50 protein-coding genes and 1 pseudogene (2 of these 51 only partly in view) are annotated in these 57,671 nt (G+C 58.6%); 30 read left to right on the plus strand and 21 right to left on the minus strand.

Annotated elements, in window-relative coordinates; genetic code table 11:
• From CR155_RS00835 to CR155_RS00850, 4 genes are all read left to right on the plus strand, one after another.
• On the plus strand, positions 1-107 hold the end of the coding sequence (locus CR155_RS00835) for a phospholipase effector Tle1 domain-containing protein (protein ID WP_102068115.1). 3,616 nt of this gene lie to the left of the window's left edge; 107 of the gene's 3,723 nt are visible here — the last part of the coding sequence; its start codon lies off the left edge, out of view; its stop codon occupies positions 105-107.
• Positions 108-275: 168 nt separating this feature from the next.
• On the plus strand, positions 276-1,961 hold the full coding sequence (gene argS, locus CR155_RS00840; RefSeq protein ID WP_102068402.1) for an arginine--tRNA ligase: 1,686 nt from the start codon (positions 276-278) through the stop codon (positions 1,959-1,961).
• Positions 1,962-1,969: 8 nt separating this feature from the next.
• Positions 1,970-2,650, plus strand: a complete 681-nt coding sequence (locus CR155_RS00845) for an SPOR domain-containing protein (RefSeq protein ID WP_102068116.1) — start codon at positions 1,970-1,972, stop codon at positions 2,648-2,650.
• Positions 2,651-2,733: 83 nt separating this feature from the next.
• The gene (locus tag CR155_RS00850; RefSeq protein ID WP_102068117.1) at positions 2,734-3,360 is read left to right on the plus strand and encodes a thiol:disulfide interchange protein DsbA/DsbL; all 627 of its coding nucleotides are present in this window, start codon (positions 2,734-2,736) and stop codon (positions 3,358-3,360) included.
• Between the two features lie 15 nt (positions 3,361-3,375).
• Here CR155_RS00850 and CR155_RS00855 read toward each other — a convergent pair whose 3' ends face one another.
• Positions 3,376-4,578: a trans-sulfuration enzyme family protein gene (locus CR155_RS00855; RefSeq protein ID WP_102068118.1), complete on the minus strand. Its 1,203-nt coding sequence runs from the start codon at positions 4,576-4,578 to the stop codon at positions 3,376-3,378.
• Between the two features lie 63 nt (positions 4,579-4,641).
• Between CR155_RS00855 and CR155_RS00860 the strand changes: the two genes are divergently transcribed.
• Entirely contained in the window at positions 4,642-5,268 is a 627-nt protein-coding gene (locus CR155_RS00860; RefSeq protein ID WP_102068119.1) for a LysE family translocator, read from the plus strand.
• Between the two features lie 48 nt (positions 5,269-5,316).
• On the opposite strand, the pseudogene CR155_RS00865 reads toward CR155_RS00860, so the two are convergent.
• Positions 5,317-6,375 (minus strand): annotated as a pseudogene (locus CR155_RS00865) (MBL fold metallo-hydrolase); the annotation flags it as partial.
• 86 nt (positions 6,376-6,461) lie between these two features.
• On the opposite strand from CR155_RS00865, the gene CR155_RS00870 reads away from it, so the two are divergent.
• From CR155_RS00870 to CR155_RS00895, 6 genes are all read left to right on the plus strand, one after another.
• The gene (locus tag CR155_RS00870; RefSeq protein ID WP_102068121.1) at positions 6,462-6,860 is read left to right on the plus strand and encodes a MerR family transcriptional regulator; all 399 of its coding nucleotides are present in this window, start codon (positions 6,462-6,464) and stop codon (positions 6,858-6,860) included.
• A gap of 125 nt (positions 6,861-6,985) precedes the next feature.
• Entirely contained in the window at positions 6,986-8,164 is a 1,179-nt protein-coding gene (locus CR155_RS00875; protein WP_102068122.1) for an isovaleryl-CoA dehydrogenase, read from the plus strand.
• 48 nt (positions 8,165-8,212) lie between these two features.
• Positions 8,213-10,096, plus strand: coding sequence for a bifunctional isocitrate dehydrogenase kinase/phosphatase (gene aceK, locus CR155_RS00880; RefSeq protein ID WP_102068123.1), 1,884 nt, complete (start codon positions 8,213-8,215; stop codon positions 10,094-10,096).
• Positions 10,089-11,270, plus strand: a complete 1,182-nt coding sequence (locus tag CR155_RS00885) for an acetyl-CoA C-acyltransferase (protein WP_102068124.1) — start codon at positions 10,089-10,091, stop codon at positions 11,268-11,270. The genes aceK and CR155_RS00885 overlap by 8 nt, the downstream gene beginning before the upstream one ends.
• A 76-nt stretch (positions 11,271-11,346) precedes the next feature.
• Entirely contained in the window at positions 11,347-12,954 is a 1,608-nt protein-coding gene (locus CR155_RS00890) for a carboxyl transferase domain-containing protein (protein WP_102068125.1), read from the plus strand.
• A gap of 15 nt (positions 12,955-12,969) precedes the next feature.
• The gene (locus CR155_RS00895) at positions 12,970-14,988 is read left to right on the plus strand and encodes an acetyl/propionyl/methylcrotonyl-CoA carboxylase subunit alpha (RefSeq protein ID WP_102068126.1); all 2,019 of its coding nucleotides are present in this window, start codon (positions 12,970-12,972) and stop codon (positions 14,986-14,988) included.
• Positions 14,989-15,027: 39 nt separating this feature from the next.
• Here CR155_RS00895 and CR155_RS00900 read toward each other — a convergent pair whose 3' ends face one another.
• The gene (locus CR155_RS00900) at positions 15,028-16,197 is read right to left on the minus strand and encodes a DSD1 family PLP-dependent enzyme (RefSeq protein WP_102068127.1); all 1,170 of its coding nucleotides are present in this window, start codon (positions 16,195-16,197) and stop codon (positions 15,028-15,030) included.
• Positions 16,198-16,407: 210 nt separating this feature from the next.
• Between CR155_RS00900 and CR155_RS00905 the strand changes: the two genes are divergently transcribed.
• The 3 genes from CR155_RS00905 to CR155_RS00915 all read left to right on the plus strand — a co-directional run bounded on the left by CR155_RS00905 (position 16,408) and on the right by CR155_RS00915 (position 20,550).
• Positions 16,408-16,869: a Smg family protein gene (locus CR155_RS00905; RefSeq protein ID WP_102068128.1), complete on the plus strand. Its 462-nt coding sequence runs from the start codon at positions 16,408-16,410 to the stop codon at positions 16,867-16,869.
• Positions 16,870-16,883: 14 nt separating this feature from the next.
• Entirely contained in the window at positions 16,884-17,747 is an 864-nt protein-coding gene (gene gluQRS / locus CR155_RS00910) for a tRNA glutamyl-Q(34) synthetase GluQRS (protein WP_102068129.1), read from the plus strand.
• Positions 17,748-17,847: 100 nt separating this feature from the next.
• The gene (locus CR155_RS00915; RefSeq protein WP_102068130.1) at positions 17,848-20,550 is read left to right on the plus strand and encodes a DNA topoisomerase III; all 2,703 of its coding nucleotides are present in this window, start codon (positions 17,848-17,850) and stop codon (positions 20,548-20,550) included.
• A 923-nt stretch (positions 20,551-21,473) separates the two neighbouring features.
• Here the strand turns inward: CR155_RS00915 and CR155_RS00925 are convergent.
• From CR155_RS00925 to ilvB, 5 genes are all read right to left on the minus strand, one after another.
• A complete protein-coding gene (locus CR155_RS00925; RefSeq protein WP_199171639.1) occupies positions 21,474-22,316 on the minus strand; it encodes an arginase family protein in 843 nt (280 codons plus the stop codon).
• Between the two features lie 21 nt (positions 22,317-22,337).
• Positions 22,338-23,615, minus strand: a complete 1,278-nt coding sequence (locus CR155_RS00930) for a TRAP transporter large permease (RefSeq protein WP_102068132.1) — start codon at positions 23,613-23,615, stop codon at positions 22,338-22,340.
• 51 nt (positions 23,616-23,666) lie between these two features.
• Positions 23,667-24,161, minus strand: coding sequence for a TRAP transporter small permease (locus CR155_RS00935; RefSeq protein ID WP_102068133.1), 495 nt, complete (start codon positions 24,159-24,161; stop codon positions 23,667-23,669).
• A gap of 98 nt (positions 24,162-24,259) precedes the next feature.
• Positions 24,260-25,240, minus strand: coding sequence for a TRAP transporter substrate-binding protein (locus CR155_RS00940; protein ID WP_102068134.1), 981 nt, complete (start codon positions 25,238-25,240; stop codon positions 24,260-24,262).
• 87 nt (positions 25,241-25,327) lie between these two features.
• Entirely contained in the window at positions 25,328-27,076 is a 1,749-nt protein-coding gene (gene ilvB / locus CR155_RS00945; RefSeq protein WP_102068135.1) for a biosynthetic-type acetolactate synthase large subunit, read from the minus strand.
• Between the two features lie 73 nt (positions 27,077-27,149).
• Here ilvB and CR155_RS00950 point away from each other — a divergent pair, with 73 nt between their 5' ends.
• From CR155_RS00950 to CR155_RS00965, 4 genes are all read left to right on the plus strand, one after another.
• Entirely contained in the window at positions 27,150-27,653 is a 504-nt protein-coding gene (locus CR155_RS00950; protein ID WP_102068136.1) for an SET domain-containing protein, read from the plus strand.
• Positions 27,654-27,685: 32 nt separating this feature from the next.
• A complete protein-coding gene (locus tag CR155_RS00955; RefSeq protein WP_102068137.1) occupies positions 27,686-28,216 on the plus strand; it encodes a TRAP transporter small permease in 531 nt (176 codons plus the stop codon).
• A complete protein-coding gene (locus CR155_RS00960) occupies positions 28,213-29,511 on the plus strand; it encodes a TRAP transporter large permease (protein ID WP_102068138.1) in 1,299 nt (432 codons plus the stop codon). The genes CR155_RS00955 and CR155_RS00960 overlap by 4 nt, the downstream gene beginning before the upstream one ends.
• A gap of 63 nt (positions 29,512-29,574) precedes the next feature.
• The gene (locus CR155_RS00965) at positions 29,575-30,606 is read left to right on the plus strand and encodes a DctP family TRAP transporter solute-binding subunit (protein ID WP_102068139.1); all 1,032 of its coding nucleotides are present in this window, start codon (positions 29,575-29,577) and stop codon (positions 30,604-30,606) included.
• Between the two features lie 880 nt (positions 30,607-31,486).
• On the opposite strand, the gene CR155_RS00970 is transcribed toward CR155_RS00965, so the two are convergent.
• Together CR155_RS00970 and CR155_RS00975 are read right to left on the minus strand one after the other, a co-directional pair.
• Entirely contained in the window at positions 31,487-31,981 is a 495-nt protein-coding gene (locus CR155_RS00970; RefSeq protein WP_102068140.1) for a nucleoside 2-deoxyribosyltransferase, read from the minus strand.
• Between the two features lie 9 nt (positions 31,982-31,990).
• Positions 31,991-33,490 (minus strand): AMP nucleosidase, encoded by a 1,500-nt coding sequence (locus tag CR155_RS00975; RefSeq protein ID WP_199171640.1) that lies wholly within the window; start codon positions 33,488-33,490, stop codon positions 31,991-31,993.
• Positions 33,491-33,634: 144 nt separating this feature from the next.
• On the opposite strand from CR155_RS00975, the gene CR155_RS00980 reads away from it, so the two are divergent.
• On the plus strand, positions 33,635-34,579 hold the full coding sequence (locus tag CR155_RS00980; protein WP_102068141.1) for an AEC family transporter: 945 nt from the start codon (positions 33,635-33,637) through the stop codon (positions 34,577-34,579).
• Between the two features lie 51 nt (positions 34,580-34,630).
• Here the strand turns inward: CR155_RS00980 and CR155_RS00985 are convergent, their stop codons facing one another.
• Positions 34,631-34,918 carry a 4a-hydroxytetrahydrobiopterin dehydratase gene (locus CR155_RS00985; RefSeq protein WP_102068142.1) on the minus strand — a complete coding sequence of 96 codons (288 nt, stop codon included), beginning with the start codon at positions 34,916-34,918 and terminating at the stop codon, positions 34,631-34,633.
• Between the two features lie 275 nt (positions 34,919-35,193).
• On the opposite strand from CR155_RS00985, the gene CR155_RS00990 reads away from it, so the two are divergent.
• Positions 35,194-37,365, plus strand: a complete 2,172-nt coding sequence (locus CR155_RS00990; RefSeq protein ID WP_102068143.1) for a malate synthase G — start codon at positions 35,194-35,196, stop codon at positions 37,363-37,365.
• A gap of 13 nt (positions 37,366-37,378) precedes the next feature.
• Here the strand turns inward: CR155_RS00990 and CR155_RS00995 are convergent, their stop codons facing one another.
• The 3 genes from CR155_RS00995 to CR155_RS01005 form a co-directional block, all read right to left on the minus strand.
• A complete protein-coding gene (locus CR155_RS00995) occupies positions 37,379-38,077 on the minus strand; it encodes a GntR family transcriptional regulator (protein WP_102068144.1) in 699 nt (232 codons plus the stop codon).
• Positions 38,078-38,209: 132 nt separating this feature from the next.
• A complete protein-coding gene (locus CR155_RS01000) occupies positions 38,210-39,400 on the minus strand; it encodes an acetylornithine transaminase (RefSeq protein ID WP_102068145.1) in 1,191 nt (396 codons plus the stop codon).
• Positions 39,401-39,491: 91 nt separating this feature from the next.
• On the minus strand, positions 39,492-40,388 hold the full coding sequence (locus CR155_RS01005) for an EamA family transporter (RefSeq protein ID WP_102068146.1): 897 nt from the start codon (positions 40,386-40,388) through the stop codon (positions 39,492-39,494).
• Between the two features lie 85 nt (positions 40,389-40,473).
• Between CR155_RS01005 and CR155_RS01010 the strand changes: the two genes are divergently transcribed.
• The gene (locus CR155_RS01010; protein WP_102068147.1) at positions 40,474-41,382 is read left to right on the plus strand and encodes an MOSC domain-containing protein; all 909 of its coding nucleotides are present in this window, start codon (positions 40,474-40,476) and stop codon (positions 41,380-41,382) included.
• Between the two features lie 7 nt (positions 41,383-41,389).
• Here CR155_RS01010 and CR155_RS01015 read toward each other — a convergent pair whose 3' ends face one another.
• The 3 genes from CR155_RS01015 to dinB all read right to left on the minus strand — a co-directional run bounded on the left by CR155_RS01015 (position 41,390) and on the right by dinB (position 44,177).
• Entirely contained in the window at positions 41,390-42,049 is a 660-nt protein-coding gene (locus CR155_RS01015) for an amino acid ABC transporter permease (protein ID WP_102068148.1), read from the minus strand.
• A gap of 3 nt (positions 42,050-42,052) precedes the next feature.
• Positions 42,053-42,862, minus strand: a complete 810-nt coding sequence (locus CR155_RS01020; RefSeq protein ID WP_102068149.1) for a transporter substrate-binding domain-containing protein — start codon at positions 42,860-42,862, stop codon at positions 42,053-42,055.
• A 139-nt stretch (positions 42,863-43,001) separates the two neighbouring features.
• Positions 43,002-44,177: a DNA polymerase IV gene (gene dinB / locus CR155_RS01025; RefSeq protein WP_102068150.1), complete on the minus strand. Its 1,176-nt coding sequence runs from the start codon at positions 44,175-44,177 to the stop codon at positions 43,002-43,004.
• Positions 44,178-44,410: 233 nt separating this feature from the next.
• Here dinB and cobA point away from each other — a divergent pair, with 233 nt between their 5' ends.
• From cobA to CR155_RS01055, 6 genes are all read left to right on the plus strand, one after another.
• Positions 44,411-45,208, plus strand: coding sequence for a uroporphyrinogen-III C-methyltransferase (cobA, locus tag CR155_RS01030; RefSeq protein WP_102068151.1), 798 nt, complete (start codon positions 44,411-44,413; stop codon positions 45,206-45,208).
• A 131-nt stretch (positions 45,209-45,339) separates the two neighbouring features.
• Entirely contained in the window at positions 45,340-45,984 is a 645-nt protein-coding gene (yfcF, locus tag CR155_RS01035) for a glutathione transferase (RefSeq protein ID WP_102068152.1), read from the plus strand.
• A gap of 70 nt (positions 45,985-46,054) precedes the next feature.
• Positions 46,055-46,309 carry a heavy-metal-associated domain-containing protein gene (locus CR155_RS01040; protein WP_102068153.1) on the plus strand — a complete coding sequence of 85 codons (255 nt, stop codon included), beginning with the start codon at positions 46,055-46,057 and terminating at the stop codon, positions 46,307-46,309.
• Positions 46,310-46,918: a DNA-3-methyladenine glycosylase I gene (locus CR155_RS01045; protein WP_102068154.1), complete on the plus strand. Its 609-nt coding sequence runs from the start codon at positions 46,310-46,312 to the stop codon at positions 46,916-46,918.
• A 41-nt stretch (positions 46,919-46,959) separates the two neighbouring features.
• On the plus strand, positions 46,960-48,150 hold the full coding sequence (locus CR155_RS01050; RefSeq protein ID WP_102068155.1) for a PDC sensor domain-containing protein: 1,191 nt from the start codon (positions 46,960-46,962) through the stop codon (positions 48,148-48,150).
• Positions 48,147-48,929, plus strand: a complete 783-nt coding sequence (locus CR155_RS01055) for a GGDEF domain-containing protein (protein WP_233213842.1) — start codon at positions 48,147-48,149, stop codon at positions 48,927-48,929. Before CR155_RS01050 ends, CR155_RS01055 begins: the two co-directional genes overlap by 4 nt.
• Positions 48,930-48,970: 41 nt before the next feature.
• On the opposite strand, the gene kdsA is transcribed toward CR155_RS01055, so the two are convergent.
• From kdsA to CR155_RS01075, 4 genes are all read right to left on the minus strand, one after another.
• Entirely contained in the window at positions 48,971-49,819 is an 849-nt protein-coding gene (gene kdsA / locus CR155_RS01060; RefSeq protein ID WP_102068157.1) for a 3-deoxy-8-phosphooctulonate synthase, read from the minus strand.
• Between the two features lie 117 nt (positions 49,820-49,936).
• Complete coding sequence (locus tag CR155_RS01065) at positions 49,937-50,218, minus strand: peptidylprolyl isomerase (protein WP_102068158.1); 282 nt, start codon at positions 50,216-50,218, stop codon at positions 49,937-49,939.
• Between the two features lie 171 nt (positions 50,219-50,389).
• Positions 50,390-52,660, minus strand: a complete 2,271-nt coding sequence (locus tag CR155_RS01070) for a putative bifunctional diguanylate cyclase/phosphodiesterase (protein ID WP_102068159.1) — start codon at positions 52,658-52,660, stop codon at positions 50,390-50,392.
• A gap of 7 nt (positions 52,661-52,667) precedes the next feature.
• Positions 52,668-53,495, minus strand: a complete 828-nt coding sequence (locus CR155_RS01075) for a substrate-binding domain-containing protein (protein WP_102068160.1) — start codon at positions 53,493-53,495, stop codon at positions 52,668-52,670.
• A gap of 433 nt (positions 53,496-53,928) precedes the next feature.
• Here CR155_RS01075 and nirB point away from each other — a divergent pair, with 433 nt between their 5' ends.
• The 3 genes in view from nirB to CR155_RS01090 are tightly spaced (at most 51 nt apart) and all read left to right on the plus strand, a layout consistent with a single transcriptional unit that may run on beyond the window.
• Positions 53,929-56,484: a nitrite reductase large subunit NirB gene (nirB, locus tag CR155_RS01080; RefSeq protein ID WP_102068161.1), complete on the plus strand. Its 2,556-nt coding sequence runs from the start codon at positions 53,929-53,931 to the stop codon at positions 56,482-56,484.
• Positions 56,484-56,834, plus strand: a complete 351-nt coding sequence (gene nirD, locus CR155_RS01085; RefSeq protein ID WP_102068162.1) for a nitrite reductase small subunit NirD — start codon at positions 56,484-56,486, stop codon at positions 56,832-56,834. The genes nirB and nirD overlap by 1 nt, the downstream gene beginning before the upstream one ends.
• Positions 56,835-56,885: 51 nt before the next feature.
• Positions 56,886-57,671 carry the 5' portion of a formate/nitrite transporter family protein gene (locus CR155_RS01090; RefSeq protein ID WP_102068163.1) on the plus strand. Its footprint extends 27 nt past the window's final position, so only the first 786 of its 813 coding nucleotides appear in the window; it begins with the start codon at positions 56,886-56,888; its stop codon lies off the right edge, out of view.

Here is a 57,671-nt window from a genome sequence, read left to right on the forward strand (position 1 = left end):
CGGAAAACTGGCGGACGCTGGATACCAGCGAAGTCGGTACGGTCGACATGTCGGGCTACGCGCAGTGGCTGCACGATGAACTGGGCTGGCAGGCAGTTCCTTCCTGACCGCAGGCTCCCATGGCGGCGGTTTCCAACATGGACTGCAAGGCAGTACCCGGGAAATCACGCTATCATTTAGCCCTTCCCGGCGTCTTGCGTCCTTTCGGCGTTGCTCCCAACGACCGAACATGCCCTGCGCGGGCTATGCTCCTCTCTTTTCAAGTACTACGTCTTATGCTTCCTGGGCAACAACAACAACTCATCTCCCTGATACAGGCTGCCGTGGGCCATATCCTGCCCGAAGCCGCGCCATCCATTCTGCTTGAGCGTCCCAAGGTGGCAGCCCACGGCGACATCGCCTGCAACGTCGCCATGCAACTGGCCAAGCCATCCAAGCGCAATCCGCGCGAGTTGGCCCAGGAAATCGTTTCGGCGCTGCTGGCCGACCCCGCAACGTCATCCTTGATCAGTTCCGCGGAAATTGCAGGCCCTGGTTTCATCAATTTCAGACTATCCGCTACGGCGCGGCAGGCCGTGCTGCATGTCATTGCGCAGGAAGGAATCCAGTTCGGCCACCGCAAGCCGAATCGCGAGAAATTGATGGTGGAATTCGTGTCGGCCAATCCAACGGGGCCCTTGCATGTGGGCCATTCCCGCCAGGCCGCACTCGGCGACTCCATGTGCCGCCTGTTTACGTCCCAGGGCTATGACGTCACTCGCGAGTTCTACTATAACGACGCCGGCAATCAGATCGATAACCTGGCCATCAGTGTCCAGGCACGCGCCAGGGATATCGCCCCCGATGCATCCGACTTTCCCGCCGATGGCTACAAGGGCGACTACATCATGGACATCGCCCGCGACTTCCAGTCCGGCGCAACGGTGGTGGGCACCGACGGGGTGTCTGTCACCGCCACCAAGAATCTTGACAGCCTGGACGATATCCGCTTGTTCGCCGTCGCCTATCTGCGCCGCGAACAGGACCTGGACTTGCAGGCCTTTGGTCTCAAGTTCGATAACTATTATCTGGAAAGCTCGCTGTATACCAGCGGACGAGTCGAGAAAACCGTACAGGCGCTCATCGCCGCCGGCCATACCTACGAAAGCGAAGGCGCACTGTGGTTGCGCACGACAGAACTGGGCACGGGCGACGACAAGGATCGTGTCATGCGCAAGTCCGAAGGCGGCTATACCTACTTCGTTCCAGACGTCGCCTATCACGTCACCAAATGGGAACGGGGCTTTCACCGCGCGATCAACATCCAGGGCACCGACCATCACGGCACCATTGCACGCGTGCGCGCGGGACTGCAGGCACTCGAAATAGGAATTCCAAAAGACTTCCCGTCCTATGTTCTTCACAAGATGGTCAAGGTCGTGCGCGACGGTGCCGAGGTCAAAATATCGAAACGCGCTGGAAGCTATGTCACCATGCGCGATCTGATCGACTGGGTGGGACAAGATGCAGTACGATTCTTCCTCAGCCAGCGGCGAGCCGACTCCGAATTTGTGTTCGATATCGATCTGGCCTTGTCGAAAAGCGAAGAAAACCCGGTGTACTATATTCAGTATGCGCACGCCCGGATTTGCTCCATGCTTGGCCAATCCGCCCACCTGGCAGACCAGATCGCCTTGGCGTCCATCGATAACCTAGTGGCACCGACCGAATTTGCACTGATGCAGCGCCTTGCCGAATACCCCAACACGCTTGCCCTGGCCGCCCAGGAACTTGCACCTCACCATCTGGCTTTCTGGCTGCGTGATTGCGCCGCCGATTTCCATGCCTGGTACAACGCCGAACGCGTCCTGGTAGACGACGACAAGCTGAAGCTTGCCCGCCTGCGGCTTGCCCACGCCACACGGCAAGTCATCGCCGGCGGCCTTGAATTACTTGGGGTCTCCGCCCCTGAAAGGATGTAACTCCCTTTATGGCCCGCAACAGTCGCAAATCATCAAGCTCGAAATCAGGCGGCAGTACCTTGTTCGGGGTACTGGTAGGCCTCATATTGGGCCTGGCCGCGGCCGTGGCCGTAGCGCTATTCGTCACCAAAGTGCCCATGCCTTTCGTGGACAAGGCCAGTCGCGATCCCGCCAAGACACTACTGCCCGACGTGCGCGATGCGCCCGATCCGAACCTGGGACTGTATGGCAAAAGCGGCGCTGCCGGCGTCTCGCCCACCGGCCCGACCGATACCGCGCCGGCCCCGTTGCCGGGCATCCCCCCGGCCAGCGGTCCGGCAGTCGGCACGGCCCCGAGTGCACCCGATAGTCTGGGCAACCTGATAGCCAGCCTCGGCAAGGCCGAACGGCCGGCCACCAAAGCGCCCGCCCCGGCAAAGCCGGTGCCCGGCACCGAGCCACCGCCTCCCGCTGCCAATAGCCAGACCTATTACCTTCAAGCCGGTGCCTTCCGGTCGGAAAACGATGCCGAAGCGGTCAAGGCCCGTATCCTCCTGATGGGCCTGCCTGTGCAGGTGCAAAAGGCGCAAGTGAATGGATCTACGATCAATCGCGTGCGCGTCGGTCCGTTCAAGGGTATCGATGAAATGAATCGCTCGCGGGCACGGTTGGGCGAAGAGAAAATTGCGTCATCCGTGATCCGCCAGTAAACCTGTCGACAGCGTGACGGGCCTGAACTTTTGCCCGTCGTCCCAGTCTTATGTGTACCTGTAATGTTCTGGAAAACAAATATATGTCGTTAAAAAACCTGTTTCTTCGTACCGTTGCTGTTATTGCCATCGGCTCCAGCGCACTCTTCGTGCCTGCCGCTCAGGCTCAAGACAAGGGCTATGTCACGGTTGAACCCGCTCAGCCTTCCGATACAACAGGCAAGATAGAAGTACTCGAGTTTTTCGCCTATAGCTGCCCGCATTGCAACACGCTCGAACCCATGGTCCAGACATGGGCCAAAACCCTGCCGGACAATGTCGTGCTCAAGCCGGTGCCAGTGGCATTCAACGCCAGCATGGCAGACCTCCAAAAGCTGTACTACTCGCTTGAAAGCCTGAACAGGCTCGACCTGCATCCTGAAGTTTTCAAGGCCATACATGGCGAGCGCAAACGCATTTACGACGCCAAGGGAATCACCGACTGGGTGGTGAGCAAGGGCGTGGACCGCAAGTCGTTCGAAGATGTGTTCAATTCCTTCGGCCTGCAGTCCAAGGTCACGCGCGCCAATGAACTGGCCAAGGCCTACAATATCGAAGGTACCCCCAGTATCGCGGTGGGAGGCAAGTATGTCACCTCGCCAACCCTGGCCAACAGCTATGAAGGCACCATCACCCAGGCACAGAAGCTGGTCGAGATGGTCAATGAATAAACGACGAACGCAGCGTCAGGCGCGGGCGGCGGCGCGCTCCAGCGCCTGACTCAGGTCCGCAATCAAGTCCCGGGTAGACTCCAGGCCGATGTGCAGCCGGACGATCGCATTATCGCTTGGCGTCCAGTATCCGTGCACTTGCAGCGCGCCGTGGTCCACCAACTGGACCAGACTTTCAAAGCCGCCCCACGAGAATCCAATACCGAACAACGTCAAGGCGTCGACAAAGCGGCGTGCCGCGGCGTCGTCGAGCCGGAGCTCGACAGCAAGCATGCCGTTGGATCCGGTGCAGTCCCGCTGCCATATCGCGTGACCGGGGTCGGCCGGCAGGGCCGGGTGATAGATGCGGACAACTTCGTGGCGCGAATTGAAAAAGTCGCATATTTCGAGGGCGTTCCGGGCGGTCTGCCGCATGCGTATCGGAAGCGTACGAACACCCCGTATGGCCAGCCAGGCGTCATCGGCGCTGATGGAATACCCCATGGCATAGTGCGTGTCGTTGATGCGCTGTATCAAGGCCGGGTCCTTGGCCATGACAGCTCCGAGCATCAGGTCCGAGTGGCCACCGACGTATTTGGTCCCCGCCACGATGGAAATGTCTGCGCCCAGTTCCAGCGGACGATAGATGTAGCCCGATCCCCAGGTATTATCGACGGCCAGGATCAGGTCATGTTCCTGGGCGAAGGCCGCCAACGCGGGGATATCCAACATTTCGAATAACAACGATCCTGGGGACTCAACATACAGGACTCGCGTATTGGGACGCAGCTGCGCCTTGAGTGCGTCAGGCGTTGCACGACAATACGTTGCTTCAATGCCCATGCGGCGCAGCACAACCTTGTCGAGATAGCGTACCGGTCCATACGAGCAGTCGGCCACGAGCACATGATCCTGGCTATTTAGCATGCTGAAAAAAGCCAGCGTAATAGCTGCGAGCCCGGACGAGGCGAGAAACGCCCGCTCGGCACCTTCAAGCGTGCAGAAGACATCCTCGAGCGCCGCATGCGTATCCATTCCGACGCGGCCATAGGTTACGCTGCGGTCACCTTTGGCCTTGGCCTGCTGGGCGCGATGGAGCGCGTCGAGATCCTGAAAACGTACGGTGCTGGTGCGCATTGCGGGAAGGGCGACCGGCGCGGCCCCATGGACAGGGTCAAATTCACCGATTCCAGTATGTTGCAGCAGTGTGTCAAGATCAGCGGGAATAGAATTGGCCATGGCGTATAGTTAGAAACTCGGATGGAGCAACGGGCTCAATCCTCAAGGATACCAAGAATCACCATGTTGACCTTCGAAGTGGCGGTTTCGTTTTTCAGCATAGCCGTATTGCTGGCCCTGGCGCCTGGTCCCGACAATCTGTTTGTGCTGATGCAATCGGCCTTATGGGGACGCGCCGCGGGAATGTTGGTGGTGTTAGGGCTTTGCACTGGGCTGATCGGGCATACCATTGCCGTGACGGCAGGATTGGCTGCCGTGTTCGCGGCATCGGAGGCCGCCTTCACGGTATTGAAACTGGCTGGCGCCGTTTACCTGCTCTATCTGGCCTGGGGCGCGTTCCATGCGCAAGCCGACGTGACGGATCAGGCAAGGCCAGCCAGACAAGGCAAGGCTCAGCTGTATCGTCGTGGCATCGTGATGAACCTGACCAATCCCAAGGTATCGCTTTTCTTCCTGGCCTTTTTACCTCAATTCACCCATACCGCGCGCGGGTCAGTCGCGATGCAAACGCTGGCCCTGGGCGGGCTCTTCATGCTTGCAACGCTACTGGTGTTTGGCGCCATAGCACTGTGTTCCGACCTGCTGGGCGAGCGCATCCAGCGTTCGCAACGTGCACAACGGCTGCTTAACCGCATTGCTGGCGTCGTATTCCTGGGGCTGGCGCTACGGCTTGCCTATATGCAGCGCTGACGGGCTGGCCAGTGGGCTGGCCAGTGAATCGGCGCTCGCGCTCCGCGTGAATCGGATGATGCCGTCGTCGCCAATGCTGCGCGTAAGCTTTCCTTCGAAATACAAGGCATGCAAATGGGCCAGCGCTTCGCCCATGGCGAAGGTCAGCTGATGCAAGTCCAGCTTGCGCTTGAACATGACGGGAAGAATATCCGTCGTACTCATCGCTGAGCTACAGGCGTCCAGCACTTCGGCCAGGCGTTCAGCATGATGCAGGTGCTGCTGGCCAACGCGCTCATGCAAGCCCCTGAACGGACGGCCATGGGAAGGCAGCACCAGCGTGTCTTCCGGCAGGTCGTCGTAGGCGCGCAGGGAATTCAGGTACAGCGGCAGAGGGTTGCTGTCGGGTTCGTAATCGAACACGCTGATGTTGGTGGAAATGCGCGGCAAAACCATATCGCCCGATATCAGCACGCGCAAAGTATCGCTGTACAAGGAAGCATGCTCGGGCGCATGCCCATAACCCACTATGATGCGCCAATCGCGACCACCTATCGAGACCCGGTCATCGTCCATGATGCGGTGAAAACGTGCTGGAACCTCGGGGACCAGGCCGGGGTAATAGTTGGAGCGTTCCCGTATCTTGTCTTGCGCCTCGGGATCGTTCAGGCCATGGCGGGTGAAATGGTCCACCGCCGACTGGCCATTGGGGCCGCCTGCCGCCATGCCGCCCACCGATGGACGCGACCACAGGCGGGCCACCGCATAGTCGGTCATGGTCATCCACAGGGGCGCGTTCCACTTGCGGCACAGCCAGTAGGCCAGGCCGATGTGATCGGGATGCATGTGCGTAACGATGACACGCAACACCGGAAGGCCGTCCAGCGCATTCTCGAATACTTGCTCCCATAAGGCCTTGACGTCATCGCGCGACACCCCGCAATCAACGATGGTCCAACCCTCGCGTCCATCGATCTTGTCGCGCAATAGCCAGAGATTGATATGGTCCAGGGCGAATGGCAATGGCATGCGTATCCAGCGGACGCCATCGGCAACAGTCAGGGCCGCCCCCGCGTCGGGCAGCGTATCGCCCCATGGGTAGGCCAGTTTTTGTTCATTCGGGTTCATGCTGTGTCTCCATTCTTATCGCAGTATGCCTGATCGACGTATTATGGCATCATAGTTTACGTTAACGTAAACTGCCAACACCCGCCATGACCAACCCTACCTGGACCATCTCCGAGCTCGCGCAAGAATTTTCCATCACGCCGCGCACTATTCGCTTCTACGAGGACCAGGGCATTGTCAGCCCCACCCGTGACGGACGCAATCGTGTTTATCATCCTCGCGACCGCACGCGGCTGAAGCTTGCACTGCGGGGCAAGCGCCTGGGCTTGCAACTCACCGAAATCCTCAGTCTGATCGACATGTACGACGGACCGGGAGCATCCATTGCACAACTGGAGCACTACCTGCAGGTACTGGGCCAGCACCGCGATGCATTGAAACGCCAGCGCCAGGATATTGACCTTACGCTCAAGGAAATCGCACAGCAGGAAAAAACCTGCCGGGTGTTGCTCGAGCAGAAACACGCCGGCGCATCGAGCGCGTAGCTGGCGGCGATCATCACACCCGCCTAACGACGCATTTACGTTTACGTAAACGTCATATAGAATTGTGCAAGACGAACGCCCGCTATCACAACGTGGCGTACCGTTTTCAAACTTGGAGACAAAACATGAATCTTCCCGGCCTCAATTTCGACCTGGGTTCCGACCTCGACATGCTGCGCGACGCAGTCCATGACTTCGCCCAGGCCGAGATCGCGCCGCGCGCCGCCGAGATCGACCGCAGCGACCAATTCCCCATGGATCTATGGCGCAAGTTCGGTGACCTGGGTCTCCTGGGCATGACCGTGGACGAAAGCTATGGCGGGGCGAATATGGGCTACCTGGCCCACATGATCGCCATGGAAGAAATTTCGCGGGCAAGCGCCTCGGTCGCACTGTCCTACGGCGCCCACTCCAATCTGTGCGTCAATCAACTGCACCGCAACGGCACCGCTGCACAAAAGGAGAAGTACTTGCCCAAGCTCGTTTCGGGCGAACACATTGGCGCACTGGCCATGAGCGAGCCAGGCGCCGGATCCGACGTCGTCAGCATGAAGCTGCGGGCCGATAAAAAGGGCGACCGCTATGTCCTGAATGGCAACAAGATGTGGATCACGAACGGGCCGGATGCGGACACGCTGGTGGTCTACGCCAAGACCGATCCAGCGGCAAAGCAGCGCGGCATCACCGCCTTCATCGTCGAGAAAGGCTACAAGGGATTTTCCATTGCCCAGAAGCTGGACAAGCTGGGCATGCGCGGCAGCCATACCGGTGAGCTGGTATTCCAGGACTGCGAAATACCCGAAGAAAACATACTGGGTGAGCTCAATGGCGGCGTAAAGGTGCTGATGAGCGGCCTGGACTACGAGCGCGCAGTACTGACGGGCGGGCCGCTGGGCATCATGCAGGCCGTCATGGACGTCGTCGTGCCGTATATTCATGATCGCAAGCAGTTCGGCCAATCCATCGGCGAATTCCAGCTTATTCAGGGAAAAGTCGCCGATCTGTACACCACGCTGCAGGCCAGCCGCGCCTTCTGCTACGCCGTGGGCAAGAACCTGGACAGGCTTGGTGCCGGCCACGGACGGGAAGTGCGCAAGGACTGTGCTGCCGTCATTCTGTATTGCGCCGAGAAAGCCACCTGGATGGCTGGCGAAGGAATACAAATACTGGGCGGTAACGGCTACATTAACGATTACCCCACAGGACGCCTGTGGCGCGATGCCAAGCTTTATGAAATCGGTGCCGGCACAAGCGAAATCCGCCGCATGCTGATCGGCCGCGAGCTTTTCAACGAAACGGCTTGACGCTCCCAAGGCCCAGTCGCCAGCGTCCAGCCGAACATAGGATGAGGCATGATTTTCGTCGGTGATCATCAACGTATCGAACAGGTATCGCGCCGCGGGCTATCGCCAGACGCCGTGGCCCGGACCATGCTCGACGGTTTCGATCGCCATTATGCCTTGTTCCGCTATAGTGCCCAGCGCGCCAAGGCCCTGTTTGAATCGGGCGACTGGCGCGGTATCCAGCAGTTGTCGCGTGAACGCATCGAGTACTACGACACGCGCGTGCACGAATGCGCCACGCTGCTGACAGCCGCGCTCAAAGACAGCGATGCCAGTCCAAGCGGTGCGTCTGCACAGCAAAGCCTGACACCGGCACAGATGGAATTCTGGCAATCCGTGAAGACCGGGTTCGTGGCCTTGCTGGCCGCCCACAGGCAACCCGAATGTGCGGAAACCTTCTTCAACTCGGTGTCATGCCGCTTGTTGCACCGGGACTATTTCCATAACGATTTCCTGTTCGTACGGCCCGCCATTGCCACCGAATACCTGGACAGCAGGTTGCCCTCGTACCGGGTCTATTATCCGGTCAGCGCCGGCCTGGAGAAGTCGCTCATCGCCATGGTGGCCGATTTCGGACTTGCCGCGCCTTTTGCCGATCTTCCCGCCGACACGCGCAAGGTCGCGCGCATGGCCTTGCGCCAGTTGCGGCGCGCCATTCCTGGCGACGCGGGCCAGCGCATAGCGCCGGACTGCCAGATCCATGTGCTGAATTCGCTGTTTTTTCGAAATAAGGGCGCATACATCGTCGGGCGCCTGATCAACCAGGGTACGACCTATCCATTCGCGATTGCACTGTTGCGCGCGCCTTCGGGCCACATACGGCTTGACGCCTTGCTGCATGCCCCCGACGATCTGAGCACGCTGTTCAGTTTCACGCGCGCTTATTTCCTGGTCGACATGGAAACCCCGGCGGCCTACGTCCATTTCCTGAGTTCGCTGATACCGCGCAAGCCCAGCGCCGAGCTCTATACCGCCATCGGACTGCAAAAGCAGGGCAAGACGCTTTTCTATCGCGACTTCCTGCATCATTTGTCACACTCCCATGATGCCTTCGATGTCGCACCCGGCATCCACGGCATGGTGATGATCGTTTTCACGTTGCCTTCTTACCCGTATGTGTTCAAGCTGATACGCGACCGCATTGCCAAAGACGGCATGGACCACGCCACCGTGCGACGAAAATACCAACTGGTGAAACGGCACGACCGCGTGGGTCGCATGGCCGATACCTGGGAATACTCGCAAGTGGCCTTACCGCGGGCGCGCTGTTCAGACGCCCTGCTGGCCGAGCTGCGCGAACAGGTGCCCAGTCTTCTGGAAGAGCGCGACGACAGCATCCTGTTGAATCATGTCTATATCGAACGGCGCATGACGCCGCTCAACCTGTATTTGGCACGGGCGTCCGACAATGCCCTGGAAGCGGCCGTGCTCGGCTATGGCAACGCCATACGCGAACTGGCCGCCGCGAACATCTTTCCCGGCGACATGCTGTTCAAGAACTTTGGCGTCACCCGTCTTGGGCGAGTTGTATTCTATGACTATGACGAGATCCAGCACATGACAGAAATGAACTTTCGGCACATTCCCCCGGCGCCCAATGAAGAGGCCGAACTGGCCAGCGAACCCTGGTATCCGGTGGGTCCCAACGATGTCTTTCCGGAAGAATTCCGTTTCTTCCTGCTGGGCGACCCGCGTGTGCGGGCGGCATTCCTGGAACACCATGCCGACCTGCTGAATGCTGACTGGTGGCAAGGCTGCCGCGAACGCGCGGTCCAGGGCCGCATCGAAGATATTTTTCCCTACCACCGGGACCGGCGCCTGGACGTAGCGGGTTCCAGTCTAACTGCCGGCACTCTTTCTTTTCCTTCAATTTCAGGAGCAAACCATGTCTGACCCCATTGTTTTAGTATCGGTTGCGCGCACCCCCATGGGGGCGATGATGGGCAGCCTCTCCGGCCTGGCCGCGCATGAACTGGGCGCCATCGTCATCAAGGCGGCCATCGAACGCGCCGGCATCCAGGGCGACGTCGTCAATGAAGTCATCATGGGCAACGTGCTGCAAGCCGGCCAGGGCCAGGCGCCCGCGCGCCAGGCTGCCCTGGGGGCCGGCCTGCCATTGTCCGTCGGTTGCACCACCATCCATAAAGTCTGCGGCTCGGGCCTCAAGGCGGCCATGTTCGGCCACGACATCATCATGGCCGGCAGCGCCGACGTCGTGGTGGCCGGGGGTCAGGAAAGCATGAGCAACGCCCCCTACCTGCTGCTGCGCGGTCGCCAGGGCTATCGCTATGGCCACTCCACCGTTTACGATCACATGGCGCTCGACGGCCTGGAAGACGCTTACCAGCGCGGGACGGCCATGGGCGTATTCGCTGAAGACTGCGCGGCGAAATACACCTTTACCCGCGAACAGCAGGATGCCTTCTCGCTTGAATCCCTGCGCCGCGCCCGCGCCGCCACCGAAGACGGCAGCTTCAAATGGGAGATCACGCCGGTCACCGTGGCAGGCCGCAAGGGCGATACCGTAATCGACACCGACGAAGGGCCAACCAAGGCCATGCCGGAAAAAGTGCCGACCCTCAAGCCCGCGTTCAAGAAAGACGGTACCGTCACCGCGGCCAACTCCTCGTCCATCTCTGATGGTGCTGCCGCCATGGTCCTTATGCGCGAATCCACCGCCAAGAAGCTGGGCGCCACTCCCCTGGCCCGTATCGTTGCCCACACTCAGCATTCGCAGGAGCCGGCCTGGTTCACGACCGCTCCGGTCAGCGCCATCCAGAAGTTGCTGACCAAGACTGGCTGGAGCGCTGGGGACGTCGACCTGTATGAAATCAACGAAGCGTTCGCTGTCGTGACGATGGCAGCGATGACCGAACTGAAACTGCCCCACGAGAAAGTGAATATCCATGGCGGTGCCACGGCACTGGGCCACCCCATCGGTGCTTCGGGTGCGCGCCTGCTTACCACGCTTGTCGGAGCTTTGCGTAAAACTGGCGGCAAGCGCGGTGTGGCCTCCCTGTGCATAGGCGGTGGCGAAGCCGTCGCCCTGGCTATCGAAATGGTCTAGGAGCATGGTCCTCGGCCTGTACGTGGCGCCGCGGCTGGGCCGCGCGCCATCTCTTGCTTTTTAGGAATAGCAATCAATGCCGGTAATCGAATCCCGGATCAATCCGCGGTCGCAAGCATTCGTGGACAATGCCCGCGTCATGCAGGAACAGGTCGATGACCTGCAACAAAAGCTATTGAAGACCGCAATGGGCGGCAGCGAGTCGGCGCGCGCAAAGCATCTTGCACGCGGCAAACTGCTGCCTCGGGATCGGGTGGAACGGCTTCTGGATCCCGGTACGCCCTTCCTGGAGCTTTCCCCCATGGCAGCACACGATGTCTATGGCAACGAAGCGCCGGGCGCGGGGTTGATCACGGGAATCGGGCGTGTCTCGGGCATCGAATGCATGATCGTGTGCAATGACGCCACGGTCAAAGGCGGCACCTATTATCCGCTCACAGTAAAAAAGCACCTGCGCGCCCAGGAAATCGCACAGCAAAACAAATTGCCTTGTGTCTATCTGGTCGACTCCGGGGGCGCCAACCTGCCCAATCAGGACGAGGTGTTTCCTGATCGCGATCACTTCGGGCGCATTTTCTACAACCAGGCCGTCATGTCGGCCGCTGGCATAGGCCAGGTCGCCGTGGTGATGGGGTCATGCACCGCCGGCGGCGCCTACGTGCCGGCAATGAGCGATGAATCCATCATCGTCAAGAACCAGGGCACGATCTTCCTCGCCGGGCCGCCACTGGTCAAAGCGGCGACCGGTGAAGTGGTCAGCGCCGAAGACCTTGGCGGTGGCGACGTGCATACCCGCCTGTCGGGCGTGGCCGACCACCTGGCCAATAACGACCTGCATGCCCTGTATCTCGCGCGCAATGCGGTGGCCAGGCTGAATCATCAGAAGCCGGTGCAGTTGCGCCGCAAGGCTTTCGCCGAGCCGTTGTACGACCCGCAGGAGCTCAACGGCATCATTCCCGCCGACACCCGCAAGCCCTACGATGTGCGCGAGGTCATCGCGCGCATCGTCGACGGCTCCGAGTTCGACGAATTCAAGGCGCGCTTCGGCACCACGCTGGTCACTGGCTTCGCCCACATCCACGGCATGCCGGTTGGCATCATCGCCAACAACGGCGTGCTCTTTTCCGAGGCCGCGCAGAAAGGCACACACTTCATCGAACTGTGCTGCCAGCGCAAGATTCCATTGGTTTTCCTGCAGAACATCACCGGCTTCATGGTGGGCCGCAAATATGAAAACGAAGGCATTGCGCGCCATGGCGCAAAGATGGTCACCGCCGTATCCACTGCGGCCGTTCCCAAGTTCACCATACTCATAGGCGGATCCTTCGGTGCCGGAAACTACGGCATGTGCGGGCGTGCCTTCGGCCCGCGACTGTTGTTCCTGTGGCCCAACGCCCGTATTTCGGTCATGGGCGGCGAGCAGGCGGCCAGCGTGCTGGCTACAGTGCGCCGCGACGGCATCGAGGCCAGAGGCGGCCAATGGAGCACCGAGGACGAAGCGGAATTCAAGGCGCCCATACGCGCGCAATACGAAAAAGAAGGCCACCCTTACTATGCGACGGCGCGCTTGTGGGATGACGGCATCATCATGCCGGCCAATACCCGCCGGGTGCTCGCGCTAGGGCTGTCCGCCGCACTGAATGCCCCCATCGAGGACACACGTTTTGGCGTGTTCCGCATGTAATCCCAAGGAGTCGATGTGTTCACCACTTTACTGATTGCCAATCGGGGCGAAATTGCATGCCGGGTCGCCGCCAGCGCCCACCGCCTGGGCGTGCGCACCGTTGCCGTTTATTCCGACGCCGATGCCAATTCGCGTCATGTCGCCGCCTGCGATACGGCCGTGCATATTGGCGCGTCGGAACCCCGCGCCAGCTATCTGCGCGCGGACGTCATTCTCGATGCGGCCCACCGGACAGGTGCGCAGGCCATACATCCCGGTTATGGCTTTCTGTCGGAGAACGAAGGCTTTGCACAGGCCTGCGCTGATGCCGGAATTATCTTCGTCGGGCCGCCCGTCAGCGCCATTGCCGCCATGGGCAGCAAATCGGCAGCCAAGACGCTCATGGAGAAAGCGGGTGTGCCGCTCGTGCCCGGCTACCATGGCGACAACCAGGACCCTGGCTTTCTTCAGTCCCAGGCCGACATCATGGGATACCCAGTGCTCATCAAGGCAAGCGCCGGCGGGGGCGGAAAAGGCATGCGCATCGTGGAATCCAGTGCTGCCTTCGGCGATGCACTGGCATCATGCAAGCGCGAAGCAGCCAGCAGCTTCGGCGACGAAAAGGTGCTTATCGAGCGTTATCTGCAAAAGCCGCGTCACATCGAGATCCAGGTCTTTGCCGATACGCAGGGCAACTGCCTGTACCTGTTCGAGCGCGATTGCTCGGTTCAGCGTCGCCACCAGAAAGTCATCGAAGAAGCGCCCGCCCCTGGCATGACCGCCGCACGCCGGCGTGCCATGGGCGAAGCCGCCGTGGCCGCCGCGCGCGCGGTGGGCTATGTAGGCGCCGGCACCGTCGAATTTATTGTCGAACCCGATGGCTGCTTCTACTTCATGGAAATGAACACACGGCTGCAGGTCGAGCACCCGGTCACCGAAATGATCACCGGCCATGACCTGGTCGAATGGCAGCTGCGCGTCGCGGCCGGCGAAGCCTTGCCCGTCACCCAGGAGCAACTTTCCATTACCGGGCATGCCATCGAGGCACGCATCTATGCCGAGAATCCCGAAAAGGGCTTCCTGCCTTCCATCGGGACACTGACCACGCTGAACTTTCCGCCTCATGCCGCCTTCCAGAACGGGGATATCCGGATCGATGGCGGGGTGCGGGCCGGCGACACCATTACACCGTTCTACGATCCCATGATCGCCAAGCTGATTGTGCGCGGGGCCGACCGCGACCAGGCACGGGCGCGCATGGTGCAGGCCCTGGGTGAGATCCAGGGCGTAGGTGTACAGACCAATATTGCCTTCCTGCGGAGGCTGATGGTGGACGAGGCCTTCGCCAGTGCGGACCTCGACACCGGCTTGATCGACCGCCAACAAGATAGCCTTTTCCCTCCTGCGGCGCCTGTTCCCGACAGCACGCTTGCATTGGCAATAGCGGCCCTGTTGGCCAGGCAAGGACTGGCGCAATCAGCCGTTAAACAGAATACGGTGCACGTGGATCCGTGGGCCCAGGCGGATGGCTGGCGCATCAATGGCAGCTACCGACAGGTGTTTTCCCTGCTGGAACACGACGCTCTGCGCGATGTGCACATCACCCGTAGCGGCCAGGCATGGACTTACACCCACAATGACCAAGCCCAATCGTTCGAATGGCACACCGAAGCGCTTGCACCCCGCCAGTATCGGGTGCGCGTGCGGCTGGATAGCTCGGATGCCTCGGCCAACGTTGTGCTCCATGGTGAAAGCGTGCATGTATTTGCCGATGGCGTCGTGCAAGTGCTGCACGTTCACGACGCCGTGGCGCATGCCCAGGAGGACTCCAACGAGCACAAAGGCGGCCTGACCGCCCCGATGCCCGGCAAGATCATATCCATCTCGGTCAGGGCCGGCGACAAGGTCAAGAGTGGCGATGCCCTGCTGGTCATGGAGGCCATGAAAATGGAACACACCATTCATGCGCCATCGGACGGCACTGTCGAGGAATTGTTCTTCGACGTCGGCGATCAGGTCAGCGACGGCGCCGAACTGATCGCCCTGACGGACTAGACACAATGTATTAGCCTGCCGAGCCTCAAGCGACGCGGGTTAACGACTTAAACCCCGGGCGCTGATGGGCCACAACGCTTCGACATGCTGGCCGCGCACCGCCACGATGCAGTCATGCAGGTTAAAGGTGGGATCGCAATGCCCGGGTATCAGCCGCAGCTGCATACCGACTTCGGGGCGGCTGCGTCGGTTGTCGGCCAGCAATATGCAGTGCTCGTCGTGCACGGCCACGCAACGCAAATCGTGGCGGTCCGCGACTTGCGGCGCGCCGCTCTCGGCACTGGTGGATTTCAAGCCGAGATCGACCACCGCCCGGTCCGGCGTGGGCGTGCTCATGACTGTGCCAAGCAGAAACAGGCTATGCCGGAACGACAGGGCATTGCCCCAGTCGATGCCGGCATAGTCGGTGTCCATGAAAGCATAGGAACCGGCCTGTATCTCGGTATACACCTGGCTGGCCACATCGAATGCCGCCGTACCGGTGCCACCGCCACTGACGATCGGGCATTCAATTCCTGCCCTGGCGAAGGCATCAAGATAGCCGCGTATCGCGCGCACCGTCTTTTCGGCCGCCTTCTGCCGCTGATCCAGCGACCTTTTGTGCTGCACCCCGCCATGGTAAGCCTGCAGGCCCACGAAAGTGATGTTGGGCAACTTCTGTACAAGGCGCGCCAGGGATATCGCCTCGTCAGGAGTTTGGACACCGCAGCGCTTTTGCCCGACGTCGATTTCAACCAGAACGCGCACGCTGGCCTCGTATTCCACCATCATCGAGGACAACGCTTCGACCGCGCGAACATTATCGACACAGACTGACATGTGGGCCTGCCGTGCCAGCCGTGCCAGCAAAGCCAGCTTAGGGACGCCGATGACTTCATTGCTGATCAGGATATCGCGCACGCCCGCAGCCACAAAGGGTACGGCTTCAGATACTTTCTGGCAGCATATGCCGCTGGCGCCCAATGCCACCTGCCGGATTGCGATCTCGGGACACTTGTGGGCTTTGGCATGCGGTCGCAGCGCCACACCGTGCCGCTCGGCGAGTACCTGCATGGTCCGCAAATTGTCTTCAAAGGCATCCAGGTCCAGGATCAGGCTGGGCGTATCGACGGCCGCGAGGGGATCGCCCGGACGAGCCGCAGGTGGAATGGCGATCGTGCTGGCCTGCGGCGGATCGGTCTCGCGTACCGCGTGTTGAACCTCTTCCATGGACACCCCCAAAAGTAGTAATTGACTGCACCTTTCTGCCTAGATAGCCGTCGGCCACAGCATTCAGCAGCGTCTGCTGGCAACAACAGCCCGATTTGCCCGGGATGACAAATCAGCGTAAAGTCATCATAACTTTACCGGTTAAGCTTTTATCTACTCACTGACTTTCGCACACGCAAAGACTTTCGCAAACGGCAACCGGAATCGCATATGTTCGATATATTGGTTTACTTGTTCGAAACTTACTATACACCCCAAGCGTGTCCCGAGGCCGATGTGCTGGCGCACAAGCTTGCCGCAGTGGGTTTCGAAGACGAAGACATCAACGACGCCTTGGGCTGGTTGCACGGGCTGGCTCAAACCACGGAAGAATGTGGTCAGCTGGCCAAGAACCCGCAAGGCGACAGCCGCCGCGTATTCACCGACTATGAATACCGCACGCTCGGCACCGAAGCCATCGGTTTCATAGCGTTCCTCGAGAATTCGGGCGTCCTGCCGACCGTCCTGCGCGAAATACTTATCGACCGGGCCCAGGCAACCACCGAATCCCCGATCTCCCTTGAAAAAATCAAGATTATCGCGCTCATGGTTCTGTGGAGCCAAGAGGCCGAAGTCGACCATCTGGTTTTTGAAGAGTTATTGGCCGACGACCCGGCGCGCTTATCGCATTAAACAGGCATTGCTGCATGGCGCTGGAAGTACAAGGCGGTAAACGTCCCTATATCGGGCGATTCGCACCGAGTCCAACCGGCCCATTGCACGACGGCTCCCTGCTTGCCGCGATGGCAAGCTTTCTTGATGCCCGCGCCCATCACGGCAAATGGCTGCTGCGCATCGAGGACATCGATACGCCTCGTGTCGTGCCGGGCGCAGATCAGATCATAATGACCCAGCTGAGGGCCCTGGACATGCACTGGGACGAACCCCCGACCTGGCAATCCCGAAATATGGATCGCTATCAGGCGGCATTCGACACGCTCATGGCGGAACACCTCGTCTACGGCTGTGCCTGCACCCGCCAGGAACTTCCTTGGGGTGCGTATCCCGGCACCTGTCGGGAGGGTCTGCCTGCCGGACGTCAGGCGCGGGCATGGCGCTTCAAGGTTCCGCCCGGCATGGAGCGCTTTCATGATCGCTGGCAAGGCCCCCAGGAGCAGGACGTCGCTGGCGAAATCGGCGACTTCATCGTGCGGCGTGCCGACGGCCTGTGGGCCTACCAGATGGTGGTGGTCGTCGACGATGGCGCACAAGGCATAAGCGACATCGTGCGTGGCGAAGACCTGCTCGATTCGACGGCACGCCAGCGCGTCCTGGCACGGCACCTGCATATCGACTACCCTCGTGTCATGCACATCCCGGTGCTCATGGACGACGACGGACGCAAGCTGTCGAAGCAGAACCATGCCGAACCGCTGGACATCGCGCATCCGATGCACACCTTGAATCAGGCATGGCAGGCCCTGGGCTTTCCGCCCGTGGTCGCCAGCGATCTCGCATCGTTCTGGGCGACCGCCAAATCACAATGGGCCAAGCGTTTTAGTGTATCGTGACGCCGCTAGGGGTCGTTTTGATTACACTCGACTTGCATAGTGCGAATATCACCTCTTATGATCCGCGCTATTGCTGCTGAAATGCAGTCACTGGAAACTCATGAATAAAACGTTGATTATTGCCGAGAAACCCTCGGTAGCTCTGGATATTTCCCGCGCCTTGGGAGGATTCACCCGGGAGGGCGATTACTTTGAAAGCGATCGATTCGTGCTGGCATCGAGCATCGGACACTTGCTCAGCCTTGTCGCGCCCAACGATCCCGTGCGTGGAAAATGGAGCTTCGCGCATCTGCCAGTAATCCCGCCCCAATTCGAGCTCGGACCCACGGACAAGCGCTCGGCCGAGCGCCTGAAGCTGCTGGTCAAGCTGCTCAAGCGCAAAGACGTCGACGCCGTCATCAATGCATGCGACGCGGGCCGTGAAGGCGAGCTGATCTTCCGTTATATCGTGCAATTTTCCGGTATCAAGAAGCCCGTCACCCGTCTCTGGTTGCGTTCCATGACCCAGGCCGCCATCAGGGAAGCCTTTGATAACCTGCGCGACGACGACACCATGAAACCGCTCGAAGCCGCGGCGCGTTCGCGCGCCGAAGCGGACTGGCTGGTCGGCATCAACGGCACCCGCGCCATGACGGCCTTTAACAGCAAAGACGGCGGCTTCTTCAAAACACCGGTCGGACGGGTCCAGACACCCACGCTGGCCATCGTGGCAGAACGTGAAGAACGCATACGCAAATTTGTATCCCGCGACTATTGGGAGGTGCATGGCACTTTTGTCGCGGCTGCCGGGTTGTACACCGGTCGCTGGTTCGATCCCAAGTTCGTGAAAGATGATCGCGATCCGGAACGGCGCGACTCCCGGCTATGGTCGCAAACGGCGGCACAGACCATCGTCACCGCTTGCCGCGATCAACCAGGGCGCGTAAGCGAGGAATCCAAGCCATCAACGCAAATATCACCGGCGCTCTTCGATCTGACCTCGCTGCAACGCGAAGCCAACTCCCGTTTCGGGTTTTCGGCCAAGACCACGCTCAGCCTGGCGCAAACCCTGTACGAGCGCCACAAGGCGTTGACCTATCCGCGTACCGACTCGCGCTACTTGCCAGAAGACTATATCCAGACGGTTCAACAGACCATGCAGGCACTGGCTGAAGGCGGTTCGGCAGCGGCGGCCAGCGTGCGACCGTTCGCAGAGACAGTCTGCAAGCAGAACTGGGTCAAGCCCAACCGGCGCATTTTCGACAATAAAAAAGTCTCGGATCACTTTGCGATCATCCCCACGCTGCAGATCCCACGCGAACTCAGCGATGCCGAAACCAAGATCTACGAACTCATCACCAAACGCTTCCTGGCCGTGTTTTTTCCCGCTGCCGAGTTTCGCCTGACGACGCGCATCACCGAAGTGTCAGGGCATCACTTCAAAACCGAGGGCAAGGTGCTGGTCACCCCCGGCTGGCTTGCCATCTATGGCCGCGAAGTCCAGGGCGACGACACCAATCTGGTGGCTGTCGTGGAAGGTGAAAAGGTCAAGACCGAAGACGTCGAAGCCAAGGGCCTGGCGACCAAGCCCCCGGCGCGGTTCAACGAAGGTACGCTTTTGTCCGCCATGGAAGGCGCCGGCAAACTGGTCGACGACGAGGCTTTGCGTGAAGCCATGTCCGAGCGGGGCCTGGGCACGCCGGCGACACGGGCCGCCATTATCGAAGGCTTGCTCAACGAAGGTTATCTGCGCCGTGAAGGACGCGACCTCATCCCCAGTGCCAAGGCTCGCCAGTTGATGACGCTGCTGTCCGGGCTGGGAGTGAATGAACTCACATCGCCTGAATTGACGGGCGAATGGGAACATCGCCTGAAGCAGATCGAGCAACGCGAATTGGACCGCGACGAGTTCATGCGTGAAATTGCACAGATGACACAGGTTATCGTCAAGCGCGCCAAGGAATACGAGCGCGATACGGTTCCTGGCGATTACGCAACGCTCAGCACGCCTTGCCCCAAATGCGGCAGCGTGGTGAAAGAGAACTACCGACGCTATGCCTGCACCAGCTGCGATTTTTCCATCGGCAAGCACCCGGGCGGACGCACCTTTGAGATACCTGAAGTCGAGGAACTGCTGACCAAGCGCGAGCTGGGTCCACTGCCCGGCTTTATCAGCAAGATGGGCAGGCCATTTGCCGCGCTGTTGCGTATTACGGATGAATATAAACTGGAATTCGACTTTGGCCAGAAGGACGACAATGACACGGAGCCTGTCGATTTTTCCGAGAAAACTGCCTTGGGTCCTTGTCCGAAGTGCAGCGCCAGCGTGTACGAATACGGTATGAACTATGTATGCGAGAAATCGGTGGGGCCTGAAAAGTCCTGCGACTTCCGAAGCGGCAAGATGATACTGCAGCAGGAGATCGCGCCGGAACAGATTCAGAAGCTGTTGTCGACGGGCAAGACGGATCTGCTGGAAGGCTTTGTGTCGAGCCGGACGAATCGAAAGTTCAAGGCGTATCTGGCCAAGCAGGAAAGTGGCAAGATCGGGTTCGAATTCGAGCCCCGGCCTGAAAAGCCGGGGAAAAAGACGGCCACGAAGACTGCTACCAAAACTGCCGCCAAGACCGCTGTAAAGAAAGCGACGAAGACAGCCGCTAAGTCGGCGGTGAAGAAAGCGGCGGCCAAGACCGCGACGAAGACGGCTACGAAAACAGCTACGAAGGCAGTCGCCAAGAAAGCGGCGAGCAAAACGGCTGCGAAGAAGGCGGTGAAGACGGCCGTTGTTGCAGCTGACGTGAACGACGACGATCCGCCGTTTTAAGGGAACAAGGCTATTGAACATGCCCTGACGTCGTCAGGGTGAACAAATAGGCCCACGATTCTTTATATCGATTGTCTAGGTCGGAGGTGCCGGGGTTGAACGCATAACTGCAGCTTTCGGCACTTCGCGGTCGTTGTGCTTTATTGCTGTGCTTCAAACTTGTTGTAGTTCGCAGTCGCCGTACCTCCTCACTTTCGTACTTTGCACTTCGCACTAAAACGGCGACGGTGGCTGGTGCCGGACTGGCTCAACGCGTCTGCGGTCCCGTGCTTCGCCGGGACTTCCCGGATAAATGATCCGTCCCGGGGCGGCCGCGAACTCGGGCGGGATGACAGTCCCCCGGACTGTCATCAATCGCCGCCCTCAAACATGCGCGACCTTGCCTCCCCGGGCCGAACCATTTATCCGGCGCACGCTTACTTCGCCTGCCCGGCACCAGCCACCGCCGCCTTGCCGTTTAGGCTTGCGAAAAAGGTAAAAACGTGGGGCCATTGGATGCAGGCGTGAGCCAAATATCTAGCCGTCCGTACTTCGGTCAGACAACGGCTTGGTGTTCACTTCCTTTTGCTATACCACGCTGGTTCGCAGCTAGGACCTACGCCAGGAACTCAGAACAAAATGAACCTGTGATGAGTACGCTGCACTGGCCAACGGACTCGATTACCTTAGCGCTTGCAGGAACAAAAGCTGATTTGTCCAGTGCGCGACTGCATATTGCAGCGCGCCTATGGCACCTGGGCGCTCTGTTTCTCCAGGAAAGCCTGAAGCGGCTGATTGATCTTGGCATCTTGCAGCGGGTTACTTTGTTGACGACCGCAACGGGTCGGCTCCGATCTTTGTCTTTGGGCACGATCGGCCAGAAGCGGACACAACCATCTATGTGCACACCACCGCTCGCACCGCCGAAGGAAACAACAGCATATCTATGCGGAGGACATGATCGGAAGCAAGGGCTGAAGTGCGTCGAGCAAGCGGCGGGCAGCAGCCTGTGTACCTTCTGGCGTCGTGTCTGCCTCAAACTCTGCGATCTCAAGTCCGACGACTTCGCTGATCGCAACCGCTTCTGCGATTTGGCGCAACTCGGTCAGACTAAGGCCACCCGTAACGCTGTAGTCAGTCGGGACTAAACCGGGCTCCAATACATCGCAGTCCAGATGCAGGTAGACAGGGCGGCCAGCCACGGCCGCAGAGACTCGTCCCGCGATGTCGGGGCCTGGAGGGATGAGAGTTACTGCGCCGCGAGCGATGAGCTGCTGCTCGAACGGGTCAATATCCCTGGCCCCAACAAGGATCGTATTGGACGCAGATAGCCCTTGACCAAAGCCGGAATCCCATTTTCCAAGCGGCCCGGCGAGGGCTAGCCCTCCAAGATAGCCGCTAGTCGTGCTATCCGGAGTGTTTATGTCTGCGTGCGCATCGAGCCACACAACGACTGCATCCGGACGGTGCCGTGCAACGACAGGCAGCGTAGCAAGTGAAACTGCACAGCGGGAAAGTGCGGTGAACGGTACAGCTCCTTGGTTGAACAGTTGCTCGTAACGCGCACCCATTGCACAAAGGGCAGAACGTGCAGCGTCGAGCTCGACCTGCCATCCGGTTGCCAATGCCTGTTCAGGCTGACTTATCACAACCGGATCAACACCAAGGCGGCGGGCCAGTTCCTCTGCAATGGCCGGCGACCCCGCCATTGCACGGTTGTTGTGGTCACCGGCTCGGCCAGCGAAGTGGGTCAAGGCGGGCGTCACTGTAAAAGTTGAGTTGTTCAAGCGGGATCAGTAATTTTTCAGTTACCCGTAAACCAGCTCTTTGAAAAAGAGCGATATCTCCGGAATATACGTAATCAGCATCAGGCATGCCACGATCACCCCCACGAAAGGCAACAACGGCCGCACAAGCCGTTCGATCGGCAACTTGGCCACCGCGCATGCCGCGAACAGGTTCACACCGAACGGCGGCGTGACCATTCCCAGGGCCAGGTTAACCACCATGATGATTCCGAAGTGCGCCGGATCCACGCCGAAATGCATGGCGACCGGGAGCAGCAAGGGGGCCAGCACGACAATTGAAGCCGAAGTCTCGATGAACATGCCTATCATGAATAATGCAGCATTGACACCCAACAGGAAAGTGTATTTGTTGCTGAAGATCTGACCCAGCCATTCACCGAGGGCCGCCGGGATGCCAGCCCTGTTTAGCAAGAATCCGAATACGCCCGCATTGGCGATCACGAACATGATCACTGCGGTCGACACCACGGAGCGATGCAGCGTCCTGGATAGGTTTGCGAACGTCAGGCGCCGGTAGACGAATATACCGATGATGAGGGCGTAGACGACTGCCACCGCAGACGCCTCGGTAGGCGTGAAGATCCCGCCGTAGATACCGCCAAGAATAATTCCGGGCATCAGCAGCGCAAGCCAGGCTTGCTTGAATGCAGGCCACAGTCCAAGGCGACCGTCGCCGTCGTTCTTGCCGTAGCCATTCTTGCGTGCGTAGAGCCACACGTACAACATCAACGCCATGCTGATGAGAATTCCGGGACCAACGCCTGCGATGAAGAGTTCGCCGACGGAAGTGTCGGTTGCCACGGCAAACAGGATCATGGGGATCGACGGTGGGATGATGACGCCCAGTTCCGCCGCGGAGGCCTGCAATGAGGCGGCAAACGGCCTGGGGTAGCCGTGCTGGACCATTGCCGGGATGAGGATGGCGCCTACCGCGAAAGTGGTCGCCACGCTGGAGCCAGCCACTGCGGCAAAGATCATGCAGGTCAATACGCAAGTACAAGCCAGGCCGCCCTGGAATCCGCCCACCAGGCTCTTTGCAAAGGTGACCATGCGCTCGGAAATACCGCCAGCCTCCATGAGATTTCCGGCAAGGATGAAGAATGGCACCGCGACCAGGGGATACTTGTCGAGCGAAGCATAGATTTGCTGCGCCACGACCAGCCATGTCATCTGGCCGTCGAAGGCAATACCCAGCATGCTGCCCAGGCCTATGGAGACGGCCACCGGCACAGACAGCACAAAGAACAACAACATGGAAACAACCATCAACTGCGACATTCATTCACCCGGCGTAATTGGATTGTTTGCTGGCGGTCTGGAGTACATGCATCAGATAAACGTTTCGTCGACCGTGGCAACACGTGGCCCTTCCGCCCAAAATGAGACAACGGCCAGTATTGCCAGAACCATGCCTATGGGTATCGAGATATATACCCACGAAATTGACACGTCCAGGCTGGGCATGGTCTGGAATCGGACGCGCCAGGTCATTTGCCCGCCGGCCCATGCCATGAAGCCGAGAAAACATACGGAGATAGACAGGATCACGTGTTCCAGCCACCGTTTGTTGCGCGGCGCCAGCATACCGTGCAGCATCTCGACGCTTAACATCGCACCCTGCCGGAAGGCCAGTGCGACACCCAGCATGACGGTCCAGATAAGCGATGCTCGTGTCCAGGCCTCGCTCCAGTCGGCCGGCGATTCCAGCACAAAGCGTGCAATGACCTGGTAGAACGCGGCAGCCACCGAGGAGACGATCAAAAGCTGCGTGACGAGGGAAATGAACCGAAATAATGTACGGTCCATGATGCGAAGTATTGGCACGGCCTGTCCTGTGTTTACTGGCTTGACGTTCACGGTGCGAAGAATCGACAAGGGCTGACGATTGCGTCAGCCCCTGACAATGCAAAAAGCTGAAGCCGTTATTTCGTGTTGCGGATGGACTCGACAAAATCTTTGCCGAACTGCTTGTAATATTGCGGGTAGACGGGCTCGACAGCTTTGGCGAAGGCGGCCTGGTCAACCGTATTGACTTTCATGCCCTGCTTCTTGACTTCTTCAAGACCGCTTTTTTCGACCGCATCGACATAGTCGCGCATGGCGATTGCGGCATCGTGACCCGCTGCCTGGAATTTTGCCTTGTCGGCGTCGGACAAGCCGTTGTAGACATTAGGCGACATGAGCACCAGGGCGGGGCCGTACACATGGGCCGTCAACGACAAATACTTCTGCAGTTGCGGCAGCTTTGCCGAGACAATTACCGACAACGGGTTTTCCTGGCCGTCTATCGTGCCCTGCTGCAAGGCTGTGGCGACTTCTGGCCATGCCATAGGAGTGGCGAGCACGCCCAGCTGGCGGAACGCTGCAATGTGGATCGGATTTTCGGTGGTGCGGATTTTCAAACCCTTGGCGTCTTCCGGCTTGGCAACAGGGCGAATGTTGTTGGTAAGCTGGCGAAAGCCTTGTTCGCCCCATGCCAGCGCTACCAGACCACGTTTGGGGAACTCGGCGAGCATATCCTTGCCGATCTGGCCATCCAGCACCTTGCGGGCGTGGGCCAGGTCGCGAAACAGGAAGGGAATGTCGAAAACGCCGGTTTTCGGAACGAAATTCAGGGTGGCGCCGGTGGATACAATGGCGACATCTATGGTGCCAAGCTGCAAGCCCTCGATGACTTCACGCTCGCCGCCCAGGGCGCTATTGGGGAACTGCTGGACTTTGAAATTATTGGCCGTGCTGGCGCCCAACGCTTTGGAAAATGCGTCGGCCCCGGCACCATAATGCGAATTGGTGGATAGCGCATAAGCCATTTTCAATGTGGTCTCTGCCACGGCCGGAACGGCACTGAACATGCCTGCCATTGCAACGGCCAGCACGCATTTGGAAATCCAGGTTTTACGCATTTTGTCCCTAATACTTGTAAATGGTTATTTTTGACTGAAGCGGGAGTTTTACAGCAATACCCTTCGCAAGGATATTGGGGTTTTTCTTTAGTCCTCGACGTACCAGGTATCTTCCGACAACATCACCTGCTGGTGCCCATAACCGGCGGGCATCATGGGAAAACAGTTCTCCTGGGCGAGTACGACGACGTCCAGGAAGAAGGGGCCGTCGTAGGCCATGCAGTGTGCCAGTGCCGCATCCAGTTGGGCTGGATCTTCAACGCGCGCCGCTCCCCAGCCAAAGGCCTTGGCCAGCGCCACGAAGTCGGGGATGGACGCGTTATAGCTGTGGCTGTAGCGACCATCGTGTATCAGTTCCTGCCACTGGCGCACCATGCCCATGTGACCGTTATTGCACAGGACTACCTTGACCGGCGTCTGGTGCTGCGTGGCGGTGGCGAGCTCCTGGATATTCATCAACACCGAGGCGTCGCCGCTGACGCACACCACTGGCTTGTCAGGGTGCGCAATTTGCGCGCCGATGGCCGCCGGCAGGCCGTAGCCCATGGTGCCAGCGCCGCCCGAAGTAAGCCAACGGTTGGGACGGTTGAATTTGATGTACTGCGCCGCCCACATCTGATGCTGGCCTACATCGGTGGAGATGATGGCATCCAGACCCGTGAGCACATGATCGACCCGCTGCATCAGGTGCTGCGGCAAAATGTGGTCGGGCGACGGCGTGACCTTCAGACAGTCGGTTGCGCGCCATACGCCTATGCGTTGCCACCAGGCATCCAGCCGTGCCGGCGCCAATTCCACCTGCGCCAGCTCCCGGCGCAAGGCCCGCAATAACGGGTAGCAATCGCCCACCATGGCTACATCGGCCCGCACCACCTTGTTGATGGAGGCAGGATCGATATCCAGGTGGATCTTGCTGGCATGCGGACAAAAATCGGAAAGCCGCCCGGTGATACGGTCGTCGAAACGGGCTCCGACACAAACGATCAGGTCGGCATGGTGCATGGCCAGATTGGCTTCCAGCGTTCCATGCATACCCAGCATGCCGAGAAACAGAGAATCGTCCGCCGGGAACGCGCCCAGACCCATCAGGGTAAGCGTGCACGGAGCCGCCATATCCTGTACCAGGCTGGTGAAGGCATGGCAGGCGTCCAGGCCCGAATTTATCAAGCCCCCGCCGCCATAAAATACGGGGCGCTTTGCGTTGGCAATAAGCGCGGCTGCGCGCTTGATGGCGGCCTCCGCCGCGGGGGATGTGGTTTCGATGCTGACCAGGTCAGGGGCGTCGGATGTGGCGACCGGCTCGAACGGCACCAGGCCTATTTGCATGTCTTTGGGAAAATCGAGCAGCACCGGGCCCGGACGCCCGGATGTGGTCAGGCTGAATGCCTTGGCGGCCATGGCGGTGACGTCTTCGGTACGGCGTATCTGGGCATTCCACTTGGTAACCGGGCGCGAAATGCCGATGGCATCGCACTCTTGGAATGCGTCTGTGCCGATCGCGCCCGTGGCAACCTGGCCGCTGATGCAAAGTACCGGTATGGAATCGCACATGGCATCCAGCAGGCCCGATGTCGTGTTGGCCATGCCGGGACCCGAAGTCACGATCACCACACCCGGCTTCCCTGTGGAGCGCGCGTAGCCTTCGGCGGCGTGCACGGCACCTTGCTCGTGGCGCACGAGGACGTGGCGGATCCGAGGCTCGGAATACAAGGCATCGTACAGCGGAAGGACGGCGCCCCCGGGATAGCCGAAAATGGTGTCCACGCCATGAGCTATGAGAGTCTGGAGTAATGCTTGCGCGCCATTTCGGCTGCTTGGTTCGGCAGAAGTATTCACGGAGTCCGCTTTTATTGCATAAGATAACGATCTCCAGCAGTTTATCCTCTTTCGTCCCGATCAAAGCGCAACTATGGCACCCGTATCCAAGCCCTGGCATATTGTTAAAGCATCGACCCTGCACGGCACGGGCGTATTCGCCGCCAGGGACATTCCAGCAGGCACCCGCATCATCGAATACGGCGGCAGGCGGATCACATCCGAAAGAGCCGATGAATTGCATCCGGTGAATCCGGCCGATCCCTTCCACACCTTCTTTTTTTCGCTAAGCAGCGGCAAAGTGATCGACGGCGGCGACAGAGGCAACGACGCACGTTGGATCAATCACTCCTGCGGACCCAATTGCGAAGCGCAGGAAAGCAGCAACGGAAAACGGGTATACATCGTGGCCGTGCAAGACATTCCGGCAGGCGCTGAATTGTTCTACGACTATGGACTGGTCATGGAAGGACGCATCACCAAAACCCTGCGCAAGCAGTACCAGTGCCTGTGCGGCACTTCCGCGTGTCGCGGCACGATGCTGGCGCTGCCAAAACGCGGGAAACCCCGAACCCGCAAAACCGGCGAGGCGGGTTAGCATGTCAAAAAAACAAGCGGTACCGGAGACAAATGGCAATACCCGACGCGCATCACGATGAACCGATAGAACCCATACTTCCCGAAATCCCGGATCCGCCCGTCAGGGTGCCGCTGAAGTTCGAGGACTGGGCGTCGGTGCTGATTCTTTCAGCCCTGGCGCTCATCACCTTCGGCAATGTCATCGGGCGTTACCTGACCGACACGTCATTTGCCTGGACCGAAGAAATCTCTGTATTCCTGCTCATCGTGCTCACCATGACCGCGGGCGCGTCGGCGTTTGTGCGCAATCAGCACATACGCATCGAACTCATCGCCGACGGAGGTTCCGCGCAGCGCCGTCGCCGACTGGCGCTGATCTCTGCCGTCGTGGTGCTGCTGTTTTTCATGTTGCTTGCCGTGCTGTCGGCACGCATGGCCTATGACGACTACAGCTACGGTGATACGTCGCCGGCCATTGGCGTACCGGCGTGGTGGTATTCGATATGGATGCCCATACTGGCAAGCGCCATCGCACTGCGCATGGCCGGAATGCTGCGACGCCTGCTGCGAGCGCGGGCATGATCGTCACCCTGCTTTTCGTGTCCTTCCTCCTGCTTATGGTCATCGGCGTACCGGTAGGCGTGTCGCTGGGCGTCGCCGGCACACTGGCCATCGTGATGTCGAACCTCGATACGCAATGGTTCGGCTTGCTGGCCGTGCCGCAGAGTTTTTATGCCGGTCTGGCCAAATACCCCTTGCTGGCCATACCCATGTTTGTGCTGGTGGGTTCCATCTTCGACCGCTCGGGCGTGGCAAGCCGCCTGGTCAATTTCGCGATTGCCATCGTGGGCCGTGGACCGGGCATGCTGCCTCTCGTGGCGATAGCGGTCGCCATGTTCCTGGGAGGCATCTCCGGTTCGGGTCCTGCCTGCGCGGCCGCCGTCGGCGCCGTCATGATCGGCGCCATGACCAAGGCGGGGTATCCCAAACCTTTCTCAGCCAGTATCGTGGCGGCCGGTGCCTCGACCGATATCCTGATTCCTCCTTCTATTGCTTTCATTATCTATTCCATACTGGTTCCCGAAGCATCGGTGCCAGCAATGTTCGCGGCCGGCATGGTGCCGGGGCTGATGGCAGGCGTCGCGCTGATCATACCGGCCGTCTGGCTCGCACGCCGCCACAATATGGGTGTGCTCGAACACGATTTGCCGCGCCCACCGTTCTGGCGCAGCATGTTCGAGGCGGCGTGGGGCCTTGTTGCACCCGTGCTGATCCTGGGCGGTATGCGCATGGGGTTCTTCACCCCGACGGAAGCGGCCGTCGTCGCCGTGTTCTATGGCCTTTTCGTCGGCATGTGCGTGCATCGCACCATCAAATTCCGCGACCTGTTCCTGATCATCCGTGAAGCGGCTGAGTTGTCGGCGGTCATCATGATGGTGGTCACGCTTGCCGGCATTTTTGCCTGGGCCTTGTCGACACTGAGCGTAATCGACCCCATCACCCGTGCCATCGTCAATTCCGGCTTGGGTGAATACGGGGTGTTGTCCCTGCTGGTCCTTCTGCTGATGACCCTGGGCATGTTCCTGGATGGCATTTCGATTTTCCTGATCTTCGTACCTCTGCTCATGCCCATTGCCAACGCCTACCAATGGGATCCGGTATGGTTCGGTGTCCTGCTTACGCTGAAAGTTGCGCTGGGGCAATTCACGCCTCCACTCGCAGTCAACTTGATGGTTTCCTGCCGGATTGCGAAAGTGCCTATAGAGAGCACATTGCGATGGGTGGTGTGGCTGCTGGCGTCCATGTTCCTGGTGCTGGTGCTGGTAATCGTTTTTCCGGAACTTGCTTTGTGGCTACCCCGCTACCTGGGCTACTGAGTCCGGAAATTTATGTTGTGACCTGTCGTTCCATGCTGTCTTAACCTGCAAAAAGGAATACTCATGAAAATCCGTGCTTTACTCGGCGCCCTAACTTGCTCAGTTGCGGCCCTTGCCGCCAGTTCCACAGCTTATGCTGCCGATTACAAATCCGAATACAAGCTGTCCATCGTGGTCGGTACCGCCTTTCCGTGGGGTCAGGGGGCCGAGATCTGGTCCAAGCTGGTGCGCGAACGCACCGACGGACGTATCAATATCAAGATCTACCCTGGCACGTCGCTCGTGCAGGGCGATCAGACACGCGAATTCACGGCCATCCGCCAAGGCCTGATCGACCTGGCCGTAGGATCCACCATCAACTGGTCGCCGCAAGTCAAGCAGTTGAATCTGTTTTCCCTGCCCTTCCTCATGCCCGACTATGCCGCCATCGATGCACTTATACATGGTGAAGTCGGCAAGACACTATTCAAGGACATTGAAAAAGCGGGCGTCGTGCCGCTGGCCTGGGGCGAAAATGGCTATCGGCAGCTGAGCAATTCCAAGCATGCCGTCAAGTCGCCCGAAGACCTCAAGGGCATGAAGCTTCGCGTGGTCGGCTCGCCTCTGTACATCGACACCTTCACCGCCTTGGGCGCGAATCCCACGCAAATGAGCTGGGCGGACGCACAACCCGCACTGGCCAGTGGTGCGGTCGATGGGCAGGAAAATCCATTGTCCATCTACGCCGGCTCCAAGCTCTACACCGTGGGACAAAAATACCTGACGCTCTGGAACTACGTTGCCGACCCGCTGATCTTCGTCGTGAACAAGCAAGTCTGGGAATCGTGGACCGAAGCTGACCGCAAGATCGTGCAAGAGGCGGCCATCGAAGCCGCCAAGCAGGAGATCATCATTGCACGCAAAGGCGTGACGCCCGAAGATCCTTCCATGCTGAAGGATATCGAAGGCCATGGCGTAACGGTCACCAGCCTGACGCCTGAGCAGCACGATGCGTTCGTGAAGGTGACCCAGCCTGTGTTTGAGAAGTGGAAGAAGACGATAGGCGAGGACTTGGTTACTCAGGCGCAGAAGGATATTGCTGCACGTAAGAAGTAGGTGGACCAGGCGTTGCCTGGACTTCTTCATTGCGGGGATTTCGGACAGTGCCTGCTACTACGTGGGTACTGCCGGCGGTGCTTTGGCTGCCGGCGATGCTCCTTAACACGCCGTTGCGGCAGTGTAGGGGATGCGGGCTCCTCGCGGCCCTGTTCGGCGCCCTGCGCGCCGAACCAGCGCGGCCTCGCTCGTCCACCCCCTTCGGGGTTCCCTTCGCCTCCGGCCCGCTGGGGGCCGCGAAAGTCGCCCACATCCCCTACACTGCCGCAACGCCTGCGTTACGTGTATTGAGAACATTGCTGGGACGGCTTTTGTGCTTGACCTTTTTGCGTCGGGTATGCCCGGTTAAGAAGAACTCATGCGCTCGTCCTGCGCGCCCCGCCAGCCGGGGCTGCTCGGACATTGGGGCAGGTATTGTCGGCGGGAGCTGTACGCGTACGCTCGTATTTCCACGCCAGCAACAGTAAACGGCGGTCGGTTTCGGTTTCGGTTTCGGTGTCTATGTCGGTGTCTATATCTATGTCAATAGCAGTCGCAGCATTGACTGCCCATCTATCTCCAACCCCACAGAAAAACGCCCAGCACACGACCCGTCCCAACGGCGTTCCAAGCTTCCATGTTGCAGCGGGGCAGGTACTATGGGGTGGTGTTGCAGCGACTTTCGGTGCCGAGCGAGCCGCACGCGAAGGGAGCCCCGGAGGGGGCGTACGAGCGAGGCCAAGCGATGTTCGGCGCCGCAGGGCGACGAACCGGCAACGAGGAGCGCAACACCACCCCATAGGGCCTGCCACGCGGAGCTATGAACGCCGACGCCAAAGTGAGTCACCCGTACGCCGGACCAGGCACCGGATCCGAAACCGGCGCCCCGGTTTCCCACCCCTTAGGTCGGATCGATTCTTTGCAAACAATCTTCTGCAGTGCCGACCACGACATGTGCGCTGCACGCGATCATCAGGTTCAGGTTCAACCCAAAGTCTTCCACCGTATAACCTAGATCATCCACATAAGCGCGCGTACCGGCCACCTTGTGCGCCGCCATCTGCTGTACCAGCGAGCGTGACTGGTCGGTATAGACCCAGACGGGCTTGTTCAGGGCGGTCGCGTAACCCACTTCGAAAACCGTGCCCGAATCGGGCTCGGCGCCGCGAAACAGATTCACGTTCGCCATCACGATATCGGACTGTTCGATCAAGGCAATATTGGCCCGGTAGATCCAGCGCGCTGTTTCCAGCGTCGTCAGATTCCGGGGCACGGAATTATCCAGCGGATAAAGGCCTTCGAACCCATATTTTTCGCACAAAGTCTTCAACAATGCGCCGTATTGCTGGGCATCCGGGCGGAACACGTCAAAGCCCGCCAGGTAAATTTTTTTCACTCCTTTCTCCTACTTGAATGCGGTTTCGATGAAGCTGCGCAGCTTGCGTGAATGCAGGCGTTCGCGCGGCATCTCGCGCAGGTTTTCCAATGCGCGAATACCGATGTGCAAGTGCTGGTTCACTTGTGTACGGTAGAAATCGCTGGCCATTCCAGGCAGCTTGAGCTCCCCATGCAACGGCTTGTCGGACACGCATAACAAGGTGCCGTAAGGCACGCGAAAGCGAAAGCCGTTGGCTGCAATGGTGGCTGATTCCATGTCGAGTGCGATGGCGCGCGACTGCGACAGGCGCTGCACTGGTTCACGATGATCGCGCAACTCCCAGTTGCGGTTGTCGATGGTGGCCACTGTTCCCGTGCGCATAATCTTCTTGAGTTCCCAGCCCGACAATCCTGCCACCTCGGCGACCGCCTCTTCCAGCGCGATCTGGATTTCCGCCAAGGGCGGAACGGGAACCCAGTTGGGCAAGTCGTCGTCCAAGACGTGATCCTGACGCACATAGCCATGGGCCAATACGTAGTCGCCCAGTCGCTGCGTGGTGCGCAATCCGGCGCAGTGCCCCAGCATCAACCAGGCCGAGGGACGCAGCACGGCGACGTGGTCGGTAATGGTCTTGGCATTGGACGGCCCTACCCCGATGTTGATCAGAGTGATGCCCATATGCTTGTCGCGCACCAAATGGTAGGACGGCATTTGTGGAATGCGGCTCAAGGGCAGGCCGGTACGCTCGGCGTCCGGTCCGGCTGGGGTTATGAGATTGCCCGGCTCGACCAGCGCGGTATAACCGCTCCCGCCAGAAGCCAAGATTTCCTTGGCCCACTGGCAAAATTCGTCGATGTAGAACTGGTAGTTGGTAAACAGCACGAAATTCTGGAAGTGTTCCGGGGCCGTGGCGGTGTAATGCTGCAACCGGTGCAGCGAATAGTCCACGCGCGGCGCGGTGAACGGCGCAAGAGGCAAGGGTTCTTCCGGCTTACCTTCCCAGGTGCAATTGACGATGGCGTCGTCCGTCACGGACAGGTCCGGCACATCAAAGTGATCGCGCAGCGAATCGCCCAACTTGTCCGAATAGACCCCTTCCACATACTGTCCGTCGGTAAACGAGAAATGCAAGGGTATGGGAAGATCGGATTCGCCGATTTCCACCGGGACACCATGATTCTTGATCAGCAGGCCCAGCTGTTCGAGCAGATAATCGAAATACAGGCCGGGCTGCGTGATGGTGGTCATGTAGACGCCAGGCTCCACGACGTGGCCGTAAGACAGGCGGCTGTCCACGCCCTGATACGTGTCGACCTTGATACGTATGGCCGGATAATAGGCACGCACCCGCTGCATGGGCGTGAAGCGCCCCTTCGCATATTCCGCAAAGGCCTCACGTATGAATGCCGTGTTGCGATCATAGATTTCGACCAGCCTTTCCACCGCGGCGGCCGGATCCATGAAGCCGGCAAAGGGAATGAGGGGCGGCAACAGCGTAGGCGTGTCGGAATTGAGTGTATCGAACATGGCGGCTCACAGACAAAATAACAGTATAGAAACGCACTATGACACTAAACACCTGAAATCGCACTTATAGATCCAAGGCGAAACGCGGATGGAATTTATTTGCTCTAATACCGGACATTCAACCTGCCTTGGCCGGAGCCCACCTTGAGCGTCATCATCAACGCCGTATTCCCTCTGTTTGCGCTGATACTTATCGGCTATATCAGTGGGCGAAAACGGCTTTTAGGTGCGGGCGCGGTAGACAGCCTTAATAAATTCGTTGTATGGATGGCACTCCCGGCTTTGCTGTTCCAGGCGATGGCACAGATTACTTGGGAACAGGTCAACCAGCCGGGTTATGTAGCCGCTTCTTTCCTGGCTATCGCCTTCGTGTTTGCCACCTCGTACGCGCTGGATCGACATCGCCGCGGCAGGCTCGCCGATGTCAGTATCGAAGGCCTGGCGGCGTCGTATTCGAACTCCGGGTTCATGGGCATCCCCTTATGTCTCATGGTGTTTGGCCCCGACAGCCTGCCGCCCGTCATCATCGCCATCCTATTGACTGCCTGCGGCTTGTTCGCATTTTCCATCGTGCTGATCGAGGTCGATCTGCTGGGAACGGGCAGTGTTCGCGTCACCACGCGCAAGGTCGCCATGTCGCTGTTGCGCAATCCACTGGTCGCCGCCCCCGTGCTCGGCGCTATCGTGGCCGCCTTGCAGATACCACTGCCCTATGCCGTGCTGCAATTTACGGGCCTGCTGGGCGCGGCCGCCAGCCCTTGCGCGCTAGTTACCATAGGCCTGTTCCTGGCACAGGGCCGGTTGACGCTGCACCTGACTCCGGTGTGGCGGATTGTGGCCTTGAAACTGGTCCTGCACCCGCTGATTGCGTTTGTGCTGGTGCGCTGGGTATTCGATATGCCGCCGCTCTGGGCCAGCACCGCCATTCTGCTGGCCGCTCTGCCGGTGGGCACAGGTCCTTTCATGTTGGCGAAGCTGTATGAGCGCGAACCGGAGACGGCTTCCGGAGCCATACTGATCTCAACTGTGTTGTCGGTGGCAACGGTTTCGGCGATGGTGGCCTTGTTAGGGCCGGGCGCCGCTTCGTGACAGACCATCGGCCTTGTAGTCAGGGCGTCGAATGCATCGGTATTCCGTCGCTTATACCAATTGATCCATGAACAGCGCCAGCGCCACGTCGCGTTCTGTGACGCCCTTGGCATCGTGTGTGGACAAGGTCACCGTAACCCGGTTGTAGATATTCGTCCACTCAGGATGATGGTCCAGTTTTTCGGCCTGCATGGCTACGCAGGTCATGAAGCCGAACGCTTCATTGAAATTCTTGAATATAAACGTCTTAGTGATGGCATCGCGCCCTTCCAGCGCAGACCAGCCTTCCAGGAGCAGCAATGCGGAAGGGGCGCCGATCAATTTAACTTGGTTCTTCATGAGCTATCCTTTGTCGTGGAAAGGCCAAAATAGGCTACACACTAATGCACTTTGATAATGGAATAAGGCACTGTTAACGAAGGATTAGGTACTTTCAGTACCAGGTCCTATGACTAGGAATGGTGTTGAGTCCTGGTCCGCCAGAGGCCATAATAGGTGCGCGCCATCACAACAGTCTACCCGTTCCACGTTACAACGCCTATACATTAGACGGCAGGATTCCCGGCCCATGGCTTTGCGCGCCTGGCCATTTTTTCACTATCAAAGGACGTACCATGACCGCCCGAATTTCATGCAGACGATTGCAAGTGGCCCGCGAGCTTCACGAATTTGCCGAGCAGGAAGCCCTGCCCGGTACCGGCGTCGCTTCCGATGTCTTCTGGTCCGGGCTCGATAAGCTGGTGCATGACCTGGCGCCAAAAAACCGGCAACTACTCGCCGAACGCGATCGACTTCAAGCAGAACTCGACAATTGGTACCGTCAGAATCCGGGACCAATCACCGATGCGTCCGGTTACCAGTCCTTCCTGCGCCAGATCGGTTACCTGAAGGAAATCCCCGCTGCGGTGGCGGTCAGCACCAGCAAGATAGACGACGAGATCACCCAGCAGGCAGGCCCGCAACTGGTGGTGCCCATCACCAACGCCCGCTACGCCTTGAATGCGGCCAATGCCCGGTGGGGCAGCCTTTACGACGCCCTGTACGGCACCGACGCCATTTCGGAGGCAGACGGCGCTACGCGGGCCGGTGCCTATAATCCAGTACGCGGCACCCGGGTCATAGCATTCGCCCGCAAATTTCTCGATGACAGCATTCCATTGGCCCAAGGTTCGCACGTCGATGCCACTGCATACACTGTCGAAAACGGCCGCCTCAGGGTCACCCTGGGTGAAGAACAGCACACCACGCTTGCGAAGCCCGAGCTGTTCCTGGGTCATCGCGGCGAAGCCTCTGCGCCCGAAGCCCTTGTTTTCAAGCACAACGGCCTGCATTTCGAAATCCAGATCGACAACACCAACCCCATCGGCCAGCAAGACAGCGCCGGCATCAAAGACGTGCTCATGGAATCGGCCCTGACCACCATCATGGATTGCGAAGACTCAATTGCTGCCGTCGACGCACAAGATAAAGTCTGCGCATACCGGAACTGGCTTGGCCTGATGAACGGTACGCTGGTCGAAGAAGTCTCCAAGGGCGGCAAGACCTTCACACGTCGCTTGAATCCGGATCGCCGCTACACCGATGCCAATGGCCAGACACGCGAACTGCATGGCCGCTCCCTGATGTTCATCCGCAACGTCGGTCATCTCATGACCAACCCTGCCATACTCGACGAACAAGGGGCCGAAATACCCGAAGGCATCCTTGATGCCGTCTTCACCTCGCTCATCGCCATGCATGACCTTAAAAAAGGCGGCAATTCACGCAGCGGTTCCATCTACATCGTAAAACCGAAGATGCACGGCCCCGATGAAGTGGCCTTTGCCAGCGAGCTTTTCGCACGCACCGAAGCCCTGCTGGGCCTGGCGCCCAATACCATCAAAATGGGCATCATGGACGAAGAGCGACGCACCAGCACCAACCTGAAAGCATGCATTGCGCAAGCCGCCGAACGCGTCGCCTTCATCAACACCGGCTTTCTGGACCGCACCGGCGACGAAATGCACACCTCCATGGAGGCCGGGCCAATGGTGCGCAAGGGCGACATGAAGCGCAGCGTCTGGATCGACGCTTACGAACGCAACAATGTCCAGGTCGGCCTGGAATGCGGCTTGCGCGGCAAGGCCCAGATCGGCAAGGGGATGTGGGCCATGCCGGATCTCATGGCCGACATGCTCGCCCAGAAAATTGGGCATCTGAAAGCTGGCGGCAACACCGCCTGGGTTCCGTCTCCCACGGCGGCCACCTTGCACGCCCTGCACTACCACCAGGTCGATGTGCAGGAAATTCAGCGCGGCATGGAAGGCAAGTCCGACCCGCTGCTCGACAAGATCCTGACCATTCCGGTAGCCACCGACACCAATTGGTCTGCACAGGAAATCCAGGAAGAACTCGACAACAATGCCCAGGGTATCCTGGGCTACGTCGTGCGCTGGATCGACCAGGGCATAGGCTGCTCCAAGGTACCCGACATTCATAACATCGGTCTTATGGAAGACCGCGCCACGCTGCGGATTTCCAGCCAGCACATGGCCAACTGGCTGCGCCACAATATTGTCAGCAAGGAACAGGTCACTGAAACCATGCAGCGCATGGCCGCAGTTGTCGATAGTCAGAACGCCGGCGATCCAGCCTATCAGCCCATGGCCGGAAATTTCGAGAAGTCGGCGGCCTACAAGGCGGCCTGCGATTTGGTGTTCAAGGGGCTGGAACAGCCTAACGGTTACACAGAACCGCTATTGCATCAATGGCGCCAGACCGTGAAAGCGGCGTCCGTGCAGGCATAACCAGTGTTGCTGCTCACCGCCTGGTGAAATACTGGGGGTGAGCCTGACGGATTTTTTCGACATATTCCAGCGTACCCGATAGATGTGTACGCAGTGCCTCCTGGGCCTGCTGCACATCGGCGCGCTCTATGGCAGCAAGCAACTGCGCGTGGTCACTGATAATGCGCTCCAGCTTGCCGCGCGCGGGCAGGTGCAGACGACGCAAACGGTCGATATGGCCACTGCGGCTATGAACCAGTGACCACAATCCGTCCCGTCCCACTGCCTGGTACATGCAGCGATGAAATGCCTCGTCGGTCTGAGAGAAGCCGGCCAGATCGGGTTTATCACGCAACGCTTCGTGCCGGCTCAGCAGGACTTTCAATTCGTTGATCAATTGTGGCGGCCGGCTCAATGCCAGTTCCCGCACGATCTCCAACTCGATGGCACGACGCAAGAAATGTGTTTCCTGTGCAAATTCAATATCGATGAGGCTCACCCGCGTCGCGGCTTGCGGAAAAACATCCACCAGCTTTTCTTCAGTCAGCTTCAATAGTGCTTCCCGTACGGGCGTCTGACTTACGTTGAATTCGGCCGACAGTTGGACGCGCGATAAAGGTGCACCCGGCTCCAGCGCCAGCGACACGATCTGGGCCCTCAGCAATTCGTATAACTGCGGGGCTGCATGCCGGCCACGGTCGAGCTCGATGTTCGGCTTCATAGGCAAACCCATAGTAGTTTCCAAATAAAAAGCATTAATTCACGTCGGAATATACTAATATTTTAGCTGGTCCCGTATGGTTCGGGTAGGCAGGGTCACGGCGCGGTCTGGCCGGCGCGCCAGCGCGCGGGCCAGACGAAACTCCTAACGGCGCACCTTGGTAATGACTTCATCCAGTCGATCCAGCATCAGGTCGATTTCCTGGGCCGTCACATTCAGGGACGGCATGAAACGCAACAGGCCGGGACGCGGCGCGTTCAGCAACATGCCTTCGGGGGTCCAATCACGTGCCGCTTCCACGATGGCCGGACCATCGTCGCGATCGAGCATCAGCGCGCGCAGCAGTCCTTCTCCGCGCTCGCCCTTCATGCCCCATTTAGCCGACAAGGCCATCAATCCTTCAGATAACTGCCGGGCGCGCGCATTTACGGCATCCATGAAGCCCGTCGCGGTAAGCGCGTCAAACACCGCCACGCCTACCGCAGTCATCAATGGATTGCCGTTGTAGGTACCGCCCTGGTCACCGTGCTCGAAACACGATACCGCCTCGCGGGCACACAGTGCGGCTAGCGGCACGCCACCTCCGATGCCCTTGCCCAATGTCATGATGTCGGGCGTTACGCCCGACAATTCATAGGCGAACAACTTACCGGTACGTCCCATGCCTGTCTGGACTTCATCGACAATCAGCAACAAGCCGTGCTCATCGGCCAACTTGCGCAGGCCGTGCATGAATTCGCTAGTGGCGGGTATGACGCCGGCTTCGCCCTGGACTGGCTCCAGCATGATGGCAACGGTTTGGTCGTCGATCAGCGCGCGGACCGATTCCAGGTCGTTCAAACGAGCTTTGGGAAAGCCCTCTACCTGCGGTGCGTACAGCGTGTCCCAGCCGGGCTTTCCCGATGCCGACATGGTGGCTATCGTGCGACCATGGAAACTATGCTCGAACGTGATGATCTTGAAGGCGCCCTTGCGATTCAGACGGCCCCATTTGCGCGCAAGCTTGATGGCCCCTTCATTGGCCTCGGCACCGCTATTGGCGAAAAAAATACGATCGAAGCACGACGCGCCAGTAAGGCGTTTGGCCAGTTCCATGGACGGCAGATTATAGAACGCGGGGGACGGATTGATCAGTAGCGCGGCCTGCTCGTTGACGGCCTTTACGATTTCGGCGGGACTATGGCCAAGACAGTTCACCGCCCAGCCTTGGATGAAATCCAGGTATCGCTTGCCAGTGTGATCTTCAAGCCATGAGCCCTGCCCGCGGATAAACACCAGCTCCGGGCGCGACGTAATTTCCATAAGCGCATCCACACCCGACCGATCAAATTTCATATTGGCATCCTGTATTCAGAAAAAGAAGTGACGGCAGCCATGGCTGCAGCGGGGCCATGGCAGATCCGGCCACGGCTACAATCTGCAAATTCTAACGCAGTAACAGTCTGGACTTGCGCAGCTGGTTCCACAGCATCGGGCCGAACACGTTTATAGCCAGTCCCAGCATGACCAATACACCACCCAACCACTGGATGGCGGCGAGATGCTCATCCATGAAGACGGCAGCCGATATCAATCCGATCGGTGGCACCAGTAGGCTCAAGGGTGCAACTTTGCTGGCCGGATGTCGGCTGAGTAGACGCCCCCACAGCACATACCCCACGATGGTCGCAATCATGGCCAGGTAGAAAACTGCCAGCACGCCCACATACGTAATGCCGGCAAGACTGGCGTGTATTGCGTCGGGACCCTCGAAAATCCACGACAGCATGAAGAATGGCACTGGTGGGATCAGCGCGCCCCACACGACAAGGCTCAGCATATCGATCTTGCCCGCCCCTTTCGTGACAATGTTGCCGCAGGCCCAGCTTAGTGCGGCCACCAGCGTCAGGACGAAGCCTAGTATCGGCACGCTGCCCGGCATGGCGCCCTGCTCGATGAGTAGCAGTCCCATAGCCGCCACCACCATGCCCAGTACATTATGGCTGCGCACCTTTTCGCCAAGAAAGAGCGCTGCCATCAAGACAGTGAAGAAGGCCTGTGCCTGTAAAACCAGTGAAGCCAGGCCCGCCGGCATGCCGACATACATTGCTGTAAACAAGAAGACGAACTGGCCCAGGCTAATGGTCAATCCGTACGGGATTATGATGCGCCAGGGGAGTGCGGGGCGCTTGATGAAGAAGACAGCAGGAAATGCGACGAACGAAAACCGCAAGGCGCCCAGGAGCAGCGGCGGAATCTCGCTCAGGCCCTGCTTGATCACGACAAAGTTCAGACCCCATGCGACGACCACTACAAGAGCAGCCAGCCAGTCTTTCGCGGGCATGGTATTCCTTCACAACAATTGCAGGCAGGCGCTATTATGCGCTACATGGGTCGTGCTTCCGGCCTGCTATTAGCGCGCGTCAGCCATGACTGTCACCATCCTGAGTTTACACAGCTACCCAGTCAAATCGTGTGGCGGTATTTCCCACACTGACATCGGCCTGACCCAGGCGGGCCTCGCATTTGACCGGCAATGGGTCATCGTGGATCGACAAGGCGTTTTCATGACCCAACGCCAGTATGCCAGAATGGCGCTGATCCAGCCCGCGCTCGGGGACGGCACCTTGACCTTGAACGCCCCCGGGATGCCGACCCTCCAGGTGGTGCCGGCCCACGATACGCCTGCTCCACCACCTGTCTCGGTACGCATTTTTGGCAGCGATACCCTCGGCCTTGACGAAGGCGATGCGGCGGCACTATGGCTGGGCGACTTCATGGGGGTACCATGTCGCCTCTTACGTGTACATCCGCTGGCCGAACGGCTGGCGAGCCGTGACCATGTCAATGCATGGCGCCGCAAGCACCGTGAACACACCCCGGATTTTCCGGCCGATCATGCATTCGGCTTTGCCGACGGCTTTCCGTTTCTTGTCGCCAACCAGGGCTCGCTCGATGCGTTGAACCAGCAACTGGAAAGCAAAGGACATCCTCCGATTCCCATGAATCGCTTTCGACCCAATATTGTGGTGCAAGGCCTGGACGCTTACGAAGAAGACTACCTGGCGAGCATGCAAATCGGGACGCTGAAATTCGCCTTCGTCAAGCGCTGCGCCCGCTGCCCCATACCGGGAATCGATCAGGCCACCGCAGAGTTCAGCCCAGAGCCCATACTCACCTTATCGTCCTATCGGCGCTTCGCCGAAGGAATTTTGTTTGGCGTCAATGCTGTGGTAGCTGGTGCCGGGCCCGGTAACGGTGCAGGCAACGGTACTGGAGCCCTTGCGGAGCCCCGTTTGCGGACCGGCGATACCGCCGAGCTGGAATTCAATATTTGACCGGAAATCAGGTTGCCACCATGCGGCTGAAATGCCTTTCGAGGCGGCGCTGTATGTGTTCCAGGCCCAGGCTGAGCATCCAGTAGATGAAAGCGGCCGCCAGGTAAAGAGGCAAGGGCTGGAAGGTCGTTGCAATAACGTCTTTGGTGGCAAGCAGCAGCTCGGTCACGGTAATGACAGACACCAGCGATGTGTCCTTGATGAGGCTGATCAACGTATTGCTCATGGACGGGACAGCAAGTCGCATAGCCTGCGGTATTACGACGTAGTACAGATTCTGGCCGTAGTTCAGGCCCAGGCTGTAGCCGGCCGACCATTGTCCGCGCGAAATACCAAGAATGGCGCCTCGCAGGCTTTCAGAGATATAGGCGCCCGCGTTCAGGCTTAGCGCCAGTACACCCGCCGTCAGCGGCTCGAACGAAATGCCGATGCTGGGCAAGCCATAATAAATAATGAACACCTGCACCAGCAAAGGCGTGCCACGCATCATGCTGACATACAGTGCGGCAGGCGCGCTGCACCAACGGCTGGGAACGATGCGCGCGACCGCCAGGACGAATCCCACCAGTAACCCGCCGAACATGGCCGCAAACGCGAAAATCAGCGTGTAACCCGTGCCCTTCAGCAATATCGGGGCGGCCAGGATCAATAATTCGACGAGATCCATGACTTATTGGGGTGCCTGGACCTTGCTGACGTCGATGCCAAACCATTTGTTCGATATCTTGGAGAATGAGCCGTCTTCAAAGGAATCCTGGAGGGCCTTGTTCAAGGTCGCCCGGAATTCCGGATTTCCTTTTCTGAAGGGAATTCCGTTGAACTTCGGTTCGCCCACGATGGCCCCACCCTTGATCGGAATATTGGATGTCTTGACCAGGTAGGCGGTCATCAGTTGGTCGTTGAGGGCTGCATCGACACGTTGGCTGACCAGATCGGACAAATACTCTGGTGCGCCCGGATAGCTCTTGACCTCGACGCCTTCCTGCGCCTTGGCCAGCGCTTCGTAGTTGCTGCCTTGGGATACACCCAGCCGCTTGCCCTTGAGATCGGCGAAACTCTTGTAGGCACTGTCGTCGTTCTTGCGCAGGATCAACTGGGGACTGGAGGCGACATAGGGGACGGAGAACTCAAACGTCTTTTCACGTTCAGGCGTAATACCGACCTGATTCAAGATTACGTCGAACTTGCCCGAGCTCAGGCCGGCCAGGATGGCACTCCATTCCGTCTTGACAAACTCGACTTTTACGCCCAACTTGTCGGCGATCAGCTTGGACACCTCGATATCGAAGCCATCGAGCTGGCCGGTCTTGGCGTCTACAAAGTTGAAGGGCGGATATGTACCTTCCACGCCGACAATCAGCGTGCCACGCTCTTTGACCGCGTCAAGCAAGTCGGCAGCATGGACGCCGTTGGCGGCCAGGACCGAGAAAGCGGTTGCACCGGCGGCCAGCAAGCCGCCTACAAATCGGGATAGCTTCATTTTTATTCTGCCTAAGGGTCGGGAAAGCACCATCCTAGCAAGCTTTCAATGAACTTATAACTACCGGATTATTACTTATAAATTTCTAAAAGTAATAACGATATTTATAAAGAAATTAATTCGTTATAAAACGAAGACTTCAGTACAAGCTTAACTGACGTGGCTCTTGAAGCTGCGCTTCTTTTGCGACATGAGTCCCGGGCAACAGGCTTCCGACCCGTACGCCCAGCAAACGGATTCTGTGATCGAGCGTAATGCGCTTTAGGCACTGTCCCGCCGCACGGTGTATGACGCCAGCGTCGCGCGTATACGCGGGCAAAGTCAGGTCCCGGGTGACGGTACGAAAGTCGTCAAATCGCAACTTGATGCCAATAGTGCGCCCGACATAGCCTTTGCGCAACAGGTCGGATTCCAGCTGTGTGCACAAACGCAGGAAGACCTGGGACAAGGCCGGGCGGTCGCGCGTCACATGCAGGTCGCGTTCGAAAGTGGTTTCGCGGCTGATGGACTTCGGTTCTGAGTGCGTCACGACGCGGCGATCGTCGATGCCTTGCGCCACATTCATAAGCCATCGCGCATAGGTCAGGCCAAAATGTTCCTGGAGCAAGTCAGCCGGAGCCTTGGCGAGATCCGCAATGGTGTGTATGCCAATGGCGGCTAGCTTCACATTGGCTTTGGGTCCGATACCGTTCACCTTGGCCACGGGTAGCGGCCAGATCCTGCGTTGCAGGTCGCCCGGGCCGATAATTGTCAGGCCATTCGGCTTGTCCAGGTCGGAAGCGATTTTTGACAGCAATTTGTTGGGCGAAATCCCGATGGAGCAGGACAGCCCGGTGGCCTGCTCGACCGCCTCCTTGATGCGCTGCGCCAGTGGCAAAGTCGGCTCGGGAAGGTCGCTGAGGTCTATATAGATTTCATCGATGCCGCGGTCCTCTATGCAAGGGGCGACGCGCGCGACGGCCGCCTTGAACAGCCGCGAATAATGTCTGTACGCCGCGAAATCAACCGGAAGCAGAATCGCATCGGGCGCAAGTTGGGCCGCTTTCATCGTACCCATGGCAGAAAATACGCCGAGAGCACGGGCTTCGTAGGTTGATGTCGTGATGACACCCCGGCCGACATAGCCGCGCAGTCGGGAGAACAGGCGGGTGCCGTCTTCCAGCGTGCAGGGCTGTGCATTGTCGCCCCCGCCGATGACCACCGGTAAGCCGCGCAGTTCGGGATAACGCAAAAGCTCCACCGACGCGTAGAAAGCATCCATGTCCAGATGCGCAATCCGGCGTTGGACAGGTGTGGCGAGTGGGTCTGGAACCATGGGCAGGGACGCTGTGCAAAAACACAGCGATTATAAACCCGCGCCCTTTGGGCCGCCGACGTGCACGGATTTGGTGCGTTGCGCAGGGAATAGCCCATACACGCTGCGATTTTATGCACGAATTTGGCAAATTCGCACGGGCCGGGGCGTCATAACGTGCAGGATGACTAAGCAAATGTGGCACGACAATTGCGTACTGTTTGCTTTACCACACGACGCTCAGGACACCCGACATGAACACATCCATTGCCACACGCGGACCGGCACCGGCCGGCAAAGTATGGTTGGTCGGCGCGGGTCCCGGCGATATCGAATTGCTGACGTTGAAGGCGGCACGAGTGCTCAGGACATGCACAGTGTGGCTGGTCGACGACCTCGTTGGCCCGGACATCATAGAGCTCGCAGCCACGGGGACGCGTATCGTGAATGTCGGAAAACGTGGAGGCTGCGCCTCCACCCCACAAGAATTCATCCTGCGTCTCATGGCACGATACGCCCGTGCCGGTCATGTCGTCGCGCGGCTCAAGGGAGGCGATCCCTTCATATTCGGCCGGGGCGGCGAAGAAATGGCGTGGCTCGGTCAGCGCGGCATCGAAGTCGAGGCCATCAGCGGCATAACGGCTGGTCTCGCAGTGGCTAGTGCGCTGGGCCTGCCTCTGACGCATCGCGAGGTGGCGCGTGGTGTAACACTGGTCACGGCGCATACCGCCGACGGCACACGCCCGGACTGGCGTGCCCTGGCGGCCAGCGGCCTGACGATTGTTTGCTACATGGGCATGGCGCGCGCCGCGCAGCTTGTCGCGGAATTGGTGGCGGCCGGATTTGCTCCTACGCTGCCGGTAGCGGTTGTCCAGCACGTTTCCTGCGTGTCACAACGGCACATCACGACAACGCTCGAGAACCTTGACAAGGATATCGAAACGCATCACCTGACCAGTCCGGCCGTCATTGTCCTGGGCGAGGTCGTCAGACATCGTCAGGCATGGACCCGTGGCGCTGTGCAACCGACCTGCGCACAACGCACGGCTTGATCAGACATCTTGCTTTCACTGCATCGCGTTTCTATCTACACTGGATGCTCCGACAATGGCGCGCCTTCCCTATACATTGACCGCGCTGCCTGCGTCTTCATTGAACTGTGGACCTTTGCCCCGGAAGCGCCATGAGCCAGAACGTAATCCTGTACACCAACAGCCAGTATTCCAGCCCCTATGCCCTGTCAGTCTATGCAACCTTGCTTGAAAAAGGCGTGCCATTTGAATTGCGCACCATCAATCTGGCTACCGGAGAACATCGTGCCGATGACTACGTGCGGCTGTCGTTGACATCGCGTGTTCCGGTCCTGGTGACGGGCGGGTTTTCCTTGTCGGAGTCTTCGGCCATCATCGAATATCTGGAAGAGGTTTATCCTCAGCCGGACTTTGCCTCTGTTTTCCCGGACAACCGCGAACAAAAAGCACGTGCCCGCCAAATACAGGCCTGGGTGCGCAGCGACCTGGGCGCCCTGCGCGAAGAACGTCCCACTACAGTCATTTTCGATGCCAGGAATCCAGCGCCCTTGTCGCCTCAAGGTCAAGAGGCCGCCGCCAAGCTGCTGAGCATCGCCGATCTGCTTATCGACGATGAGGGCAGTCATCTTTTTGGCTCCTGGTCGATTGCGGATGTGGATTTGTCCGTCATGTTGAACCGGCTTTGCGCCAACGGCGACCCCGTCCCTGAAAAAATAAAAGCATATATCCAACGCCAATCGGACAGACCTTGCGTAAAACAATGGTGGGCCCTTGCGAAAAACATAAGATCTATTTAATATACATCTTTGTGTCGGTACGGTGCCACCGGTGCCTGCGACCACTCCCCCCGAACCCCAAGGAAAAAAGATGCAAATAGGAATGCTCAAACTCGCCGGCCTGAAAAGCGAAAACTGCGCCGGCGTTCTTGCCCAGGCGCTCAAGGCTGTCAATGGCGTCAGCAACGCAAGCGTATCGTTCGGTGACAGCAAGGCCACGGTCACCTACGACGAAGACATCGTGTCGACCCAACGCCTTCAAGTCGCCGTGCAAGATGCGGGTTACAGCATCGCCAAGCCAGTACATGGCGAAGACGGCGCCTGCTGCGGCGGCTGCGGAGGTTGAATGCAGGAGGCCGTCACGCGTTGTCGCTGGTGCACAGACGACCCCGTCTACATGGCCTACCACGATACCGAATGGGGCGTGCCATCGCATGACCCCGCCCACCTGTTCGAAATGCTGTTGCTTGAAGGCTTCCAGGCGGGCCTGTCGTGGATCACCGTACTTAAGAAGCGTTCGCGGTATCGCGACGTTCTTTTCAACTTCGATGTCGAAAAGCTGGCCGCCATGAACGACGACTACATCGACACGCTTATGCAGGATCCCGGAATTATCCGCAATCGGCTTAAGCTGAAATCCGCCCGTCAAAATGCACAGGCTTGGCTCAGGCTGGACGATCCTGTGGGGCTCGTATGGTCTTTTGTCGGCGGCGCTCCCAAAGTCAATCACCATCGGCAGCTTACCGAAGTCCCCGTCACGGCTCCCGAAGCTGAAACCATGAGCCGAGTGCTGAAAAAGGCGGGGTTCAACTTCGTCGGCCCGACGATTTGTTACTCCTACCTCCAGGCGGTCGGGTGCATCATGGATCACACCACCGATTGCCACCGATATCCCTTGCTAGCCAATGCACAGTCTCGGTCGACAGGCAAGGGCCGCATCCTTGATGTAGGTTAAAGGAAACAGATAGGACTCGGTTAGCCTGACAGCTCGGTCAAATGGCGCATGGCGTATGGATATTCATTACCATACAGGTAATGCAAGCCGACGTCCAAACCCACAACCATTCTTTTTCCAGAAGAGTCAAACAACGATTCGCAATCCAGTGGGTCGCATTATTTATTGCCCTGGCCTTATTGGCTACCGCGATCGCATCCAATTTGCTGCTGGACCGTCGCCACACCGAAACGCGCGAGCGCGACCGGCTGTCCACCCAGGCGCGTATCATCGCCTTGAATATGGAACAGCAACTGGCTACTGCCAACCGGGCCTTGCAGGCTTTGCTGGGGGATTTGTCGGTATGGCGCGACAACTACGATCGGCAGACGCACATTGAATACATCCGGGCCGTTGCCAATGCCATGCCAGGCATCCGCAGCATCGGCATTATCGACGCCGACGGCATCCTCATTGCTTCCAACCATGTAGGCGTTCTTGGTACGGATTTCAGTCATCGGAATTACTTTCAGACTGCCAAATGGCAAGCCAACGCCGACACTCTGTATATCTCGGCCCCATATGAAAGCATCTTTGGTTCCGACATGATCAATATGGCTCGGGCCGCCCTGAGCCCACAGGGCGAGTTCCAAGGCATTGTCTTTGCCACACTGAATAGTGACCATTTCCGCACTCTGATGGCGTCCGTGCTTTACGCGGCTGATATGTGGGACGCCGCCGTGCATGCGGATGGTTCGATGTTCTTGCGTGTGCCACACAGAGAGAGGCCCGTCAATGTCAACCTGGCGAAACCCGGTACTTTCTTTACACGCCACCTGGAAAGCGGGAAGACGACGACAGTACTGACCGGAACACCGCAAGGCACAGCGGATAAACAAATCGTTGCCCAGCACACCATAGATCCTGCGGAATTGCGGATGAACAAGGCACTGGTTATTTCGACCGGGCGCAATATTGATGCCGTCTTCCTTCCCTGGAAGCAGAGCGCGGCCCTGCAGGCCGGGCTTTTTCTGATCATCTCGGCAATAACTGTACTAGGCCTATACACCTACCAACGGCGCGAACGCGAGTTCGATCGCAAGGAAGCACACGCCCGCGCGGCATTACAGGCCAGCGAAGAGAATCACAGGCTCATCGTCGAGAACACCAAGGACGTCGTCATCAAGCTGGATGCCAATGGTGCCTATACCTACGTCAATCCGCGTTCGAGCGGGTTTTCGGTACGAACCTGAATTTCCTCGCAGGGAAAAACTATCAGCAATACGTGGCTCAAGACGACCGGCAACTCGCGGTGGCTTTCTTCGACTCCCTGTTTCAATCGCCTTACGAGGCAACGATAAGCTTGCGGGAAAATACAGCCGATGGCTTACGTTATTTACAGTGGACCGCCCATGCCCTGCGTGACGAACAAGGCAGTGTTTTCAGCGTGATCAGCATAGGGCGTGATGTCACGCAGCACATGACAAGGATGAACCTGTTGCAGGAACAGGCATGGCGAGATCCTCTGACAGGCCTGGCCAACCGTCGGCACTTCATCGATATGGCAGAGGCCGAGATTACCCGGGCCCGTCGTTATGCGAGGCCTCTATCATTATTGTCTCTGGATCTGGATCACTTCAAGGAAATCAACGATACATACGGCCACCAGGCAGGCGATTCAGTCTTGCAAGAATTCGCTGCGATCGTCCTGGATATTGTGAGGGACGTCGATATCGTAGGACGCACCGGCGGTGAGGAGTTCGCCATCCTGTTGCCAGAAACCGACATCGACGCAGCCCTTGGAGTGGCAAGTCGTTTGCATGAAGCGTTGCGCAAAAGCGAAGTGACACTGCGTTCCGGTGTTTCCTTGCGGTTTACCTGCTCCGTGGGCGCGGCGTTCCTGGATGGAACAACGGTAACCCTGGACGACCTGTTTGAACAGGCTGACAAAGCCCTGTATCAGGCCAAGCACACCGGCCGCAACAAAACATGCGCGGCCGTGCAGGGTTCAGCAGTTCGAGACGCCCCTTGACCCGCGCGTTGGTGCTGACCGCAAGGTCGATGCGATGGATTTCAGGAAATATCAAGGGGCGAAAATGATTTCACCAGGTCGTCCAGCGCTTTTAGTTGCACCAGGAACGGCTCTAGTTTAGCCAGCGGCAAAGCACTGGGTCCATCGCACTTGGCTTTGTCAGGATCGGGGTGGGACTCCAGGAACAGGCCGCCCAGGCCGATCGCCATACCCGCGCGCGCCAGGTCCACCACTTGGCTCCTGCGCCCGCCGGAGGCTGCTCCCAGCGGATCACGCTGTTGCAGTGCGTGCGTGACATCAAAAACTATCGGTCGATTGCCGCAGGTTTTCTTCATGACATCAAAGCCCAACATGTCGACCACCAGATTGTCGTAACCGAAACAGGTGCCGCGCTCGCACAGCAGTACGCGATCATTACCAGCCTGGCCGAATTTTTCAACGACATTCAGTAACTGGCTGGGGCTGAGAAACTGGGGTTTCTTGATGTTGACGGGCCGCTTGGTCTTGGCCAGTGCCACGACGAGGTCGGTCTGGCGGGCAAGAAAAGCCGGCAGTTGCAACACATCTGCCACCTGCGCGACGGCATCCGCCTGCGAAGGCTCGTGTACGTCCGTCAGTACCGGAACGTCGAATGCCGCGGCGACTTTTTGAAGAATTCTCAAACCTTCATCCAGGCCCGGTCCTCGATAGGAATGAATGGACGAGCGGTTTGCCTTGTCAAACGACGCCTTGAAAACATAAGGTATATCGAGCTTTTCTGTTACTCGCTTGTATTCCTCGCAGGCCCGCATGGCGAGGTCTTCGGATTCCAGCACATTGATGCCGCCGAACAGGACGAAAGGCAGATTATTGGCACAGGAAACCCGGTTGGAGATTTCTATCGTCTTCATGGCAATTGGCGTGTAGGCAGTAACGTATCAGTTGTCCGGAAACGGCAAAGCGCAGCAATGCCATCCCGCTGGCTGTCCCGACGCAAAAGTGTGGCCGGGACAGGTACCGCGCAATAATCAGTCCTGGCGGCTGGTGACTTCGAGAAGGTGATAGCCAAATTGAGTCTTCACGGGGCCTTGGACAACGTTGATGGGCGCGCTGAATACGACGGTGTCGAATTCCTTGACCATCTGGCCCGGGCCGAACGATCCCAGGTTGCCGCCATCGCGGCTGGAGGGGCAGCTTGAATTGTCTTTCGCCACTTGTGCGAAATCCGCGCCTTCTTCAATAGCGGTCTTGAGTTCCTGGCATTTTTCTTCCGTTGACACGAGGATATGACGGGCTGTGGCTTGAGCCATGAGTAGTACTCCTTCTAAATGAGTTAAAGAGCATAACTCAATCGACAAAACACCGCGTTACAGGCGGCAACGCCTCTGACCATCGATATTGCCCAGGTCTTCAAGAGCATGACCGCCTCCACGTTCTCGTCTTCTCCAGGATTTTGGCTGCCATGGCCAGATAGGCCGGCGTCAGGTATGTGCAGGTAAGTTCCCGGGGAACGCCGGCGTGAGGGGCGGGCGATTGGGCCCCGCCCTTCGTGCGCCGCCGAAATTATCCAGGAATGCTTCCAGGGCGACTACGCCCAGCGGCCTGCTCACCAGATACCCCTGGATTTCGTCGCAGCCCATTTCGGTGAGCAGATCATATTGTTCCGGCGTTTCCACACCTTCTGCAATGACTCGTATATCGAGTGCCTGGCCGAGCTCAATAATGGTCTTTACGACCTTGTAGGCGGTGGTGTTCCTGCGGATATCCACGACGAATGAACGGTCGATCTTCAACTCGGTGATAGGAAAGCGGCACAGGTAGCTCAAGGATGAAAACCCGGTACCAAAGTCGTCGAGCGCCACCTTCACGCCCAGATGCGTCAGCGTCCTGATCATTGTTTCGTTGCGATCGGCGCCGTCCATCAGGAGACTTTCTGTGACTTCGATCTGAAGAAGGCTCGGCGGCAGCCCCGCCGCATCCAGCAAGGCCATTACTTCGCCGACCCAATCGGGCTGCTTGAACTGACGTGCCGACACATTGACCGATACGACCAGGGCTCGACCAGCATCCATCCACACCTTGGCCTGCGCTATGGCCGTCTTCAGTACCCAATTACCGACCTGACAGATATCGCCCGACTCTTCCAGCGCACTGATAAAGTCGGAAGGCATGACGCAACCGAGATGAGGGCTATTCCATCTGAGGAGTGCTTCGACACCAACGACGCGCCTGGTTTTCACATCGAACTTGGGCTGATATTCCAGATAGTATTCCGCGTTTTCCAATGCCGTGCGCAGTGCATTTTCCAGATAAAGGGCATCAACTGCGCGCGCACTCATTGCGGCGGTGTAGTACTGAAAGTTATTCCGTCCGCAACTTTTGGCATGGTACATGGCTGTGTCCGCATTTTTCAGCAAGATGCCTATGCTTGCGCCGTCGCGCGGAAATAGTGTGATTCCGATGCTCGCGGATATTCGCAAGGTGTTCCCATGCAGCTGAAACGGCGCCGACAGCGCCTTGATGATTTTCTCAGCCACTATCGCGGCGCTTTCGGCAGAAGGCAAGTCGGTCAGCACCGCAGTGAACTCGTCGCCACCCATACGGCTGACCATATCGTGATCGCGCACGCATGCCTGCAAACGTTTGGCCACCAGTATCAGCAGCTCGTCGCCTACGGCATGTCCGAGGCTGTCATTGACCGTCTTGAATCTGTCCAGGTCCATAAAAAGCACGCCTACCTGGCGGTTCAACACGTGGGCCTCCTGCATGGCCCGACGCAGGCTTTCCTGGAAATACGACCGATTGGGCAAGCCGGTCAATTCGTCGTGGAACGCGATATGGTGGAGCCGCTTCTGCGCTTTCCTGCGGTCCGTCACGTCGTGGAAAACCATCACGGCACCTACGATTACGCCGTCGCTCAGCCGTATGGGCGCCGCTGAGTCTTCAATATGGAACTCTTCGCCGTCGCCCTTGCGTACCAATATGGTGTGATTTTCCATCGCCACTACGGCATTTGTGTCCAGGCATTCCCTGATAGGGTTGACTGAAGGTTCGCGCGATTTTTCGTTGAATATCCTGAATACTTCGTCCATATGCATGGAGCGGGCTTCCGCTGTGGTCCAACCGGTCAGTTCCTCGGCCACCGGATTCAGATATTCGATGCGCATGTTCTGGTCGGTCGTTATCACCGCATCGCCGATGGACTGCAGCGTAACAAGGGCTTTCTCTTTCTCCTGCCGAAGATCATTGAAGGTCTTGCGCAGTGTACGCAAGGGTAGTCCATACGTGGCAAGGAAAAGCAGTATGGCCACGACCAGGCTGATGGCCGCTATCCCGCCACTGTTGATCAGCGCCACACGAAATGATCGTTCGATGTCGATACGCCCCACCGGCCTTCCCGCGTCAAACAGCAAGCGGGAAGAACTTATCCGCGGGGCATCTACGACACCCTTGCTTTGGGCAACGATAGTGCCTTCTATATCGTAGACCGTACGGGATTCGGATGCTCCCACGCTGCCAGTTCGGAATGACAGAAGTTCAATGAGCCGCAGCTGCTCGAAAACCCATAGCTCCGGGTTGGTGTTGATGAGTTCGCTGACCGCCAATGCATTGACATGCGTTTCCACCGAGACCACGGCTTTCTCATGCTGGTACTTCAGCGCCAGGTAGGTGACAGGCGGAAGAATGAAGGCCAGCACGGCAAGAACCGCAGCAAAAGCAGTAAGAAGTTTGAGTTTGCGTGGGTAAAGCATGCTGGAATCAGTCTATCTTATGGCCGGTCGTACGAAGTATGTCGGCTCCTTGAGCGGAACGCACAAAGGCCGCGAACTGCCTGACCGCTTCCGAAGGCTGGCTGGCGGTAACCAGGTACAAGTCTTTGGTGTGGGGATAACTACCATCGACCAGCGACTCCATGGACGGCAACACGCCATCGACCGGGTGCATCGTAACGTGCCGGCCCTCGGAGAGTATGATGGCCAACGTCGATGTGGTGAAGGCTCCGGGTGTGAGCTCGACCTGGTCCGCCGCCGCGGTATCCGTCATTGCCATGATCATGCCTTTGCGTGCATGCGCAGCCGCTACCGCCACTTCGATGTCACCTGAAATACGGATGAGCTGCCGGGTATCGAAATCGCCCAGCGGTCTTAGCACCAGCCGCAACGGCGCGCCATTGGACCAGGACGCAAATTGATCTGAATAAATGTCGGCAATCTTTGCCGGAGTGAGTTGCAAGGTCTCCGTTTTGGGATGGCTTATAAATACGAACGCCGACGTTCCGTACTTGTGTGCCGCCAAGCCGCTTTCCGCCTCCGCCGCCTTTATGTCGCGCGAAGCCACCGCAATGTCCAGGCGTTTTCCCAACAAGGCCTTTATACCGCCCCCTGTTCCAAGGCTGTCGTAGACCTTCACCGTATGGTGCCGCTGGGCCCTTTCAAACGCTTTTCCGAGCAGTCGCATGGTCCCTACCGCGGCACCCGTACCGCCCACCTTTACCGTTGCGGCAAAAACTTGGGTCGAGATGAAGGCGCTCAGGCAGAAGAACACGGCGGTACACCATTTCCCCTTGTACCCACTTGGTCGCTGCATTGTTCCGTCCCCTTTCCTTTTCTTTCTTCTATTCGCGCACGAGAGAGCACCGCCAGAGTATCTGCAAATGTGTCCATGAGCAACAATATCCCTACCCAAGGAGCTTGCCTGACGCCAGAAAGCCTCACTGCGCCTCCATGGCGTAGTGAGGCTTTTGAACCAAAAGGATGCGGCGCAAGCGAATTGTGCACCGCAATGAAGCGTGCCGAGCCGGGATCTGGCCGCTGGTTTAGCGTTACTCAGCTTTTCACGCCATGCAGACACCCCTCACGCCACCTACGCGATTTTCTGGCACGTGAATTGCGTAAGTGCTAGTGCCGGATCGAGAGAGAGTCGGCACGACAATTTGTGTACATCAGGCAATGGCGCCCGCGACCGCAAGGTCCCGGGCGTTTCACGTCTGTACGAACTGAAATGCCATGAGGATATCGCAATGAACGCAGTGACCGCATCCGGCCCCTTGCAAACCCTGATCGTGATCGGTAACGGCATGGTGGGCCACCATTGTGTCGAGCAACTGGTGGCAAAGGGCGCCCTGGAGCGCTATCGCATACACGTCTTCGGTGAAGAATCCCGACGGGCCTATGATCGCGTGCATCTTTCCGAATACCTGGGCGATCGCGACGCGGAATCCATGTCGTTAAGCGATGCCGGGTTCTACGGGCAGGAAGGATTGACCCTGCATCTGGGCGCCTTGGTAACGGGGGTGGACCGCCACCGGCGGCATGTGGTCACCGCAGAAGGAAGTTTCGCCTACGACAAACTGGTGTTCGCCACGGGATCGTATCCCTTTGTGCCGCCGGTGGCTGGGGCCGACGGAAATTCGCGGCTGGTCTATCGCACGATTGATGATCTGGACCTCATCCGCAATGCCGCAAAGGGCGCACGCCGTGGCGTTGTCGTCGGAGGAGGCTTGCTGGGCCTTGAGGCCGCCAACGCGCTGAAATCGTTGAATCTCGAAGCGCATGTGGTCGAGTTCGCTCCCCGTCTTATGCCTGTACAGCTAGATGAAATGGGTGGCGCGGCGCTCAAGTCCCGCATCGAAGGCCTGGGCGTCGGTGTACACCTATCCCGCGCAACGCAGGAAATCAAGCTTGGCAGGAAACACCGCTACCAAATGCTCTTCGCCGACAAGACGGCATTGGAAACGGACCTCATCGTTTTCTCGGCGGGAATCCGGCCACGCGATGGCCTGGCGAAAAAGAGCGGGCTCGCCATCGGAGAGCGCGGCGGCATCATCATAGATGAGCGCTGCCGGACCAGTGATGCGCACATCTATGCTGTCGGTGAATGCGCCGTGTGGAACGGCACCATTTTCGGCCTCGTCGCACCCGGCTATCAAATGGCGCGCATCGTCACCGCCGAACTCTGTGGCGAGGCGGAAGAAAGCTTTGCCGGGGCCGACATGTCGACCAAGCTGAAATTGCTTGGCGTGGATGTCGGATCCATCGGCGATGCACACGGTACGACGCCTGGCGCGCGCAGTTATCGCTATATCGATGAGGCCGCGTCCAGTTATCGACGTCTCGTCATCTCGCAGGACGGCAAGCGTGTGCTGGGCGCTGTCCTCATTGGCGACAACAGCTATTACGACTCCTTGTTGCAGTATGTGCAGAACGCTATTGCACCTCCGGCCGACCCTGCCGGCCTCATATTGCCGACCGGATCCGCCGCGCCGCTGCTGGGCATAAACGTGTTGCCGGCAACAGCCACCATCTGCTCCTGCCACAACGTCAGCAAGGGCGCCATCAGTTCAGCCATTGACGAAGGGTGCTCCGATGTCGCCAGCGTCAAGGCCTGCACCAACGCGGGAACCGGCTGCGGGGGCTGTGCCGGCCTGCTCAAGCAGGTGGTCGAGCATGAGCTGGCCTGCCGAGGCGTGGCCATCGACAAGAGTCTTTGCGAGCACTTCGCTTACACCCGCCAGGAGCTTTACGCCTTTACCCGCATCGAAGGCATTGAAACATTCGAGGAAATGCTGGCGCGCCATGGCCGCGGGAAGGTGGGCTGCGACATCTGCAAGCCTACGGTAGGATCCATCCTGGCCTCATGCTGGAACCGGCCCATCCAGGATCCGAAGCTGGTTCCTCTGCAAGACACCAACGACACCTTCATGGCGAATATGCAGAAGAACGGCACATACTCGATCGTGCCCCGGATTCCCGCTGGCGAGATCACACCCGAAGGCCTCATCGCCATCGGAGCCGTCGCGAAGAAGTACGAACTCTATACAAAGATCACCGGTGGACAACGCATAGACCTGTTCGGTGCCCAACTGCACCAATTGCCCGATATCTGGGCCGAATTGATTGCCGCCGGATTCGAGACGGGCCACGCATACGGAAAGTCGACCCGCACAGTGAAATCCTGCGTCGGCAGCACCTGGTGCCGCTATGGCGTGCAGGACAGCGTGAAGATGGCGATCGATATCGAGAATCGCTACAAGGGCCTGCGAGCGCCGCATAAGCTCAAATTTGCGGTCTCGGGCTGCACCCGCGAGTGCGCCGAGGCACAAAGCAAGGACATCGGCGTAATTGCCACCGAAAACGGATGGAATTTGTACGTCTGCGGCAACGGAGGCATGCGCCCCCGCCATGCCGAATTGTTCGCCACCGACCTGGACGACACCACTCTGATCCGCTACATCGATCGCTTGCTCATGCTTTATATCCGTACCGCCGACAAACTGCAGCGTACATCGGTCTGGCGGGAATCGCTGGAGGGCGGCCTCGACTACCTGAAGGCGGTCATCATCAAAGACAGCCTTGGCCTGGGTGCCGAACTCGAAGCCCAGATGCAACTGGTGGTGGATCGATATGAATGCGAGTGGGCCAACACCATCGCCGACCCGGAAAAACTCAAGCGTTTTCGCACCTTCGTCAATCGACGCGGCGGTGATCCGGACATCCAATTTACCGAAGAACGCGGCCAACGACGCCCGGCGCAAACCCGGTCCCGCGTGATTCCTATTACCGAGGAGATAGCTTGATGACTGAACTATTAAGCGGCCGGCCCAACTGGCGTCCGGTTTGCTCTCGCAGCGACCTGGTGGCAAATTCCGGCACCGTTGCCTTGGTGGACGGCGTCCAGATTGCATTGTTCTTTGTGCCGGACGCCGGAGAGCAGACGTTGTATGCCATCGAAAACAAAGATCCCAAATCAGGTGCAAATGTCATTGGACGAGGCATTGTGGGACGCATTGGCGGTGACCTGATTGTCGCATCGCCACTCTACAAACAGCACTTCAGGCTTATCGACGGCCTTTGCATCGACTACCCCGAGCAACGCCTGCGAACCTGGAAAACCCGTTTCAACGGCGATTCGGTGGAACTTGCCTAGGGATATCCCGGCGCCGCAGCCACGACTCTTACAGTTTTCAAGGAACACATCATGTCTTACGTAATACCTTCCGAATTTGTCACCAAAATGGTGGATGCGGGTGAATCGAAAATTTTCATGGCCACGCGCGATGCGTTGATCAGGGCCTATATGGCGGGAGCCATACTGGCGATCGCGGCCGTCTTTGCCGTCACCGTCAGCGTCCAGACCGGCTCGCCGATTTTGGGTGCGGCATTGTTTCCCGTGGGTTTCTGCATCCTCTATCTGATGGGCTTCGACTTGCTTACCGGGGTTTTCGTATTGACCCCGCTGGCCCTTTTCGACCGCCGTCCCGGTGTCACAGGCATCATCATCCTGAAACACTGGGGTATTATTTTCCTGGGAAATTTCGCCGGTGCACTTACTGTGGCCTTCCTCATGGCTATTGTCTTCACGTATGGGTTTTCGATTCCACCGAACGATGTTGGGCAGGTCATCGCCCATATCGGTGAAAACCGGACGCTTGGCTACAAGGAATACGGCGCGGCGGGCATGCTCACGATTTTCATCCGTGCTGTCCTGTGCAACTGGATGGTCTCCCTGGGTGTCGTCGGCGCAATGATTTCCACGTCGGTCAGCGGCAAGGTCATCGCCATGTGGATGCCTGTCATGCTGTTCTTCGCCATGGGTTTTGAACATTCCATCGTCAATATGTTTCTATTCCCTTCTGCGCTTATCATGGGCGGCAACTTTTCAGTCATGGATTACCTGATATGGAACGAGATACCGGTGGTGCTGGGCAACCTGGTCGGCGGAATTTCGTTGACAGGCCTGACGCTCTATACGACACATCTGAAG

This window comes from Pollutimonas nitritireducens, from assembly GCF_002849615.1.
GTDB classification, from domain to species: domain Bacteria; phylum Pseudomonadota; class Gammaproteobacteria; order Burkholderiales; family Burkholderiaceae_B; genus Pollutimonas; species Pollutimonas nitritireducens.

What these genes read in the sequence shown, in the direction of transcription:
- CR155_RS00870 (WP_102068121.1), top strand. Translation starts at nt 6,462, where the DNA reads ATGACCAACCCTACCTGGACCATCTCCGAGCTCGCGCAAGAATTTTCC.
- yfcF (WP_102068152.1), top strand. Translation starts at nt 45,340, where the DNA reads ATGAGCCAGAACGTAATCCTGTACACCAACAGCCAGTATTCCAGCCCC.
- argS (WP_102068402.1), top strand. Translation starts at nt 276, where the DNA reads ATGCTTCCTGGGCAACAACAACAACTCATCTCCCTGATACAGGCTGCC.
- CR155_RS00955 (WP_102068137.1), top strand. Translation starts at nt 27,686, where the DNA reads ATGGCAATACCCGACGCGCATCACGATGAACCGATAGAACCCATACTT.
- CR155_RS01070 (WP_102068159.1), bottom strand. Translation starts at nt 52,660, where the DNA reads ATGCTTTACCCACGCAAACTCAAACTTCTTACTGCTTTTGCTGCGGTT.
- CR155_RS01065 (WP_102068158.1), bottom strand. Translation starts at nt 50,218, where the DNA reads ATGGCTCAAGCCACAGCCCGTCATATCCTCGTGTCAACGGAAGAAAAA.
- dinB (WP_102068150.1), bottom strand. Translation starts at nt 44,177, where the DNA reads ATGGTTCCAGACCCACTCGCCACACCTGTCCAACGCCGGATTGCGCAT.
- CR155_RS00940 (WP_102068134.1), bottom strand. Translation starts at nt 25,240, where the DNA reads ATGCGTAAAACCTGGATTTCCAAATGCGTGCTGGCCGTTGCAATGGCA.
- CR155_RS01045 (WP_102068154.1), top strand. Translation starts at nt 46,310, where the DNA reads ATGCAGGAGGCCGTCACGCGTTGTCGCTGGTGCACAGACGACCCCGTC.
- aceK (WP_102068123.1), top strand. Translation starts at nt 8,213, where the DNA reads ATGATTTTCGTCGGTGATCATCAACGTATCGAACAGGTATCGCGCCGC.
- CR155_RS01040 (WP_102068153.1), top strand. Translation starts at nt 46,055, where the DNA reads ATGCAAATAGGAATGCTCAAACTCGCCGGCCTGAAAAGCGAAAACTGC.
- CR155_RS00990 (WP_102068143.1), top strand. Translation starts at nt 35,194, where the DNA reads ATGACCGCCCGAATTTCATGCAGACGATTGCAAGTGGCCCGCGAGCTT.
- CR155_RS01005 (WP_102068146.1), bottom strand. Translation starts at nt 40,388, where the DNA reads ATGCCCGCGAAAGACTGGCTGGCTGCTCTTGTAGTGGTCGTCGCATGG.
- CR155_RS00965 (WP_102068139.1), top strand. Translation starts at nt 29,575, where the DNA reads ATGAAAATCCGTGCTTTACTCGGCGCCCTAACTTGCTCAGTTGCGGCC.
- CR155_RS00900 (WP_102068127.1), bottom strand. Translation starts at nt 16,197, where the DNA reads ATGGAAGAGGTTCAACACGCGGTACGCGAGACCGATCCGCCGCAGGCC.
- CR155_RS00860 (WP_102068119.1), top strand. Translation starts at nt 4,642, where the DNA reads ATGTTGACCTTCGAAGTGGCGGTTTCGTTTTTCAGCATAGCCGTATTG.
- CR155_RS00885 (WP_102068124.1), top strand. Translation starts at nt 10,089, where the DNA reads ATGTCTGACCCCATTGTTTTAGTATCGGTTGCGCGCACCCCCATGGGG.
- CR155_RS00855 (WP_102068118.1), bottom strand. Translation starts at nt 4,578, where the DNA reads ATGGCCAATTCTATTCCCGCTGATCTTGACACACTGCTGCAACATACT.
- CR155_RS00995 (WP_102068144.1), bottom strand. Translation starts at nt 38,077, where the DNA reads ATGGGTTTGCCTATGAAGCCGAACATCGAGCTCGACCGTGGCCGGCAT.
- nirB (WP_102068161.1), top strand. Translation starts at nt 53,929, where the DNA reads ATGAACGCAGTGACCGCATCCGGCCCCTTGCAAACCCTGATCGTGATC.
- CR155_RS01000 (WP_102068145.1), bottom strand. Translation starts at nt 39,400, where the DNA reads ATGAAATTTGATCGGTCGGGTGTGGATGCGCTTATGGAAATTACGTCG.
- CR155_RS01050 (WP_102068155.1), top strand. Translation starts at nt 46,960, where the DNA reads ATGGCGCATGGCGTATGGATATTCATTACCATACAGGTAATGCAAGCC.
- CR155_RS01015 (WP_102068148.1), bottom strand. Translation starts at nt 42,049, where the DNA reads ATGGATCTCGTCGAATTATTGATCCTGGCCGCCCCGATATTGCTGAAG.
- CR155_RS00845 (WP_102068116.1), top strand. Translation starts at nt 1,970, where the DNA reads ATGGCCCGCAACAGTCGCAAATCATCAAGCTCGAAATCAGGCGGCAGT.
- CR155_RS01020 (WP_102068149.1), bottom strand. Translation starts at nt 42,862, where the DNA reads ATGAAGCTATCCCGATTTGTAGGCGGCTTGCTGGCCGCCGGTGCAACC.
- kdsA (WP_102068157.1), bottom strand. Translation starts at nt 49,819, where the DNA reads ATGAAGACGATAGAAATCTCCAACCGGGTTTCCTGTGCCAATAATCTG.
- CR155_RS00950 (WP_102068136.1), top strand. Translation starts at nt 27,150, where the DNA reads ATGGCACCCGTATCCAAGCCCTGGCATATTGTTAAAGCATCGACCCTG.
- CR155_RS01075 (WP_102068160.1), bottom strand. Translation starts at nt 53,495, where the DNA reads ATGCAGCGACCAAGTGGGTACAAGGGGAAATGGTGTACCGCCGTGTTC.
- nirD (WP_102068162.1), top strand. Translation starts at nt 56,484, where the DNA reads ATGACTGAACTATTAAGCGGCCGGCCCAACTGGCGTCCGGTTTGCTCT.
- gluQRS (WP_102068129.1), top strand. Translation starts at nt 16,884, where the DNA reads ATGGCGCTGGAAGTACAAGGCGGTAAACGTCCCTATATCGGGCGATTC.
- CR155_RS00890 (WP_102068125.1), top strand. Translation starts at nt 11,347, where the DNA reads ATGCCGGTAATCGAATCCCGGATCAATCCGCGGTCGCAAGCATTCGTG.
- CR155_RS00930 (WP_102068132.1), bottom strand. Translation starts at nt 23,615, where the DNA reads ATGTCGCAGTTGATGGTTGTTTCCATGTTGTTGTTCTTTGTGCTGTCT.
- CR155_RS00915 (WP_102068130.1), top strand. Translation starts at nt 17,848, where the DNA reads ATGAATAAAACGTTGATTATTGCCGAGAAACCCTCGGTAGCTCTGGAT.
- CR155_RS00985 (WP_102068142.1), bottom strand. Translation starts at nt 34,918, where the DNA reads ATGAAGAACCAAGTTAAATTGATCGGCGCCCCTTCCGCATTGCTGCTC.
- CR155_RS00850 (WP_102068117.1), top strand. Translation starts at nt 2,734, where the DNA reads ATGTCGTTAAAAAACCTGTTTCTTCGTACCGTTGCTGTTATTGCCATC.
- CR155_RS01010 (WP_102068147.1), top strand. Translation starts at nt 40,474, where the DNA reads ATGACTGTCACCATCCTGAGTTTACACAGCTACCCAGTCAAATCGTGT.
- cobA (WP_102068151.1), top strand. Translation starts at nt 44,411, where the DNA reads ATGAACACATCCATTGCCACACGCGGACCGGCACCGGCCGGCAAAGTA.
- CR155_RS00905 (WP_102068128.1), top strand. Translation starts at nt 16,408, where the DNA reads ATGTTCGATATATTGGTTTACTTGTTCGAAACTTACTATACACCCCAA.
- CR155_RS00875 (WP_102068122.1), top strand. Translation starts at nt 6,986, where the DNA reads ATGAATCTTCCCGGCCTCAATTTCGACCTGGGTTCCGACCTCGACATG.
- CR155_RS00975 (WP_199171640.1), bottom strand. Translation starts at nt 33,490, where the DNA reads ATGTTCGATACACTCAATTCCGACACGCCTACGCTGTTGCCGCCCCTC.
- CR155_RS00960 (WP_102068138.1), top strand. Translation starts at nt 28,213, where the DNA reads ATGATCGTCACCCTGCTTTTCGTGTCCTTCCTCCTGCTTATGGTCATC.